Here is a 44934-nt window from a genome sequence, read left to right as displayed (position 1 = left end):
ACAGGTACAGCGCATGCCTTGGGCCTGATGCAATCCTGTGGGAGCTGGCTTGCCGGCGATGAGGCCCTCAACAGTTACTCAAACCGCCAGACCAATCGCCGGCTGCACCTGCGATGCCCGATAAGCCGGGTAAATGGTCGCCAGGAAGCTCATCACCAACCCGGCAGTGCAGATGATCGCCACATCGCCCCACTGCAGCTGCGACGGCAAGCTGCTGACGAAGTAAACATCCGAAGTGAAGATGTGCTGCCCGCTCACCCGCTCCAGCCAACCGACGATCTGGCTGACGTTGAACGCCGCAATTACCCCGAGCACACCACCGATCAGCGTCCCGACAATGCCGATCAGGCTGCCCTGGACCATGAACGTGCCCATGATCTGCGCCGGCGTGGCGCCCAGGGTGCGCAGGATGGCGATGTCCGGCCCCTTGTCGTTCACCACCATCACCAGGGTGGCGATGATGTTGAACGCCGCCACCGCGATGATCATCAGCAGCAGCAGGCCGATCATGGTCTTTTCCATCTTCATGGCGCTGAACAGGCTGCCCTGGGTGTGCGACCAGTCATCGGCCCGGTAGGCATCGCCCAGCCCGGCAGCGATGGCCTTGGACACCTGCGGCGCGGCATACAGGTCGTGCAGCTTCAGGCGCACGCCCTGCACCTGGCCCGGCGCCCAGCGCTGCATGGCGCCAGCATCGGCCACATGAATGTAAGCCTGCGAGCCATCCAGTTCGGCGCCGACCTTGAAGATGCCGACCACGGTCAGGCGCTGCATGCGCGGTGTGATACCGCCCGGCTCCTTGCTGATTTCCGGCACGATCAGCGTCAGCTTGTCGCCAGTGTTCAGGCGGAAGCGCCGCGCAGTCAGCTCACCGATGACCACGCCGAACTCACCCGGCTGCAGGTCCTGCAGGCGGCCCTGGACGATATGCTGGCCGACGATCGAGACCTTGCCCTCTTCGGCCGGGTCGATACCGCCCACCTGGATCGGCTGCATCGCGCCCTTGTACGACAGCATGCCTTCCATTTCGGTAATCGGCGCCGCCGCCATCACCGCCGGGTCGCGCATGGCCGCGTCGGCCACCTTGTGCCAATCGTCCAGCGGTTGCACGCCGAGGATGGCGGCATGCGGTACCAGGCCGAGGATGCGCGAACTCATTTCGCGCTGGAAGCCGTTCATCACCGACAGCACCACGATCATCGCCAGCACACCCAGCGACAGGCCGATCATCGAGGTCATCGAGATGAACGAGATGAAGTGGTTGCGGCGCTTGGCTCGGGTGTAGCGCGCACCGATGAAGATGGGCAAGGGTCTGAACATGTACGAAATCACCCAATGAAAACAGGAAAACGGGGCGGCACCGGCCACCCCTTGCAGTCGATCAGATCGCCACCAGGTGGCCGTCGTCGAGCTTCAATACACGGTCCATCTGGCGCGCCAGGTTGAGATCGTGGGTGACCACCAGGAATGCCGTGCGCGACGCGCTGGACAGTTCCTGCATCAACTCCTGAATGCCCTGGGCGGTGTGGTGGTCGAGGTTGCCGGTCGGCTCGTCGAGCATTACCAGGCCGGGGCGGTTGACCAGTGCCCGGGCAATTGCCACCCGCTGGCGCTCACCACCGGACAGCTCGGCCGGCTTGTGGTTGAAACGGTGGGACAGGCCCACGCGCTTGAGCAGCGCCTCGGCACGCTCACGGGCCTCGGGGATGGGCGTGCGGCCGATCAGCAACGGCATGCACACGTTCTCGATGGCAGTGAATTCCGGCAGCAGGTGGTGAAACTGGTAGACAAAGCCCAGCTCGCGGTTGCGCAACAGGCCACGGGCACGCTCGCCCAGCGCCGACAGCTCCTCCCCGGCCAGCCAGACGCTGCCCTGGGTCGGCCGGTCGAGGCCGCCCAGCAGGTTCAGCAAGGTACTCTTGCCCGAGCCGGAGCTGCCCACGATGGCTACCCGCTCACCGGCGTGCAGCTCGAGGTTGAGCCCGGACAGCACCTGCACCGATTCCGGGCCCTCGTCGTAGGACTTGCCCAGGTTGCGGCAACTCAGAACGGCTTTATCACTCATGCGCGACTCACTCATAACGTAGCGCCTCTGCAGGCTGGGTGCGGGCCGCACGCCAGGCCGGGTACAGGGTGGCGAAGAAACTCAGGACCAGTGCCGCACCACAGACCATGTACACGTCCTGGGCCTGGATCTGCGACGGCAGGTAATCGATGAAATACACATCGGCGTTGAGGAACTTGTGCCCGATCAGTTTCTCGATGCCGGCGATCACCGCGCTCACGTTCAGCGCGGCGACGATCCCGACCACGGCGCCGATCAGGGTACCGATCACCCCGATAACCGTGCCCTGGACCATGAAGATGAGCATGATCTGCCCGGGCGTGGCGCCCAGGGTACGCAGGATGGCGATGTCGCCACGCTTGTCGTTGACCACCATCACAAGGGTGGAAATGATGTTGAACGCCGCCACCGCCACGATCAGCAGCAACAGCAGGCCGATCATGGCCTTTTCCATGCGGATCGCCTGGTACAGGTTGCCGTGGGTACGGGTCCAGTCACGGCTGTAGAATTCTTGCTCACCCAGGCGCTGGGCGATGTCCCAGGCCACCCGTGGCGCCTGGAACAGGTCGTCGAACTTCAGGCGCAGGCCCTGGACCTGGTCGGGCTTCCAACGGTGCAGCCGGGACAGGTCGCTGATGTTGGTCAGGCCCAGGTAGCCGTCGATCTCGCCCGCGCCCACATGGAAGGTACCGACCACGGTGAAGCGTTTCATGCGCGGGAACATGCCGGCCGGAGTCACACTGACCTCGGGGGCGACGAAGGTGAGCTTGTCGCCGATGCCCACGCCCAGCTTGGCCGCGGCCTTGTCGCCGATCATTATGCCCCACTCGCCCGGCGCCAGCTGGTCGAGGCGCCCCTGCAGGACGAACTTGTCGATGATCGACACTTCGCGCTCGCGGGCCGGGTCGATGCCGTTGAGCAGCACCTTCTGCACCTTGCCTTCATGGGTCAGCAGGCCCTGCATCTGGGTGAAGGGCGCGACCGCCACCACCTGCGGATTCTGCTTTACTTGTTGGGCAAGGGCCGGCCAGTCGGCAATAGGCTGGCCGCTCTCCAGCGTGGCATGGGGGATCATGCCCAACACGCGGGTACGCATCTCGTGGTCGAAACCGTTCATCACCGAGAGCACCACGATCATCACCACCACGCCCAGGGCGAGGCCGATCATCGAGGTCAGGGAAATGAACGAGACGAAGTGATTGCGACGTTTGGCACGGGTATAACGCGTGCCGATGAATGCGAAAAGAGGTCTGAACATGTCGGGGCTTGTTCGGATGAAAGGGAACGTCCTTGTGGCGAGGCGCCTACGGCGGCTTTACACTCGGACCACCGCCGCTACCTTGGGTTCGCCATGACGACATTAGACGAAGAAGATCGCCGCGAATACTACCGCATCGAAGATCGGATCGCACTTCAAATCAGCCCCCTCAGCGCGGCCGAAGCCCTTGACCCAGATGTGTTGCAAGATGATTCGCCATTGTTCAACCTGCTCAGCGAACTGCACCTGTCCGACTTCGAGTCGCAGCACCTGCTGCGCCAGCTTAGCGACAAGGACCGCACCCTTGCCGCCTTCCTGCGTGCGCAGAACAAACGCCTCGACCTGCTCAGCGCGGTGGTTGCCCAGACCCTGATCGGCGAAGTTGGCCAGCCCCAGCCGGTGGTCATTTCCGAGGGCGGCATCGAGTTCGCGCAAGCCACAGCGGTGGCCCCCGGCTCCCGAGTGAAGGTGAAGATGGTGCTGATGCCGCGCGCCCATGGCCTGCTGCTGCGCGGCAAGGTTACCCATTGCGACCCGCGCCCGGAGGGCGGCTTCGAGGTCGGCACCGAATTCACCGACATGACCGACGCCCAACGGCAACTGCTGGCCCGCTACATCCTGCAGCGCCAGCAGCAGCAACGGCGCCAGCAGCTGGAACAGAACGACCCCGCCTCCTGAGCCCATTTTTTCCCTGATTTGAAGGAACGAACGTGACCCTGATCTACGGCCACCGCGGCGCCAAGGGCGAAGCGCCCGAGAATACCCTGAAGAGCTTCCAGCAATGCCTCGCCCATGGCGTGACCCGCTGCGAGCTGGACCTGCACCTGTCGGCCGACAACGAGCTGATGGTGATCCATGACCCTACCCTCAAGCGCACCACCGGCAAACGCGGCAAGGTGGTCGAGCACCCGGCCGCAGACCTGGTCAAGATCGATGCCCGCAAGGGCGGCCCGGGCCATGTCCAGCCCTGCCCGATCCCGAGACTGGAGGAACTGTTCCAGAAGTGCCCGTTCGAGCACTGGCAACTGGAGGTGAAAAGCGCCTCGCGCACCCGCGCCGCCACCACCGTGCTGGCGATCCGCGAGCTGGCCCAGCAGTACGGCCTGCTGGACAAGGTGACCATCACCTCCAGCTCACGCGAAGTACTGGGTGCCGCCCTGGAGCTGGTGCCGGACGTCAAGCGCGGGCTGGTCGCCGAATACGCCTGGCTCGACCCGCTGAAGGTGGCGCAGAACTACGGCTGCGATCTGCTGGCATTGAACTGGACACTGTGCACCCCCGAGCGCCTGCTGAAAGCCCAGGGCCAGGGTTTGCACGTGTCGGTGTGGACGGTCAACGAACCGGCACTGATGCGCCGGCTCGCTGATTTTGGCGTGGACAGCCTGATTACAGACTTTCCCGGTTTGGCCAAGACCACCCTCGGGCAGGGTTGAAATCGGTCTCTCCGACCGGCTCAGGCCACCGGTCGGAGCCGCTCAAAAAAGCCGGTTCAGGCCGTCGTAGGCAGCTACCCGATAGGCTTCGGCCATGGTCGGGTAGTTGAACGTGGTGTTGACGAAGTATTTCAGGTTGTTCTGCTCGCCCGGCTGGTTCATCACTGCCTGGCCGATATGGACGATTTCCGAAGCCTGGTAGCCGAAGCAGTGTACCCCCAGCACTTCCAGTGTTTCGCGGTGGAACAGGATCTTCAGCATGCCTTGCGGCTCGCCTGCGATCTGTGCACGGGCCATGCTCTTGAAGAAGGCCTTGCCCACTTCATACGGTACCTTGGCCTGGGTCAGCTCCTGCTCGTTCTTGCCGATCGAGCTGATCTCCGGAATGGTGTAGATGCCGGTCGGCACGTCGTTGACGAAGCGCCAGCTGCCGTTATCGACGATGCTGCCAGCGGCAGAGCGGCCCTGGTCATGGGCGGCACTGGCCAGGCTCGGCCAGCCAATCACGTCGCCGGCACCGTAGATGTTCGGCACGCTGGTGCGGTAGGCCTCGTCGACCTCGATCTGGCCGCGGCTGTTGACCTTGATGCCGATGTTTTCCAGGCCCAGCTTGTCGGTGTTGCCGGTACGGCCGTTGCACCACAGCAAGGCGTCGGCCTTGATCTTCTTGCCCGACTTCAGGTGCAGGATCACCCCGTTGTCCAGGCCTTCGACGCGCTCATACTCTTCGTTGTGGCGTACGGTGATGTTGTTGTTGCTGAAGTGGTAGCTCAGCGCCTGGGAAATTTCCGAGTCGAGGAAGCTCAGCAACTGGCCACGGTTGTCCACCAGCTCTACCAATACACCCAGGCCGCTGAAGATCGAGGCGTATTCGCAACCGATCACGCCGGCACCGTACACGATCAGCTTGCGCGGAGTGTGGCTGAGGCTGAGGATGGTGTCGCTGTCATAGACGCGCGGGTGGTGGAAGTCGATGTCGGCCGGGCGGTACGGGCGCGAGCCAGTGGCGATGATGATGTGCTTGGCGTTGAGCTTTTCCACCACACCGTTCGGGCAGACCACTTCGACGGTCTGCTCGTCGGCGAAGCTGCCGGTGCCGACGAACACGTCCACGCGGTTACGCGCGTAGTAGCCGGTGCGCGACGCTACCTGCTTGGCGATGACCTTCTCGGCGCTTTTCAGCACGTCCGGGAACGAGAACCAGCGCGGCTCGCCGATGGCACGGAACATCGGGTTGGTGTTGAACTGCATGATCTGCCGCACCGAGTGACGCAGTGCCTTGGACGGGATGGTGCCCAGGTGGGTGCAGTTGCCCCCGACCTGGCGACGGCTATCGACCATCGCCACCTTGCGCCCTGCTTTGGCGGCGTTCATTGCCGCACCTTCTCCGGCCGGGCCGGAACCCAGCACCACTACGTCGTAGTTGTAGACAGCCATGCGTACTCCTTCAGAACTGGCCCGCAAGCCACGGTCGCTCGCGGGGCGCGATCATGCCGCCGGGGCGTCATGAGAAAATTCGGGTGCAGTCTAATCAAGCGTGAACGCCGCGCACATTAACCCTTGGTCGCGTCGTAGGCCAATTTTGCCCGCACTACATGTGTGAACCATTCCCTGGCGGCGATCATCCCTGCTTGTGCTTTCACTCGCCTTTCACTGCCCGTTCGAATGCGGGCGTAGCTCGGGAGACGAAGCCACCCTCGGCCCGAGTCACCAATACCGCGGCCAGGTCATGCGCCACGGCAAAATCCCAGCCACGTTCCGGGCCCAGGATCAACAGCAGCGTCGAATAGCCGTCGGCCTGCAGCGCCGAGACATCGAGCACGGTGACCGCGGCCAGGTCGTGCTGCACCGGGCGCCCGAGGCGAGCATCGAAGGTGTGCGAATAGCGCCGGCCATTCTCCTCGAAATAGTGCCGATAGTCACCCGAGGTTGATACTGAAAGGCCATTGACCGCGATGATCTGGCGGGCTATCTGGCGATCTTCGCGGGGCAGCTCCAGGGCGATGCGCCATGGGCTGCCATCGGGCTTGTGGCCGGCGGCCTTGAGCTCGCCGGTGGCTTCGGCGACAAAGCTGGCTACGCCCATGGCCTGCAGGCGCGCGGCGATCAGGTCGACCGCATGGCCGGCGGCGATGCTGTTGAAGTCGAGTTGCACCGGGGCGTCCTTGCACAAGGCCTGGCCGTCGATGTGCAAGTGCCGGTAGCCCACGCGCTGACGCACCTGGGCCAGGGCCAGCGGGTCGGGCACCTGCTCGTGGCGGGCCTGGGGGCCGAACCCCCACAGGTCGAGCAAGGGTTCGACGGTAAGGTCGAAGGCGCCGTCGCTCTGCTCGGCCAGGTGCTGACCAAGGCTGACCAGTTCGAGCATGTCGGGCGGCAGGACCTGGCACTGGTTGGCGGGCAACTGGTTGAAACGGCTGACGGTGGAGTCGCCGCGGTAGGTCGAGTAGTGCTGGTCGATGTCGTGCAGAATGGTTTCGACTGCCGCCCGCACCTGGACCGGCGCCGGGCCGCCGGGTTCGCGCACGTACTGGATGCTGTAGCTGCTGCCCATGGTCGGGCCGCCCAGGCGCTCCAGGGTGGGACCCTGGTCGCAGGCGGTGAGCAGCATGAGGATGAACAGCAAGGCTGTGCGCAAGGTTCGGGCTCTCGGTTGCCTGTACTGGCCTCTTCGCGGGTAGACCCGCTCCCACAGGTATACCACTGCCCTCACGGACGACGCGGCCCTGTGGGAGCGGGTTTACCCGCGAAGAGGCCGGCACAGACAACAAAAAATCTGGATAAAAAAACGGGAACCCGAAGGTTCCCGTTTTTTCATTGCCTTACAAGCGTATCAGTGCGGAAACGCTGGCGGGTTCACACCGGCCATCTCTTCCATCACACGAACCACCTGGCAGCTGTAACCGAATTCGTTGTCGTACCAGACGTACAGAACAACGCGGTTGTCGTTGCAGATGGTCGCTTCGGCGTCAACCACACCAGCGTGGCGCGAACCTACGAAGTCGGTCGAAACCACTTCCTGCGAGCTGACGTAATCGATCTGCTTGTGCAGTTCCGAGTGCATGGCGGTCTGGCGCAGGTACTCGTTGATCTCGTCGCGGCTGGTGGCCTTCTCGAGGTTCAGGTTGAGGATGGCCATCGAAACGTTCGGCGTCGGTACGCGAATGGCGTTGCCGGTCAGCTTGCCTTTCAGAACTGGCAGTGCCTTGGCGGCAGCAGTGGCGGCGCCGGTTTCGGTGATGACCATGTTCAGCGGCGCGGCACGGCCACGGCGGCTGCCCTTGTGGAAGTTGTCGATCAGGTTCTGGTCGTTGGTGAACGAGTGAACGGTTTCGACGTGGCCGTTGACGATGCCGTACTGGTCGTTGATGGCCTTGAGCACCGGCACGATGGCGTTGGTGGTGCAGGAAGCGGCCGAGATGATCTTGTCATCGGCAGCGATGTCACCGTGGTTGATGCCGTGCACGATGTTCTTCAGCGCGCCCTTGCCAGGTGCGGTGAGGATCACGCGGGCAGCGCCCGGGCAGGCCAGGTGCTGGCCCAGGCCGTCGGCATCACGCCATACGCCGGTGTTGTCGACGATCAGCGCGTTTTCGATGCCGTACTGGGTGTAGTCGACTTCGCTCGGGCTCTTGGCGTAGATGACCTGGATCAGGTTGCCGTTGGCAGTGATGGTGTTGTTGGCTTCGTCGATGGTGATGGTGCCATCGAACGGGCCGTGCACCGAGTCGCGGCGCAGCAGGCTGGCACGCTTGACCAGGTCGTTCTCGGCGCCCTTGCGCACGACGATGGCGCGCAGGCGCAGGCCGTCGCCGCCACCGGTCTTCTCGATCAGGATGCGCGCCAGCAGGCGGCCGATGCGGCCGAAGCCGTACAGGACAACGTCAGTGCCCTTGCGCGCCGAAGCGTTCTGCTGGCCAACCACCTCGGCCAGTTCTTCACGGACGAACTGCTCGGCAGTGCGGCCGTTGCCTTGCTGCTTGAACTTGTTGGCCAGCTTGCCCAGGTCGACCGAAGCGGCGCCCAGTTTCAGCTCGCTCATGGCCTTGAGCAGCGGGAATGTCTCGTGGACGGACAGTTCGGTTTCGTCGGTTTGACGATGACGCGCAAAGCGGTGCGCCTTGAGGATCGAGATAACCGAACGGTTGATCAGGCTACGGCCATAAATCGAGCTCACCACGTTGTTGTTGCGGTAGAGCTGACCGATAAGCGGGATCATCGCTTCAGCCAGGGCTTCACGATCGATCCACTCACCAAGACACTGGTCGGGCTTCTGAGTCACGGGAACCTTCCACATGTAGGGACAGAAAAAAGGGGCTACATTATGACGCCCCAACGCGTTACGGGCAATGAGCGCCTGTCGCGGCGACGCAAGCCAGCGTTCACGCCCTTCCGAGCCTGACAGCCGGCACCGTCACCGGTACAATCGACCTCTTTGCCGCAACGCTTGGAGTGCAATCTCCCGTGTCAGTTCTGCGCCTACCGCAAATGTCGGCCACAGCCGGCAAACAAACCTGGGGCAATCTACCCGGTGCCACCCTCAGCCTGGCCATCGCCGAAGCCGCCAGCAGCGCGGGCCGCTTCACTTTGCTGCTGACTGCCGACAGCCAGGCTGCCGATCGTCTGGAACAGGAACTTCGCTTCTTTGCCCCGGACTTGCCGGTGCTGCCGTTCCCCGATTGGGAAACCCTGCCCTACGACCTGTTCTCGCCGCACCAGGACATCATTTCCCAGCGCATCGCCAGCCTCTACCGCCTGCCGGAGCTGAGCCACGGCATCCTCGTGGTGCCGATCACCACCGCCCTGCACCGCCTGGCGCCGACCCGCTTCCTGCTGGGCAGCAGCCTGGTGCTGGACGTGGGCCAGACCATCGACGTGGAGCAGATGCGCCTGCGCCTGGAAGCCAGTGGCTATCGCTGCGTCGACACCGTCTACGAGCATGGCGAATTCGCCGTCCGCGGCGCGTTGATCGACCTGTTCCCGATGGGCAGCAAGCTGCCCTACCGCATCGACCTGTTCGATGACGAGATCGAGACGCTGCGCACCTTCGACCCCGAGACCCAGCGTTCGATCGACAAGGTGGATTCGGTGCGCCTGCTGCCGGCGCGCGAGTTCCCGATGCAGAAAGAGGAAGTGACCCGCTTCAAGGCGCGCTTCCGCGAACGCTTCGATGTCGATTTCCGCCGCAGCGCGATCTTCCAGGACCTGGCCAGCGGCATCATCCCCGCCGGCATCGAGTACTACCTGCCACTGTTCTTCGAAGAAACCTCGACCCTGTTCGACTACCTGCCGGCCGACACCCAGGTGTTCTCGCTGCCCGGCGTGGAACAGGCCGCCGAACACTTCTGGAACGACGTGCGCGGGCGTTATGAAGACCGCCGTGGCGACCTGAGCCGGCCGCTGCTGCCGCCGGCCGAGCTGTTCCTGCCGGTTGAAGACTGCTTTGCCCGGCTCAAGCAATGGCCACGGGTAGTGGTCAGCACCGAAGACCTCGCCCCCGGCGTGGGCCGCGAGCGCTTCCCGGCGCGCCCCCTTCCCAACCTGGCAATCGAGGCCAAGGCCAACCAGCCCTTGGCCGAACTGGCCAATTTCCTCGACCAGTTCCCCGGCCGGGTTTTGTTCACCGCCGAATCGGCAGGCCGCCGCGAAGTGCTGCTGGAGCTGCTCGAACGGCTAAAACTGCGCCCGCACACCGTCGACGGCTGGGCCGACTTCATCACCGGCAGCGAACGGCTGGCAATCACCATCGCCCCGCTGGACGAAGGGCTGCTGCTGGACGACCCAGCCATTGCACTGGTGGCCGAAAGCCCTCTGTTCGGCCAGCGGGTCATGCAGCGCCGGCGCCGCGACAAGCGCGGCGAAACCGCCAACGACGCGGTGATCAAGAACCTGACCGAGCTGCGCGAAGGCGCGCCGGTGGTGCACATCGACCATGGCGTGGGCCGCTACCTGGGCCTGGCCACCCTGGAAATCGACGGCCAGGCCGCCGAATTCCTCACCCTGGAATACGCCGAGGGCGCCAAACTGTACGTGCCGGTGGCCAACCTGCACCTGATCGCCCGCTACACCGGCAGCGACGATGCACTGGCACCGCTGCACCGGCTTGGCTCGGAGGCCTGGCAGAAGGCCAAGCGCAAGGCCGCCGAACAGGTGCGCGACGTGGCCGCCGAACTGCTCGACATCTATGCCCGCCGCGCCGCGCGCAAGGGCTATGCATTTGCCGACCCGTCCGCCGACTACGCCACCTTCAGCGCCGGCTTCCCGTTCGAGGAAACCCCGGACCAGCAGGCTGCCATCGAAGCCGTGCGCGCCGACATGCTGGCGCCCAAGCCGATGGACCGCCTGGTGTGCGGCGATGTCGGCTTCGGCAAGACCGAAGTGGCCATGCGCGCGGCGTTCATCGCCGTGCACAGCGGCCGCCAGGTGGCCGTACTGGTGCCCACAACCCTGCTCGCCCAGCAGCACTACAACAGCTTCCGCGACCGCTTTGCAGACTGGCCGGTGACCGTGGAGGTGATGAGCCGCTTCAAGTCGGCCAAGGAAGTGGCCAACGCCGCCGCCGAGCTGGCCGAAGGCAAGATCGACATCCTCATCGGCACCCACAAGCTGCTGCAGGACGATGTGCGCTTCAAGGACCTGGGCCTGGCCATCATCGACGAAGAACACCGCTTTGGCGTGCGTCAGAAGGAACAGCTCAAGGCCCTGCGCAGCGAGGTGGACATCCTCACCCTCACCGCCACGCCGATCCCGCGTACGCTGAACATGGCGGTGGCGGGCATGCGCGACCTGTCGATCATCGCCACGCCGCCAGCGCGCCGCCTGTCGGTACGCACCTTCGTCATGGAGCAGAACAAGAGCACGGTCAAGGAGGCACTGCTGCGTGAGCTGCTGCGTGGTGGCCAGGTGTACTACCTGCACAACGATGTGAAAACCATCGAAAAATGCGCCGCCGACCTTGCCGAACTGGTGCCCGAGGCGCGCATCGGCATCGGCCACGGGCAGATGCGCGAGCGCGAGCTGGAACAGGTGATGAGCGACTTCTACCACAAGCGCTTCAACGTGCTGGTCGCCTCGACCATCATCGAAACCGGCATCGACGTGCCCAGCGCCAACACCATCGTCATCGAACGCGCCGACAAGTTCGGCCTGGCCCAGCTGCACCAGCTGCGCGGCCGGGTTGGCCGTAGCCACCACCAGGCCTACGCCTACCTGCTGACGCCAACCCGGCAGAAGGTCAGCGCCGACGCCGAAAAACGCCTGGAGGCGATCGCCAACACCCAGGACCTCGGTGCCGGCTTCGTGTTGGCCACCAACGACCTGGAGATTCGTGGCGCCGGCGAGCTGCTGGGCGAAGGCCAGAGCGGGCAGATCCAGGCGGTGGGCTTTACCCTGTACATGGAAATGCTCGAGCGAGCGGTCAAGGCGATTCGCAAGGGCACCCAGCCCAACCTTGAACAGCCGCTGGGCGGCGGCCCGGAAATCAACCTGCGCCTGCCGGCACTGATCCCCGAGGACTACCTGCCCGACGTGCATGCGCGGCTGATCCTGTACAAGCGCATTGCCTCGGCTGCCGACGAAGAAGGCCTCAAGGACCTGCAGGTGGAAATGATCGACCGCTTCGGCCTGTTGCCCGAGCCGACCAAGAACCTGATGCGCCTGACCTCGCTCAAGCTGCACGCGGAAAAGCTCGGCATCAAGAAAGTCGACGCCGGCCCCAACGGTGGCAAGATCGAGTTCGAGGCCGAGACCCCGGTCGACCCGCTGACCCTGATCAAGCTGATCCAGGGCCAGCCCAAACGCTACAAGTTCGAAGGCGCCACCCAGTTCCGCTTCCTGGTACCCATGGAACGCCCCGACGAACGCTTCAATACCCTGGAGGCGCTGTTCGAGCGCCTGACCCCACAGCCTGCCTAAGGAAGATCCATGCGTGCCATCCGTTGCCTGACCCTGCTGCTGGCGCTGTTCGCCCCGGCCGCCTTCGCCGAAGGCCTGTATCAGGTAGAAATGATCCTGGTGCGGCAGAACAGCGTGCCCGCCTTCACCAGCCCGTTCGCCCCCGAAGACTGGAGCGCCGGCGCACCACGCCTGGAGAAGGACGCAGAGCGTCGCCCGGCGCTGGAAGACGAAGCCACCCGCCTGGAAGCCACCGCCGACTACACCGTGCTGCTGCACAAGGCCTGGCAGCAGCAAGTGGGCAGCGAGCCCAGCCGCATCGCCCTGGGCGAAGGCACCGAGCAGTTCGGCCACTTCCCCATCGAAGGCAACCTGAGCATCGCCGAGGGCCGCTTCATCGCGGTGGAGGCCAACTTCTGGGTCAACCAGCTGGACGGCAACGGCAGCGTGCTGCAAAGCGAGCAGTTCAAGCAGAGCAACAGCAACGTCAAGGGCGGCCAGCTGACCTTCCTCGACGGTGGGCACCTGGCGGTGCTGCTGAAGGTGACACCACCGGGTACGCCAAAAATGCCGGTGATGGACCCGGAGATGATGGAGCAGTGATGCAATGAGTCGTGACGCTCTCCAGCTGCTGCGCGAGTACCCGAACTGGACGCAGTCGTTCACCGACCCGGTTCTGCAGCGCGGTGAGCGTTACGCCCGGGAAGACCGGGTAGAGATCGAAAGCTGCACCGGCACGCTCGTCGAAGCCAGCTGTCGTGGCAGTGAGGGCAGCCCTTATCGGCAGAAGATAACCCTCACTGCCCTGGCTGGCCGCTGCCATGTACGCGGCCAGTGCAGTTGCCCCGTGGGGCACAACTGCAAGCATTGCGCCGCCGCGCTGTTCGTCCTGAGCGAACAGCAGGCAACGGCGAAAAGTGACGGTGACGCACTGCCGGCCAACCTGCAGCGCTGGCTGAAAGGTCTCGAACAGCCTGCGCAGGAGCCTGCCGAAACCCAAGACAAACGCGGGCGCATGGTTTGCTACCAACTCGTGCTGACCGACGAGCCCGGCTGCGCGCTGCGGGTACGCAAAGGCACACGCGAAGACCAGGGGCTGCGCTATAGCCGTGTGCAGTCACTCTACGATTTCCTTTACGAACCTCCGCGCTTCGTCAAGGAAGACGATATCCGCATCTTGCGCCTGCTTTCGGCGCTCAATCAGGCCGGCAGCCAGGACCGCGGCTACCAGCTCAAAGGTCGGGAAGGCGGTGAGCTGTTCCAGCGCGCACTGGATACCGGCCGCATGCTCTGTAACGAAAACAAGCCCCTGCTGCGCGAAGGCCCTACGCTGGCGGCCGAGTTCCGCTGGGTGCGGCTGGACAATGGTCACTATAGGGGCATCTGGTACCACGGTGAAACGCCGCTGAACTGCGTGATTGCGCTGCTGCCACTTTACTATTTCGATTTCACCGGCAGCGTGGTGGGCAAGCTCGAGCACAGCCTCGATCCGCATATTGCCCTGCAACTGACCATCGCCCCTGACGTTCCGGAACACCTTGTCGTGCCCCTCAGCCACAAGCTCAACGCCTTGAACCACCAACTCCCTACGCCAACCACGCTGGACGAACAACTCATTGACGACCTGCAGCCCAGGCCGCACCTGACCTTGGGCAGTCTCGAATTCAGCGCCTACATGCCCAAGACCGGCCGCATGCAACGGCAGATGCAACACCGTGCCGCGCTGGCATTCGACTACGACGGCCTGCGCGCCAGCGGCAGCGACGACAAGCCGCTGACCCGCCTGGTCGGCGACACCTGCCAGCGCATCCGCCGCCAGCCCCAGGCCGAACAGGCGCTGCGCAAGGTGCTGCGCGACCTCGGTTTCAAGGCCGCCACCCGGCAGAGCAAGGCCCTGCCTGACAGTGCCGGCGAGATGCTCCAGCTGCCCGATGACGAAGCCTGGCTGCGCTTTGCCCGCGAAGGCCTGCCGCGCCTGCGCGAAGCCGGTTGGAACATCGACATCCACCGCGACTTCGCCTTCAACCTGCAGGAGGTGGACGACTGGTACGCCACCATCGACGAAGCGCCCGGCCATGAATGGTTCGACCTGGAGCTGGGCATCGTGGTCGATGGCCAACGCCACAGCCTGCTGCCGATCGTGCTGCAACTGCTGCGCAACAACCCGGAACTGCTGCGCCCCAGCGAACTGGCCCGGCGCAGTGACGACGAGCACCTGCTGATCGACCTCAACCGTGGCCGTCTCGATGCCCCGGCCCTGCGCGTTGCCTTGCCCTATGGCCGCATCAAGGCAGTGATGGGCACCTTGGGCGAACTGTACCTGCACGAAGACGTCGCAGGCCCGTCCCTGCGCCTGGACCGTGCCGATGCCGCACGCCTGAATGAAATCGACAGCCTTCCTTTGCACTGGGAAGGTGGCGAGCATGTACGCGACCTGGGCCGACGCCTGCGCGATGCCCGTGACTTGAAGGTCGAACCGCCGGCCGGGTTGCAGGCAAGCCTGCGCCCTTACCAGCAACAGGGCCTGAACTGGCTGCAGGCGCTGCGCGAGATGGGCACCGGCGGCATTCTCGGCGACGACATGGGCCTGGGCAAGACCCTGCAGGCCCTGGCACACCTGCTGCTGGAGAAGCAGACCGGGCGCCTGAGCGCGCCGGCCCTGGCGGTGATGCCGACCAGCCTGGTGCCCAACTGGCTGGACGAAGCCCAGCGCTTCGCCCCCGGGCTGCGCGTGCTGGCCCTGCAGGGCCCGGGGCGCAGCAAGCATTTCGCCAAACTGCACGAATACGACCTGGTCCTGACCACCTATGCCCTGGTGCCGCGCGACCTCGAGCACCTGCGCGCCCAGGCCTGGCATGTACTGGTGCTGGACGAGGCACAGAACATCAAGAGCAGCACCAGCAAGGCCGCCCTCGCGGTTTGCGAGCTGCGGGCCAATCAGCGCGTCTGCCTGACCGGCACGCCAATGGAAAACAACCTGGGCGAGCTGTGGTCGATTTTCCACTTCCTCATGCCTGGCTGGCTGGGTGACCTGAAGCGCTTCAACCAGGACTACCGCACACCGATCGAGCGCCACGGCGACAGCGAGCGCATGGCCCACCTGGCCAGCCGCATCCGCCCGTTCCTGCTGCGCCGCACCAAGGAGCAGGTGGCCACCGAGCTGCCGGCCAAGACCGAGATGGTGCACTGGGTCGAGCTTAGCGATGCCCAGCGCGACACCTACGAGGCCGTGCGAGTGGCCATGGACAAGAAAGTCCGCGATGAAATCGCCCGCAATGGCGCCGCGCGCAGCCAGATCGTCATCCTCGACGCCCTGCTCAAGCTGCGCCAGGTGTGCTGCGATCTGCGCCTGGTCAAAGGGGTGGAAAGCAAAGGCAACCAGGCCGACAAGGGCAAACTGGGCGCGTTGCTGGAAATGCTCGAAGAGCTGCTGAGTGAAGGGCGCCGGGTGCTGTTGTTCTCGCAGTTCACCTCGATGCTGGCGTTGATCGAGCAGGAACTGGAGAAGCGCAGGATCCGCTACAGCCTGCTGACTGGCGACACCCGCGACCGGCGCACGCCGGTGCAGCAGTTCCAGCAGGGTGAAAGCGAAGTGTTCCTGATCAGCCTCAAGGCGGGTGGCGTGGGCTTGAACCTGACGGCCGCAGACACGGTGATCCACTTCGACCCCTGGTGGAACCCGGCCAGCGAAAACCAGGCTACCGACCGCGCCTACCGCATTGGCCAGGACAAGCCAGTGTTCGTGTTCAAGCTGATCACTCGGGGGACAGTGGAAGAAAAGATCCAGCAGTTGCAGCAGGAGAAGGCGGCGCTGGCGGCGAGCCTGCTGGATGGTGGGCAGGCCGGGCAATGGCGGCTGGGGGATGAAGAGATCGAAGCGCTGTTCGCGCCGCTGCCCGGGAAGCGCGGGCGGTAGCCCAGTGCCCCCACTGCCTGTACCGGCCTCTTCGCGGGTAAACCCGCTCCCACAGGGATATCAGTGCCCTCAAGGGCGGTGCCGTACCAGTGGGAGCGGGTTCACCCGCGAAGAGGACAGCACAGGTACAACACCAATTTCGAAACCAGCGCCATACCTCTGTGGGAGCGGGTTTACCCGCGAAGAGGCCGGCACAGGTACAACACTAATTTCGAAACCAGCACAGCACCTGTGGGAGCGGGCATGCCCGCGAAGGGGCCGACGCGGTCAATCGACCAGCTGCGCCTCCCGCAACGCCCCCAACGCCTCCAGCCACCGCGGCTGCTGGCGATAATCCGTGCGCGCAAACCCTTGCCCACGCATCCGCGCAATCCGTGGCGAGGGCTTGACCTTCATCCGCTGCGCCGCACTCAACGCCAGCTCCGCCGCCGCCCGGTCATTGCACACCAGGCCCATGTCGCAGCCAGCGCTCAACGCCGCCTCGATCCGACTGGCCGCGTCCCCGACCACATGCGCACCCGCCATCGAAAGGTCATCACTGAAGATCACCCCGTCAAAGCCCAGCTCGCCACGCAGAATGTCCTGCAACCAGCGCCGCGAGAAGCCAGCCGGCTGGTTGTCGACCTGCGGGTAGATGACATGCGCCGGCATCACTGCCGCCAATTGCCGGCTCAGGCGGGTGAACGGCACCAGGTCGGCCTGGCGCAGCTGCTCGAGGCTGCGCTCATCGGTGGGAATGGCCACATGCGAGTCCGCTTCGGCCCAGCCATGCCCCGGGAAGTGCTTGCCACAGGCCGCCATGCCTGCCGCATTCATGCCACGGATGAACGCCCCGGCCAGTTGCGTGGCGCGCAGCGGGTCACCCTCGAAGGCGCGGCTGCCCACCACGGCGCTGCGCTGGTGGTCCAGGTCGAGTACCGGGGCAAAGCTGAGGTCCAGGCCAACCGCCAGCACCTCGGTCGCCATCAACCAACCGCACTGTTCGGCCAGGTACTCGGCGTTGTCATTGTCGGCTATCGCCCGCATGGCCGGCAGGCGTACAAAGCCCTGGCGCAGGCGCTGCACCCTGCCGCCCTCCTGGTCCACCGCCAGGATAAGATCGGGACGGATGGCGCGGATCGACGCGCACAGTTCACGCACCTGGCGCGGGCTGTCGATATTGCGGGCGAAAATGATCAGGCCGGCCACTTCAGGCTGGCGCAGCAAGTGACGGTCCTCGGCGGTCAGCCATTTACCGGCGATATCCACCATCAGGGAGCCTTGCAGGCTTACAGTCATGGGTAATCCTTCATTGAAGACTGAGAGAAGCCCACTGGGGGCAGGCGGCCTGCTCGATGCGCACCGGGCAATGGGCCGGCACCTGCTCGAACAGGCTTAGCAAATCGGTGTTGCGCAGGCGTATGCAACCATGGGACAGCGCTACGCCCAAGGGTTCCGTATCCGGGGTGCCGTGCAAGTAGATATAACGGCGGAAGGTGTCGACCGCACCCAGGCGGTTGACCCCCGGTTCGCAGCCACTGAGCCAGAGAATGCGGCTAAGGATCCAGTCCCGGCCGGGGTATTGCGCATGCAAGGCCGGCGACCACACCTCGCCGGTCCAGCGCCGCCCGACAAATACCGCATTCAGCGGCAAGCCCGCACCGATCTTCGCCCGTACCTGGTGCAGGCCACACGGCGTGCAACCCGAGCCGTTGCGCTCGCCGGCGCCATTGCGCGCCGTGGAAACCGGCACGCGCAGGCGCAGCTGGCCATCGGCAAAGCCATAAAGGCACTGGTCAGCAAGGGAAATGTGCAAGAAGTCGAGCTCGGGCATGGGCGCTAGCTTAGCCGAAGCGCCCTGCCCCGCCCAGCCTTCAGACCTTGGCGGTGGTGGCGCTTGCGCTGGTCTTGGTGCGCGGGCGCAACTGCGCGGTGGCCATGGCGTCGTCGGTAACACCGCTATCGGCACGCATGCCCGCTGCCAGGAACGGCACCATCAGGCGCATTACCTGCTCGATCGAGGTGTTGATGCCAAAATCGGTCTCGGCAATCGCCCGCAGGGCCTTGATGCCGGACATGCTGAAGGCCGCAGCGCCAAGCATGAAGTGCACGCGCCAGAACAGCTCCAGCGGCGGAATGCGCGGTGCGGCCTCGTTGACCAGCAGCATGTAGCGGCGGAACACCTTGCCGTACATGTCTTCCAGATACCGCCGCAGGTGGCCCTGGCTCTGGCTGAACGCCAGGCCCAGCAGGCGCATGAAGATGGACAGATCGTTGTTGCTGCGCGGCTGCACGGCCAAAGCCTGCTCGACCAGCATTTCCAGCAGCTCTTCGAGGCTCGGCTTGTGCTCCGGCTTGGCCTGGCGCCGCTCCAGCTCACGTTCGAGGCTGGCGCAGAACGGCCCGAGGAAACGCGAGAATACTGCCTGGATCAGGGCCTTCTTGGAGCCGAAGTGATAGTTGACCGCCGCCAGGTTGACCCCGGCCTTGCTGGTAATCAGCCGCAACGAGGTTTCTGCGAACCCCCTTTCCGCGAACAGCTGCTCGGCAGCATCGAGAATGCGTTCAACGGTTTCCGATTGGGCCATGACTACTCCGACTACTCCGCCAGACAAACAGGTGTTTGAAACATACGTTTCAGCCCTGCTTCTGTCAAGGCTCGGTGACCGGCCGGTCGCCATTTAAAAGCGCCAGGAGGTCGGCTGCAAGCGCCATTGCTGCTGTTTATTGCAGGTTTTGGCTTGCAGCGCATCCAGTACTGTATATAATCCCAGTCACTGTACAAAAAGACAGAGCGCTCACAATGTTGAAACTGACGCCACGCCAAGCCGAAATTCTCGCGTTCATCAAGCGTTGCCTGGAAGATAACGGCTTCCCGCCGACGCGCGCCGAGATCGCTCAGGAGCTGGGCTTCAAGTCGCCCAACGCCGCCGAGGAGCACCTCAAGGCCCTCGCCCGCAAGGGCGCGATCGAGATGACCCCGGGCGCCTCCCGCGGTATTCGCATCCCCGACCTGGAAGCCAAGGCCGAAGAAAGCGGCCTGCCGATCATCGGCCGGGTTGCTGCCGGTGCGCCGATCCTTGCCGAACAGCACATCGAGCAATCCTGCAACATCAACCCCGACTTCTTCCACCCCCAGGCCGACTATCTGCTGCGCGTACACGGCATGAGCATGAAGGATGTCGGCATCTTCGATGGCGACCTGCTGGCGGTACACACCTGCCGCGAAGCCCGCAACGGCCAGATCGTTGTGGCCCGCATCGGCGACGAAGTCACTGTCAAGCGCTTCAAGCGCGAAGGCAGCAAAGTCTGGCTGCTTGCCGAAAACCCCGAATTCGCCCCCATCGAAGTCGACCTGAAAGAGCAGGAGCTGGTGATCGAGGGCTTGAGCGTCGGCGTCATTCGCCGCTGATCCAGGAGGCGTCATGCAGCAGTTCATTCACGCACCCGAGCAAGCCCAGTTGCCATTGTTCGAAGCATTCCTCGCCCAGCCCGTACTGCCTGGCCTCAAAGCCAGCGAAGTGGCGCGCAAGAGCAGCCAGCCCGAGCTGTTCAGCGAACTGTCGTTGCGCGGAGCCCCCGGGCACTGCCAAAGCCTGCTGGCACCCGTGCTGCGCGAACTGAGCGAAGAGGACGAGACCCGCTGGCTGACCCTGATCGCCCCGCCGTCGAGCCTGACCCAGGCCTGGCTGCGCGATGCCGGGCTCAACCGTGAACGCATCCTGCTGCTGCAACCTCGCGGCAATCAAAGCCCGCTGCAACTGGCCTGCGAAGCCTTGCGCCTGGGCCGCAGCCACACCGTGGTCAGCTGGCTGGGCAACGTCAACGCCACTGCACGCCAGCAATTGCTGCGCGCTGCCAGTGCCGGAAACGCACAAAGCCTGAACATCCGCCTCGGCTGATGTTCAGGCTTTGCCTGTTACTGCATGAAACCTGATGCCCTGCTGCACCTCAGTGCAGCACACGCGGCCCTTCATCACGCTCTAGCTCGCCATCCATGAGGCGGCCGGCCATTTGCACGCCCACGCTGAGCATGGCCTTGGCCACTTCCACATGCTGACCCTGCAGGAACGCCTTGGCGTCTTCCGAGAAATCCAGGGTTACCAGAGAGCCCTCATCCTCGGCGCGACGCAGTTCGATGCGGCCATCAGGCAACTCGACAATTTCCAGAAACGACGTAGACATAAATGGCAGTTCTCCGCGAAAGGCCAGTATTGTACCAGCCGTAGCAGCTATCAGCACTCACTCAACGCGTCACGGAAACGCCTCACCAGGCCCTTGAGGTTGCTGCGCCAGCTTTCCAGCTCAGTGCGCGACAACGCCGAAGGCTCGGGCTCATCGAGATTGACCGCCTGGATCAATGGTTGTGTGACGTCGGTTTTCGGCGCTTTTTTCGCGACCGGTGGTCGGAACAAATCGGCATAAGCACTGAGCATTTGCGCCAGCCAGGTTTCGCGCTGGCGGGCCAGTTCCAGCAATTCGGCCACTTCCGGGATAGCGATGCCGTTCAGGGCGTCGTCAGCCAGCGCTTGCTCGACCGTTGCAACCACAGGCAGGCGGTAGAAGCCACCGATCTCATGGCACAGGCCCAGCAGCGCGCCGTAGAGATGGAACAGCGCCGCCTCACGTTCGGCCTGGACCAGGCCCTGGGCATTCATGGCCTGGCTTTGCTCAGCCTTGGCCATGGACTCGAGGGCAAGGCCGGCGAAGAACAGTTTCTGGTTGGTGCGGGTGTAGAGTTCCTGGGCCATTTTTGTGCCCTCCCTAAGGCTGCAAGGCGGATAACTGAATCATAAATGATTGGGGCCGCTTTGCGGCCCATCGCCGGCAAGCCAGCTCCCACAGTGATTGCATCAGGCCCGAGACCTATGCTGTACCTGTGGAAGCTGGCTGCCGGCAATGGGCTGCAAAGCAGCCCCAATTACAGCACTGAAGAATCAGCGCTTGTCTTCAACCTTCCACGCATTGCCGTCGTAGAACGCCTTCCAGCCGGTCGGCTTGCCATCAACCTCGGACTGCACATACTGCTCCTTGGTCTTGCGGCTGTAGCGGATAACCGCCGGGCGGCCTTCCGGGTCTTTCTGTGGCGCATCGCACAGGAAGTGGTACTTCGGATCGATCTCATGCTTGTGCGGCACGATCTCCAGTACCAGCGGCGCACGGGTTTCGCGGTTCTTGGGGAACTGGCTGGCGGCCAGGAACAGCCCCGAAGCGCCATCACGCAGCACGTAGGTATCGTCGACCTTCTCGCACTTGAGCTCTGGCATGTCCACCTTGTCCATCTTCGGTGGCGCTGCCTCACCGCTCTTGAGCAGCTTGCGGGTGTTCTTGCACGCCGGGTTGGTGCAACCGAAGAATTTGCCGAAGCGGCCCGTCTTCAACTGCATCTCGCTGCCGCACTTGTCGCACTCCAGGCTCGGCCCTTCGTAACCCTTGATGCGGTAGTTGCCTTCCTCGATCTCGTAGCCGGCGCAATCCGGGTTGTTACCACAGATGTGCAGCTTGTGCTTCTCGTCCAGCAGGTAGGCATCCATCGCCGTGGCGCAGATCGGGCAGCGGTGCTTGCCCAACAACACGCGGGACTCCGATTCGCCCTCGTCGTCGGCAGCAATCTCGTCGCCCGGCACCAGGTTGACGGTGGCCTTGCAGCGTTCTTTCGGCGGCAGGCTGTAGCCCGAGCAACCGAGGAACACGCCAGTGGAGGCAGTGCGGATCATCATCGGCCGGCCACATTCCTTGCACGGAATGTTGGTCATGGTCGGCTGGTTGGCACGCATGCCGTCTTCGCTGGACTCGGCGGTCTGCAGCTTTTTGCTGAAGTCGCCGTAGAACTCGTCGAGTACGTTCTTCCAGTCACGCTCGCCCTGGGCGACGTCGTCGAGGTTCTCTTCCATGTCGGCGGTAAAGCCGTAGTCCATCAAGTTGGAGAAGCTCTCGGACAGGCGCTCGGTAACGATGTCGCCCATCTTCTCGGAATAGAAGCGGCGGTTGTGCAAGGTTACATAGCCACGGTCCTGAATGGTCGAAATGATCGCCGCATAGGTCGACGGGCGGCCGATGCCGCGCTTTTCCATTTCCTTGACCAGGCTGGCTTCGGTGAAGCGCGCCGGTGGCTTGGTGAAGTGCTGGCTCGGGTCGATCTGGATCAGCTTCAGCGCTTCGCCCTGGACCATTTCCGGCAACACGTCGTCTTCGCCAGGCTTGCTCTGCTGCGGCAGCACACGCGTGTAACCATCGAACTTGAGGATACGGCCCTTGGCACGCAGCTCGAAGTCGCCTGCGGCCACGGTGACGCTGGTGGACAGGTACTGCGCCGGCGGCATCTGGCAGGCCAGGAACTGGCGCCAGATCAGCTCGTACAGGCGCTCGGCGTCACGCTCCATGCCACTGAGCTTGCTCGGGTGGGTGTTCACGTCGGAAGGACGAATCGCTTCGTGCGCCTCCTGGGCGCCTTCCTTGCTGCCGTACACCAGCGGTGCCTCGGGCAGGTACTGCTTGCCGAACTCACGCTCGATGTAGCTGCGGGCCATGTCCAGGGCATCGGCCGACAAGTTGGTCGAGTCGGTACGCATGTAAGTGATGTAGCCGGCTTCGTACAAGCGCTGGGCCATCATCATGGTTTTCTTCACACCGAAGCCCAGGCGGTTGCTGGCAGCCTGCTGCAAGGTGGACGTAATGAACGGTGCCGACGGCTTGCTGCTGGTCGGGCGGTCTTCACGCTTGACCACGCTGTAGCTGGAAGCCTTGAGCTTTTCCAGCGCGGCCATGGCCTGGGCTTCATTCAGCGGTTTGAAAGCCTCACCCTTCTCGCGGGCCACTTCGAAACGCACCTTGGCGTTCTTGGCGGTGCCGAGGTCGGCGTGAATTTCCCAGTACTCTTCCGGGATGAACGCGCGGATCTCGCGTTCGCGCTCCACCACCAGCTTGACCGCCACCGACTGTACACGACCGGCGGACAGGCCACGGGCGATCTTGGCCCACAGCAGCGGCGAAACCATATAGCCGACCACGCGATCGAGGAAACGCCGCGCCTGCTGCGCGTTGACCCGGTCGATATCCAGCTCGCCAGGCTGCGAGAAGGCTTCCTGAATAGCCTTCTTGGTAATTTCGTTGAACACCACGCGCTTGTAGCGGGTGTCGTCGCCGCCGATGGCCTCGCGCAGGTGCCAGGCAATGGCTTCCCCTTCGCGGTCCAAGTCGGTTGCGAGATAGATAGTGTCGGCGTCCTTCGCCAGGCGGCGCAGCTCTTCGATCACCTTTTCCTTGCCGGGCAGGATCTCGTACTTGGCCTTCCAGCCGTGGTCGGGGTCGACGCCCATGCGCGCCACCAGCTGGCGACGAGCCTTTTCCTTCGGCGACAGGGCCGGAGCCTCACCCGCGGCCTTGCCACGCTTGGCGGCCGGCTCTTTGCTGGCGCTGGCCGAACCGCTGGTGGGGAGGTCTCGGATATGGCCGATACTCGACTTCACCACGTACTGGTTGCCCAGGTACTTGTTGATGGTCTTGGCCTTGGCCGGGGATTCCACAATGACCAGCGATTTGCCCATGGATCGGAGTATTCCTGAATCTGAAGATGAAAAACGCGTCAGGTGCCAGACGCGGCACCGCTATATATAGTGGCAAAAGTGTGAGGTCAAGTTCGGACTATCACTCGTGCGACTTGCCCAGCAACCCGGGCAGCCCCTCTTCGGCCTTGACCAAAGCAAAGCGTGGCACCTGCTCGCCGTCAACCTCGACGGACTCCTGAAACATCGAAAGTGGCCGTACCCAGAAGCTGTAATCACCATACAGGCATTGGTAGAACACCATCCACTCTTCGCTCTCGGAGTGCCGCGCAACACTGAAGACACGGTACTCAGGCCCTTTGTAATGCCGGTATACGCCTGGTTGTATCTGCATGTTGCCCACCCTCTTGAATAAAACCTGTAAAAACAAAACCGGGGCACAAGGCCCCGGTCGCTGTCCCGCTGCGCGATCAGACGCGTTCGAAGACCGTGGTGATACCTTGGCCGAGGCCGACGCACATGGTCGCCACCCCCAGGGTACCGCCATTCTGCTTCATGACATTGAGCAGGGTGCCGGAAATCCGCGCCCCGGAGCAACCGAACGGGTGGCCCAAGGCAATGGCGCCGCCGTGCAGGTTAACCTTCTCATCCATCTTGTCGAGTACTTTCAAGTCTTTCAGCACTGGCAGGGCCTGTGCAGCGAAGGCTTCATTGAGCTCGATGAAGTCGATGTCGGCCATGGTCAGACCAGCACGCTTGAGGGCTTTCTGAGTCGACGGCACCGGGCCGTAGCCCATGATCGCCGGGTCGACACCAGCCACCGCCATGGAACGGATGACCGCCAATGGCTGGATACCCAGGTCCATGGCGCGCTGGCCGGACATGACGATCATGCACGACGCACCGTCGGTGATCTGCGACGAGGTACCGGCAGTGACGGTACCGCCTTTCGGGTTGAACGCCGGCTTCAACGATGCCAGGCCTTCGAGGGTGGTTTCCGGGCGAATGGTTTCGTCGAAATCGAACACCTTCAGGAAGCCGTTCTCGTCATAGCCCTGCATCGGGATGATTTCGTCCTTGAACTTGCCTTCGACCGTGGCCTTGTGGGCCAGCTGGTGCGAACGCAGGCCGAACAGGTCCTGCTGCTCACGGGTAATGCCGTGCATCTTGCCGAGCATTTCCGCGGTCAGGCCCATCATCCCGGAAGCCTTGGCGGCATGCAAGGACAGGTGCGGGTTGGGGTCGACACCATGCATCATGCTGACGTGGCCCATGTGCTCCACGCCACCGACCACGAATACATCACCATTGCCGGTCATGATCGCCTGGGCGGCGGTGTGCAGCGCACTCATCGACGAGCCGCACAGACGGCTGACGGTCTGCGCCGCGGAAGTGTGCGGGATCTGGGTCATCAGCGAAGCCATGCGGGCGATGTTCCAGCCCTGCTCGAGGGTCTGGTTGACGCAGCCCCAGATCACGTCCTCGACTTCTTTCGGGTCGACCTTGTCGTTGCGTTCCAGCAGCTTGCTGATCAAGTGCGCCGACATGTCTTCGGCGCGGGTATTGCGGTGCATGCCACCCTTGGAGCGGCCCATCGGCGTGCGACCGAAGTCGACAATCACCACGTCTCTTGGATTCAGGCTCATATCAAATTTCTCGCTCTAGCTCGTTGACCGCTCAGTTGAAGAAGCGCTGGCCGTTCTTGGCCATTTCACGCAGCTTGGCGGTCGGGTGGTACAGCGGCCCCAGGTCGGCGTATTGATCGGCCAGGGCAACGAATTCGGCCACACCGATCGAGTCGATGTAGCGCAGCGCACCACCGCGGAAGGGAGGGAAGCCAATGCCGTAGACCAGACCCATGTCAGCTTCGGCGGCGGTTTCGACGATGCCGTCTTCCAGGCAGCGCACAGTCTCCAGGCACAGCGGGATCATCATCCAGTTGATGATGTCTTCGTCGGTGACTTCACGCTGCTCGAAGACGATCGGCTTGAGCACGTCGAGCACGGTGGCATCGGCGACCTTCTTCGGCTTGCCGCGCTTGTCGGTTTCGTAGGCGTAGAAGCCCTTGCCGTTCTTCTGGCCCAGGCGGTTGGCCTCGTACAGTGCGTCAACGGCCGAGCGACGCTCGTCCTTCATGCGGTCCGGGAAGCCTTCGGCCATCACGTCACGGCCGTGGTGGCCGGTGTCGATGCCGACCACGTCCATCAGGTACGCCGGGCCCATCGGCCAGCCGAACTTTTCCATGACCTTGTCGATACGCACGAAGTCGACACCGGCGCTTACCAGCTTGGCGAAGCCGCCGAAGTACGGGAACAGCACGCGGTTGACCAGAAAGCCCGGGCAGTCGTTGACCACGATCGGGTTCTTGCCCATCTTCTTGGCGTAGGCCACGGTGGTGGCGACCGCCACTTCACTGGACTTCTCGCCACGGATGACTTCCACCAGCGGCATCATGTGCACCGGGTTGAAGAAGTGCATGCCGACGAAGTTTTCCGGGCGCTTGAGCGCCTTGGCCAGCAGGTTGATGGAAATGGTCGAGGTGTTGGAAGCGAGGATCGCATCTTCCTTCACCTGGGCTTCCACTTCAGCCAGCACGGCCTGCTTGACTTTCGGGTTCTCGACCACGGCCTCGACGACGATGTCGACATTGGCGAAGTCGCCGTAGGACAGGGTCGGGCGAATGGCGTTGAGTGCCTCGGCCATCTTGGCCGGGGTCAGGCGGCCCTTCTCGACACGGTTACCGAGCAGCTTGGAGGCCTCGTTCAGGCCCAGCTGGATGGCTTCCTCGCGGATGTCCTTCATCAGGATCGGGGTGCCCTTGACCGCCGACTGGTAGGCGATGCCGCCCCCCATGATGCCGGCGCCGAGCACGGCGGCCTGCTTCACGTCGCGGGCGATTTCGTCATGCGCCTTGGCCTTGCGCTTGAGTTCCTGGTCGTTGAGGAACAGGCCGATCAGGCTCTCGGCAACCGAGGTCTTGGCCAGCTTCGCGAAGCCTGCGGCTTCGACTTCCAGGGCCTTGTCACGGCCGAAGTTGGCGGCCTTCTGGATGGTCTTGATGGCTTCGACCGGGGCCGGGTAGTTCGGGCCGGCCTGGCCAGCGACGAAGCCCTTGGCAGTCTCGAAGGCCATCATCTGCTCGATGGCGTTGAGCTTGAGCTTTTCCAGTTTTGGCTGACGCTTGGCCTTGTAGTCCAGCTCGCCACTAATGGCGCGCTTGACCAGGTCAAGAGCACCGGCCATCAACAGCTCAGGCGCGACCACGGCGTCGACGGCACCCACTTTCAGGGCGTCTTCGGCACGGTTTTCCTTGCCGGCGGCGATCCATTCGATGGCGTTGTCCGAACCGATCAGGCGCGGCAGGCGCACGGTACCGCCGAAGCCCGGGTAGATACCCAGCTTGACTTCCGGCAGGCCGATCTTGGCGCTGGTGGACATGACCCGGTAGTCGGCGGCCAGGCACATTTCCAGGCCGCCGCCCAGGGCGATGCCGTTGATGGCGGCGACGGTCGGCACTTCGAGGTCTTCGAAGGCGTTGAAGATGCGGTTGGCTTCCAGGTTGCCGGCGACCAGTTCGGCCTCGGGCAGCTTGAAGTTGTCGACGAACTCGGTGATGTCGGCGCCGACGATGAACACGTCCTTGCCACTGCTGACGATCACGCCCTTGACCGAGGCGTCGGCCTGGATGGCATCGACGGCCTGGCGCAGTTCGTTCAGGGTCAGGCGGTTGAACTTGTTGACGGACTCACCCTTGAGGTCGAACTTGAGCTCGACGATGCCACTTTCAAGAGCCTTAACCGTGATGGCTTTACCTTCGTAAATCATCAACTGATCTCCACGATATGGAAGCTGAACAGTACACGCCGATCGCTGCAGCAAAAGCAGGCCTAGCTGCCCTGCCCCAGGCACACCCGTCAGCGCGCTAGTCGGAAGTATGGCTTGGCGTCATGACATACAAACGCTCAATTCATACGCCCGTTTGATTTGGGTGTGCACACATTCTCCGAAAAGATCGGCGTTGTCAAATGCTCGCGAGCATGGTGAAAACCCGACTTTCCGGTCATTTTGTAGCGTCCTGGTACAAAACATGATGACAGTGATTGTTGACCATTCATGTCGGCGATTGACCATGAACCGCAGGCGAATGTTGCAGCTCTGCCTTGCACGGCGACCTCGAACGGCTACACTGGCACTTGCTTGAATGCATACCCGGCCTGCCTGGCCTTTTCTGCGCAGCAGAACGCAAAGCGGCGACTTGGCACCCCACCCCTTCAGGGGATCGGCCAAGCCGCCGCTTTGTCGTTTTGTGCTTGCCTTCGGATGAGAAGACCAATGGTAGGGCTTAGCGGGGCCCTGTGGGAGCGGGTTTACCCGCGAACACCGGCAAAGCCGGTGCCATCCACCGCGTCGCCTTCTTCGCGGGTAAACCCGCTCCCACACAGGCTGCGCAAAGGCAGGTCTCAGGCCAAGGTTTCGAGGACATAGGCAACATCCTGCAACACAGCCGTATCGCCCCGCTCGGTCCAGTACAGCGCAATCATGCGCGCATCGGCCTCTACCTTGTAGACACTCGCCGGCAAGCGCGCCAAGGCCTCCATGAAGCGTGGGTCCTCACAGGGTTCACGCCACTGGTTCCACCACACCCCCGGGGTTATCTGCCAGAAGCTGAAGCTGTCCTCATGCCCGCGGCGACGTGCCCGGTGGTATTGCGGGCACGGGCTCGGCGGCTCCTTTTCCAGCCAGTGCGGCCACTGCTGCGGCGCCAGCTGCATGGCCAAACCCATGCGCCGAGCCTCCAGGCGCAGCTTCATCTGCTCGCTCTGCTTGCGCGAGGTGCGCAGCCACGAAAGCGGGCTGAGAATCAGCGCCAGGATTGACACCACCAGCAATACCGTCATATCTGTAGTTCCCATAAAACGTTGCAAATGAGCTGGTTAGCCATTTTTCACGGAAGACCCGCCCGAAAGCGACCATACTTCTTCTATCGCGATTGTCAGGAGTTCCGCTCATGTCCTACGAACATCTTCTGGTCGCCGTCGACCTGACCGAAGAATGCGACCCGGTGATCAAACGTGCCATGGCGCTGGCCGCACCGTCGAATGCCAAGGTTTCGCTGGTACACATCGTCGAGCCGATGGCCATGGCGTTCGGCGGTGACGTACCGATGGACCTGTCGCAGCTGCAACAGCAGCAGTTCGACCAGGCCAAGGAACGCATGGACCGCCTGTTCAACAAATACCCGGACATCCACCGCGGCGACTCGCACCTGACCTATGGCCAGCCGCGCCAGGAGATCCACCAGCTGGCCAAGGACCAGAAGTGCGACCTGATCGTGGTCGGCAGCCATGGCCGTCACGGCCTGGCATTGCTACTGGGCTCTACGGCCAATGACGTGCTGCATGGCGCGCCGTGCGATGTACTGGCGGTGCGGTTGCAGAAGAAGGAATGATTCAACCTGTGCCGGCCATTTCGCGGGTGAACCCGCTCCCACAGGTACTGTACTGCGTCCAACTGCGGTGCGGTCCTTGTGGGAGCGGGTTCACCCGCGAAGAGGCCGAATCAGGCTGACGCTGGTCAGCCTTCCAGCTCGGCCCAGCGCTCTACCAATACATCCAGCTCACCCTGCAGCCTCTCGATCTTGGCCAGCACCGCCGAGGTTTCCGCAATAGGCCGCTGATAGAAGCCCGCCGCATTCACTTCTTCCTGGGCCTCGGCCATGCGCTGCTCCAGTTCGTCGATCTGCCCCGGCAGCATTTCCAGCTCACGCTGCAGCTTGTAGCTGAGCTTCTTTTTCGAACCATCGGCCACCACTGCAACAGGGGCAGGCGCCGGCTTGGCCTCGACCTTCTCCACCACCGCGCTGTTGAGCTCGGACTTGCCGCCCTTGCTCTCGGTCACGCCCAGCAGCTTCGGCGAGCCACCCTGGCGAATCCAGTCCTCGTAACCACCAACGTATTCACGCACCTTGCCCTCGCCTTCGAACACCAGGGTGCTGGTGACGACGTTGTCGAGGAAGGCCCGGTCGTGGCTGACCATCAGCACGGTGCCCTTGTAGTTGGACAGCACCTCCTCGAGCAGCTCGAGGGTTTCCACGTCCAGGTCGTTGGTCGGTTCGTCAAGCACCAGCAGGTTGGCCGGCTTGCTGAACAGCTTGGCCAGCAACAGCCGTGCACGCTCGCCACCCGACAGCGCCTTGACCGGCGTACGGGCACGCTGAGGGCTGAACAGGAAATCGCCCAGGTAGCTCAGCACATGGCGGTTCTGGCCGTCGATCTCGATGAAGTCGCGGCCTTCGGCCAGGTTGTCGATAACGGTCTTTTCTAGGTCGAGTTGGTGACGCATCTGGTCGAAATAGGCCACTTCCAGCTTGGTGCCGCGCTCGACCTTGCCGGCGGTCGGCTCCAGGTCGCCGAGCATCAGCTTGAGCAGGGTGGTCTTGCCGGTACCGTTGGCGCCCAGCAGGCCGATGCGGTCCTCACGCTGCAGAACCATGGAGAAGTCCTTGACCAGCACAGGCCCGTCGGGGTGATGGAAGCTGACGTTTTCCAGCACCATCACCTGCTTGCCGGACTTTTCCGCCGCCTCGATCTGGATGTTGGCCTTGCCCTGGCGTTCGCGGCGTTCGCTACGCTCCACACGCAGGGCCTTCAGCGCGCGCACTCGGCCTTCGTTGCGGGTACGGCGAGCCTTGATGCCTTGGCGGATCCACACTTCTTCCTGGGCCAGGCGCTTGTCGAACAATGCGTTGGCGGTTTCTTCGGCGGCCAGCGCGGCCTCCTTGTGCACCAGGAAGCTGGCATAGTCGCCGTTCCAGTCAATCAGGCCGCCGCGATCCAGTTCGAGGATGCGGGTGGCCAGGTTCTGCAGGAAGGAACGGTCGTGGGTGATGAACAGCACCGCGCCGTTGAAGCCGCGAAGTGCCTCTTCGAGCCAGGCGATGGCACCGATGTCCAGGTGGTTGGTCGGCTCGTCGAGCAGCAGCAGGTCGGGTTCCGACACCAGCGCCTGGGCCAGCAGCACGCGGCGGCGCCAGCCACCGGACAGTTCGGCCAGGGTCTTGTCGGCCGGCAGTTGCAGGCGGCTCAGGGTGCTTTCCACCACCTGCTGCAAGCGCCAGCCGTCACGGGCTTCCAGCTCGTGCTGGACGTGCATGAGTTTTTCCAGGTCTTCATCGCCCTGGATGTTCAGGCTCAGGTGGTGGAACTGCGCCAGCAGATCGCCAACGCCATCCAGCCCTGCGGCCACCACGTCGAACACCGTGCGTTCGTCGGCCACCGGAAGCTCCTGCGGCAGCTCGCCGATCTTCAGGCCTGGGGCACGCCAGATTTCGCCGTCGTCGCCCTTCTGCTCGCCCTTGACCAGGCGCAGCATGCTCGACTTGCCGGTGCCGTTGCGGCCGATGATGCACACCCGCTCGCCACGAGCGATCTGCCAGGACACTTTGTCCAGCAGCGGCATGGCGCCGAATGCGAGGGACACATCGCTGAATTTGAGCAGGGTCATGTTGGTCTCCATAAATCGGGCGCGCATTCTACCTGACTTGGCCCCCGACGGCATCCGCCTGGCCAACCGGCGAGGGCTTTGCGACATCTGGTCGAACTTAATATCCCGATACAAGCACAGTGCTTTCACCCGCGGCCGGCAAACAGCTAAGCTAAGGCAATAGCTTCCAACAGTGCTGGCTCCGCCGTCACTTCCCCATGGTTCAACTGCCCGGACGTATCATGCGCAGCCGCCTGTTACATATTGCATCCTGCCTGCTGCTCACCGCCGCCACCTGCGCGGCGCAGGCCGCCGACCTTACCCTGCAACGCCAGTACTATGACGAGGCCAAGCGCGCGCTGGCCAAAGGCGACAAAGGCCCGTACCTGCGCTATGCCCAGGCCCTCAGCGACTACCCGCTGACGCCCTACCTGGCCTACGACGAACTCACCGCCCGCCTGAAAACCGCCAGCAATCAGGAAATCGAAGGCTTCCTCGCCAAGCATGGCGACCTGCCCCAGGCCAACTGGATGAAACTGCGCTGGTTGCGCTGGCTGGCCGAACGCGGCGAATGGAACACCTTCGTCAAGTACTACGACCCCAAGCTCAATTTCACCGAACTGGATTGCCTCAACGGCCAGTACCAGCTCAGCCACGGCCTGCGCGCCGAGGGCTTTGCCACGGCCGAAAAACTGTGGAACGTCGGCAAGTCGCAGCCGGCCACCTGCGACACGCTGTTCGGCATGTGGGCGGCCGAGGGCCAGCTGACCGAGGCCAAGCGCTGGCAACGCACCAAGCTGGCGGCCCAGGCGCGCAACTACGGCCTGGCCAACAACCTGGTCAAGACCCTGACCACTCTCGCCCCACAGGGGCGCCTGCTGGTCGATGTGGCGCAAAAACCCGAGCTGCTCAACCAGCCGTCGCGCTTCACCCCGGTCAACGAAGCCATGTCCGACGTGGTCAGCCTCGGCCTGCGCCGCCTGGCCCGACAGGACCCGGAGCGGGCCATGACACTGCTCGACGACTACGCCCAGCGCATGCACTTTTCCCGAGACGAGAAGGTGGCCATCGCCCGCGAAATCGGCCTGACCCTTGCGCGCCGCTACGACCCGCGCGCGCTCGACCTGATGACCCGCTACGACCCCGAACTGCGTGATAACACCGTCAGCGAATGGCGCCTGCGCCTGCTGCTGCGCCTGGGCCGCTGGGAGGACGCCTACGAGCTGACCCGTCGCCTGCCCCAGGACCTGGCCAGCAGCAGCCGCTGGAAGTACTGGCAGGCGCGCAGCCTGGAGCTGGCGCAACCGAACAACCCACAGATCCCGCTGCTGTACAAGACCGTGGCGCGCGAGCGTGACTTCTACGGTTTCCTCGCCGCCGACCGGGCACAGACCCCTTACCAGCTGAACAACAAGCCGCTGGTGCTCAGCCCACAGTTGGTCAACAAGGTACGCAATACCCCGGGCATCCGCCGTGCCCTGGAGTTCCACGCTCGCGGCCAGATCGTCGAAGGCCGCCGCGAGTGGTACCACGTCAGCCGCCACTTCAGCCGCGACGAAATGGTCGCCCAGGCACGCCTGGGGTACGACCTGCGCTGGTACTTCCCGGCCATTCGCACCATCAGCCAGGCACAGTACTGGGACGACCTGGACATCCGCTTCCCGATGGCCCACCGCGACACACTGGTGCGCGAGGCCAAGGTCCGCGGCCTGCATTCGAGCTGGGTATTCGCCATTACCCGCCAGGAAAGCGCGTTCATGGAGGATGCACGCTCCCCGGTGGGTGCCAGCGGCCTGATGCAGTTGATGCCGGCCACGGCCAAGGAAACCGCGCGAAAGTTCAGCATCCCGCTGGCATCACCGGCGCAGGTGTTCAACCCGGACAAGAACATCCAGCTGGGTGCGGCCTACCTGAGCCAGGTACACAGTCAGTTCAACGGCAACCGGGTGCTCGCTTCGGCAGCCTACAACGCCGGCCCCGGGCGTGTGCGGCAGTGGCTCAAAGGCGCCAAGCACCTGAGCTTCGATGTGTGGGTGGAATCGATCCCGTTCGACGAAACGCGCCAGTATGTGCAGAACGTGCTGTCGTATTCGGTGATCTACGGGCAGAAGCTGAACTCGCCGCAGCCGCTGGTGGATTGGCATGAGCGGTATTTCGATGACATGTGATCGCTGGTGAGCCTGTTCCGACCCCTTCGCGGGTAAACCCGCTCTCACAGGTACTGCACCGCATTCAAACCCGGTGCAATACCCGCGAAGAGGCCGGCACAGGCAACACAGCTACTCCAGGATTTCGACCTGCATCCCTACCTCCAGCCACCCGCTGCCATCCACCGCCAGGTTTTGCCCGAACAGCACATCCCCTTCTTTCTCGCGGAAGGTCCTGAGCGTGGCCATCGGCTCGCGGTCCTCGCTGCGCTCGCCGGTTGCCGGGTCGATGGTGGTAAAGATGCAGCGCACACTGGGCTTGAGCACGCGAAACTCCAGGCTGCCGATACGAATCCGCTTCCAGCCATCTTCGGCAAACGGCTCAGCCCCCTGCACCACCAGGTTGGGCCGAAAGCGCAGCATCTCCATGGGCCGGCCGATACGCCGGTCGAGTTCGTCCAGCGAACCCTGGCCGATCAGCAACAACGGGAAACCGTCCGGGAACGCCGCCCGGTCACTGTTGAAGCCGTAGCCATTGGGCAGGTAACGCGCGCGCTGCTCCGGGCAATGCACCAGGCGCACGGCCTTGCCCAGCAACTGGCTCAGCCAGGCCGCCGCCGCATCGCCCGCATCCGGCACACGCAGGGTATCGCGCCAGATGGTCACGCCGCGCAGGGCATCATCGGCAGGTGGCACAGGCACCCACAACGGTGCCTGGCCAGGTGCTTCCAGCAGCAACTGGCCACTGTCATCATCGCTTGCCTTGATCCGGCCAAGCTGAGGCCAGGCGCGCTGGGTAAGGAAGCGTCCGTTTTCTTCCTCCACCACCATCCAGCGCCGGTCGCCGTGCACCCCCAGCAACCCCACCGGCGAAGCCTGCAAGCGTTGGGCCTGCCCCGACTTCACCGGGTACCGATACAGCTCACTGAGAAACATCCCTGCCGCCTCGCGTCATGCCAAAACGCCAAGCTTATACCCGGCAGGGGCTGGAATCACGCGGTAGCGGCGTCCAGCAACAGACGTTGCTTGACCACGTCGACAAGGCGATCGGGCTGGAACTTGGACAGGAAGTTGTCGCAGCCCACCTTCTTCACCATGGACTCGTTGAAACTACCCGACAGCGAGGTGTGCAACACCACGTACAGCTGGCGCAAACGGGCATCGCCACGGATCTCGGTGGTCAAACGGTAGCCGTCCATTTCCGGCATCTCGGCGTCGGTGAACACCATCAGCAACTTCTCGCACACGTTCTCTCCTGCGTCAGCCCAGCCCTTGAGCATGCGCAGCGCCTTCAGGCCATCACTGGCCACGTGCAACTTCACGCCCAACTGGGACAGGGTGTCGCGCAATTGCGCCAGGGCCACGCTGGAGTCGTCCACCAGCAGCACTTCGCGGCCGCGAGCCCGGGCCAGCACCGGGTCGGCGAGCTTGTCGCCGGAAACCCGGGCGTTGTACGGCACAATCTCGGCCAGCACCTTCTCCACGTCGATCACTTCCACCAGCTTGTCATCGACCTTGGTGATGGCGGTCAGATAATGCTGGCGTCCGGCGCTGGATGGCGGCGGCATGATCGCTTCCCAGTTCATGTTGACGATGCGGTCGACACCGCCCACCAGGAAGGCCTGCACCGAGCGGTTGTATTCGGTGACGATGATGGTGCTGTCCGGCCCCGGCTGCAGCGGGCGCATGCCGATCGCCTGGGACAGGTCGATCACCGGCAGGGTCTGGCCGCGCAGGTTGACCACACCGCAGACGAAAGCATGGCGCTGGGGCATCAGGGTCAGCTTGGGCAGTTGCAGCACTTCCTGCACCTTGAACACGTTGATTGCGAACAGCTGGCGGCCGGCCAGGCGAAACATCAGGATTTCCAGGCGGTTCTCACCCACCAGTTGCGTGCGTTGGTCTACCGTGTCGAGAATGCCAGCCATTGGAAAGCCCCCAGGCTTGAGTCGGAAAAAGTGAAATCATCCACCCTGTATCGGCGGCTTCACGCACACCTTGACCCTTGCGGGAAAATGCCGTGAAGGCAATTGATATCACATTACCATCATGCTTTACTGCGGGAAGCGCGAATGATTCAGCGGGACGGCAAAAGTTCCCCACCTGAGGCCCTTATCAGGGAAACCCTTAGCCACAATCGGGCGCAACCTGATGTTCGCGATATCCTTTAGCCATTAATGTGACGCCATTCTCATTGCATGAATGGAGTCAGGCTTTTGCTAGCTATCGTATTGGCGTGCCCGTCCCTTGCGCCTACCCCACGCGCGGGGGCTTCATGATGGACAGCGCCTTGCCGTTCGATAACGCCCTGCAGGGGTTCCTGCTGGATGCCCAGGTACTGCTGACCCAGGCCCAGGAATGCCTGCAGCATCTGGAATTGATCGACAATGACCCGGATGCCTGCCGCTGCCTGGACAACGCCCTCGACAACCTCGCTCGACAGGCCGCACACCTTGGCCTGCGCGAAGTCGCCCATTACACCACCGCTCTGCAGCAGTTGCTGGCCCCGGCCTGCCAGGGCGGTTGCCTGCAGCGCGAAGCTTTGCCCGCAGTAGGGGCCTGCCTGACCCTGCTGGCCTGGCAGCTGGAACTGGTCGACCCTTGCACCGGGCGGCTCAACCTGGACATCGGTGAACAGCTGGTGCTGCTGGGTGAACTGGCCAAGGCCGTGCAGCAACCGTTTGCACTACCCTGCACGCCTTGTAACGAGCAAGGCAGCGTGTGCATCCACCCGCATAGCGAGACGGCAGGCAGCACGCACTCCGGCCGCTCATCTGCCACCTATTGAACTGGTTTGAAATGCAGCTGGGCACGTTTATTCAGGCCCACCCAGGTCGAACTTGGAAAGTTCTCGAAAGTTTCCAGGTTGCCGGTGGCCAAGTTGAATCAACAGCGCGCAAGTTCCATGGCAAGTGCCTGGTGCACAATAAAGCCAAGTGGCACTTTGCTACTCTCCCGCGCCCGCCCCGCCGGCGTTTCATACCTTTACCCGACCGCGACCAATGCACTGCGAAGTGGTAACATGCGCCCCCACAAACGTTTGCAACCTGCAGCAAGGTCGCAGGATCACGTGTTCGAAAGAAAATAGAAAGTACTGCTCCAAAGCCTCTGACATGGATTGTGCAAGGCCTCCATCAGCAATACTTCAGTGGCTTCCCTACCTATGTCCCCACGCTTGAAGACTTCTTTGCAGTGCTGCTCCCGCACAACCCTGCTGCGCTGGACGACGGTCGGGCTGTGCATGGCCTCGCTGGTCGCCAACCTGTCGCTGTACCTGGCCGACCAGGCGATCCCGACCAGCCTGCTGCTGCTGCAGTTGGCCGCCACGCTGGGCGCTGTGGTGCACCTGGCCATGGGCGCCAGGTCGATCAACCTGCGCCCGGCGGAGTTGGCCGAGCGCATGCTCAAGGTCCAGGAAGACGAGCGCCAGCATCTGAGCCGGGAATTGCACGATGACATCGGCCAGTTGCTCACCGCCGCCAAATTGCAGTTGCAGTGGCTGCAAAAGCGCATGCCCGATGACCTGCAAGGCCACTGCGACGCCCTGCGCAGCACGCTGGACGACACCCTGGGCAACGTGCGCGATGTCTCCGCCCTGCTCAACCCTCGGCAGTTGGCCAGCCTGGGCCTGGAAGCCAGCCTGCGCGCACACCTGGTGCGTACCCTGGGCAACAGCGGCGTGCACTGGAGCCTGGCGTGCAACCAGCGCCTGGGCGGCATCGACGAGGCTGTGGCCATGGCGGTTTTCCGCATCACCCAGGAAGCCGTGACCAACATGCTGCGCCACGCCCAGGCTCGCAACCTTGTCGTCCGCCTGCAGCGCACGCCTGAGGGGTTGGCGTTGTCGATCCACGACGATGGACGCGGTTTCGTGCCAGCCAGGCAACCGGCCGAAGCAGGCCAGCGGGGCTTGGCCGGCATGCAGGAGCGGGTAACCGCGCTGCAGGGCAGCCTGGACATCACCAGCCAGCTTGGCCTGGGCACGCACATCGAGGCGATGTTCCCATGGCCACCGCGCACCCAGGAACGCGCCAGGAGTACTGCAACCCATGACCTGTAGGCTGCTGCTGGTAGACGACCACTCGCTGATCCGCGCCGGGGTGCGCGCACTGGTCTGCGACATCCCTGGCTATGATGTGATCGGTGAAGCCGACGATGGCAGCCAGTTGCTCGAACAGGTGCGTACGCTGGCCCCGGACATTGTCCTGCTGGACATCTCCATGCGCTCCACCAGCGGGCTGGACGCCCTCACCCAACTGCGCGCCAGCGGCAGCACCTGCAAGGTGCTGATCCTGTCGATGCACACCGACCCGGACCTGATCATGCGGGCCCTGGAAAGCGGCGCACACGGCTACCTGCTCAAGGACACCAGCGCCACCGAACTGGAACAGGCCCTTACCGCGGTGCGCAATGGCGAGCGCTACCTCAGCCCGGCCATCGCCCATACGGTCATCAACCAGGCGCTTCTGCACACCAGGCAGGGCAAGCAACCCGCAGGCGAGCGGCATAACCTCACGGCGCGACAGCTGGAGATCCTGCGCCTGATCGTGCGTGGCAAGTCCACGCGAGAAATCGCAACCGGGCTGGGCCTGTCGATCAAGACCGTGGAAACCCACCGCTCGCAAATCATGAAACGCCTGCAGATCCATGATGTGGCCGGCCTGGTGCTGTTCGCAGTGCGCGAGAAAATCATCAGCCTGGACGACTGAGCAACGGCGACCCCTCTGGCAAGTGCAGGCGCAGCGCAGCGGGCCTGGCCTTGAAGCGCAACTTGTCGGCCTGTACCGGCTCGCCATCCAGGTTGATGTCCAACCCTTGCGAGCACTTGATCTCGACCCAGGGCAACCTGGCCCTGACCAACAACCCGTTGCCAGCCAACAGTTCACGCAGCGCCCCGACCATCTCCTGAGGTGCCGGCAGGATGGCGATATCGAGCAAGCCATCATCCACCAGGGCCTCGGGGCACAGCACTTGCCCACCCCCGGCCTGGCGACCGTTGCCGATCCCCAGCGCCAGCAGGTCACCCTGCCAGTCGAAACCCGGCCCTCGCAGCTCTACCGAGGCTGCCTGCAGTTCGCTGAAACGCGACAAGCCAGTGAACAGATAGGCGGCAGCGCCCAGCACTTTCTTCAGGTCTTCGGAGGTATTGGCCGTGACCTGGCTGCCAAAACCGCCCGTGGCCATGTTGAGGAACAACTGGTCACCGGCCTGGCCCAGGTCTATTGGCCGCGCGGGTATGTTCAGCAAGGCCAGTGCAGTGGCAGGCTCCAGGGGTATGCCGGCGGCCTTGGCAAAATCGTTGGCCGTACCCAGCGGCAACAACGCCAGGCTGGCCTGAGTACCTGCAAGCCCCATGGCCTCGGCGACATCACGCAACGTGCCATCCCCACCTCCGGCGACGATATGGCCGTAGCCGACAGCCAGCGCCTCGGTGACCAGGCGCTGGGCGTCACCGGCCTCCCAGGTGACCCGCACATCCAGTACCCAGCCACTATCGCGCAAGCCATGCACGGCGCTGCGCACGTCTTCGTTCATGGCCTGCTTGCCATGCAGGATCAGCATTGCCTTGCGCCCTTGCATGTGTGCGCCTCCGTGAAGTGATCAACCCAGATCTCGACCCTTCGCAACCGCGGATCGTTGCATGCATCCCAAAAAATAGCAGGCCAACGCGGTCGATTTTGTGGGAGCGGCCAGTCTTTTCCCCACGCCTGGCAATGCCCGGCTATGCTCAGCAGATACACTTTATTGCCACGGACGCGCCCCCGGCAGTGGTTCTACCACTGCTGCCCAAGGGCGCGTCTTGCTATCCGCAGCCTTTAGCGAGGATTTCGGGTCATGCGCATTCTCTGGACACTGCCGTACCTACCCTGGCCGACCACCAGCGGCAGCAAGACACGGCAATACCACCTGATACGCGCCCTGGCACAGCGGGGTCACCGGATTACCCTGCTGGTGCAATCGAAGATCCCGCTGGGCGATGCCGCCCGCGAGGCCCTGGAACCGCTGCTCGAGCGCCTGATCGTGCTGCCCCGTCGCCCCCTGCACAGCCCGCTCAACCTGCTGGCCTCGCCAATCATCGCCTACCCCATGCGGGCAATCATCAATGGCCTGGCTCCTTGCCTGCGGCACCGCTTCGAGCAATTGCTTGACGAACCCTGGGATGTGATCCAGATCGAGCACAGCTACAGTTTTCAACCCTTCGAAAAGGCCTTGCAGGCACGCGGACTGCCGTACATGCTCAGCGAACACACCCTGGAATCGGTTATGGGTGGCGCCAGCCACGATCGCCTGCCGCTATGGCTGCGCCCGCTCAACGCCTTCGACCGCTGGCGCTATCGACGCTGGGAACAGCGGGTATTGCGCCAACCAACCGAACTGGTGGTGGTCAGCACCCACGATGCCGAGCTGATCGCGCAGATCAGTGGACGCCCGGTGAACGTGGTGGTCAATGGCGTGGATTGTGATTTCTACCAGCACGTGCAACCTGCGCTGCACAGCCAGCGCTTGCTGTTCGTTGGCAACTTCGAGTATGGCGCGAACCTGGAGGCCATCGAATGGGCGCTGGAAGACATCATGCCGCAGGTCTGGATGAGCAACCCGGCGGTGCGCCTGGCGATTGCCGGGCATGCCATGCCCGCCAGCTGGAAACTGCACTGGAACGACCCGCGCATCGAATGGTTCGGCTACCGCCCCGACTTGCGTGAGCTGCAGCGGCGTTCGGCGCTGTTCTTCGCACCGCTGCGCTATGCCGGTGGCTCCAAGGTGAAGATCCTCGAAGCGATGGCCGCGGGCTTACCGGTGATCACCACCGGCAAAGGCGTTTCAGGCCTGACCGCGAACAACGGTGAGCACTACCTGGGCAGTGAGGATGGCGACCAGCTTGCCCTGCTGATCACCCAGTTGCTCAACCAGCCTTGGCGCATGAGCCAGTTGAGCGCTGCCGGGCGCCAGTTCGCCCGCCAGCGACATGACTGGAGCGTGGCCGCCCAGCAACTGGAGAACGTGCACATGCGCCTGGCCCAGGCGGCACCGGTCGAGGCGGCGGCACTGGGCAGTGCCTTGCTGGGCCGCTCAGCCAAGTAGTTCGCTGAAGGGAATGAACGGCACGCTGTCCCCCCGCGTCGGCGTACTGCCTTCGCGCACCTCCACCAACCCCTCGGCCCAGGCCGCACTGCGCAGCACGCCAGAGCTCTGGTTCTTGTAGATGCGCACCTGGCCCTGTTCGATACGGGCGCGCAGGTATTCGCGGCGCGTGCCGGCCTTGGGCCAGTCAAAGCCGGCCGGCATGTCGAAGCGCAGCGGCGTGACATCGGTCACACCCTGACGCCGCAACAGGTAGGGCCGGGTCAGCAGGCCGAAGGTGACCAGGGTCGAGGCCGGGTTACCCGGCAGCCCGATTACCGGCACACCCTGGAAGTGGCCGAAGGTCAGCGGCTTGCCCGGCTTGATCGCCAGCTTCCACAAGGCCAGCTCGCCGGCTTCGCGCAGGGCGGCGCCGAGGTAGTCGGCCTCCCCCACCGAGACACCGCCGGTGGACAGGATCAGGTCGACATCGCCCAGCTCGGCCAGGCAGCTGCGGGTGCGTGCCAGGTCATCCGGCAGGATGCCCGCATCGACCACGTCGCAGCCCAGCCGCTGCAACCAGCTGACCAGCAGCCGGCGATTACTGTTGTAGATCTGCCCCGGCCCCAGCGGCAGGCCGGGTTCGACCAGTTCGTCACCGGTGGACAGCACCGCCACCCGCACCTTGCGCACCACGTCCAGCCGGCCGTGGCCCAGGGTCGCGGCCAGGCCCAGCTCGATCGGCCCAAGCCGGGTGCCGGCGCTCATCACCTGTTCGCCCTTGCGGGTTTCCTGGCCCTGGGGACGAATGTTCTGCCCGATCTTCAGCGCTTCAAGAAAGCGTACCCGGCCATCCTCCGCCACTTGGGTGTTTTCCTGCATCTCGACGCAGTCGGCGCCTTCGGGCAGCGGCGCCCCGGTGAAGATACGCGCACAGGTGCCCGGTTGCAGCGGCTGCGGCGCATGGCCGGCGAAAATCCGCTGGCTGACCGGCAGGGGTTTGCCCTGCCAGTCGGCCAGACGCAAGGCGTAACCGTCCATGGCGCTGTTCGGCCACGGTGGCAGGTCGAGCGAGGCCACCAGGTCGCTGGCCAGCACACGGCCCTCGGCTTCGGCCAGCGGCAGGTTCTCGGTGTCGCGGATAGGTGCCGCTTCGGCCAATGCCAGTAGCTGCTCCAGGGCCTGTTCCACCGGCATCAGCGGCCGGGCCTGGGGCACCTCAACCACGGCTGTCGCAGGCCGCTGCCTGCTTCAGGTGCGGCACGAAGTTGCACGGGCGATGGCGGGCATCCAGCTGCTCGGCGAGGATGCCGTCCCAACCGGTGCGCACCGCGTTGGTCGAACCCGGCAGGCAGCACACCAGGGTACCGTTGGCCAGCCCGGCCAGGGCCCGCGACTGCACCGTGGAGGTGCCGATGTCGGCCACGGAAATCTGCCGGAACAGCTCACCAAAGCCTTCTACCTGCTTGTCCAGCAGGCAGGCCACGGCCTCGGGGGTGCTGTCGCGGCCGGTAAAGCCGGTGCCACCGGTGATCAGCACCACCTGCACGCTGTCATCGGCGATCCAGGTGGCGACCTGGGCGCGAATCTTGTACAAGTCGTCTTTCAGCAGCACGCGCTCGGCCAGGCGATGACCGGCCGCGCTCAGCCGGTCGACGAACAGCTGGCCGGAAGTATCGGTGTCGAAGGTGCGGGTGTCGCTGACCGTGAGCACGGCGATGTTCAGCGGCACGAATGGGGTATCTGCCTTGGCTTTCATGGGGGTCCGTCACAAGAACATGGGATGGCCGCAGTTATAACACAGCACGCGCCCATCACAGCGTGACGCCCGTGGCCCTTGCTCTCGATCAATGCCACAAGTTTGCCGCTATGCTGCACTGTAGACGGAACTTGCGTGGACGCCCTGCGTCTTAATGTCATCTAGCACCATCGCACTGGAGAAACACGATGATTCAACGGACCCTACCCGCCTTTCTGCTCGCCTTGGGCCTGGGCGCCCTCGCTGGCTGCGCATCGCCAACCGTCATTACCCTGAACGACGGTCGCGAAATCCAGGCCACCGACACACCGAAGTTCGATGAAGACTCCGGTTTCTACGAATTCGAGCAGCTGGACGGCAAGCGCACGCGCCTGAACAAGGACCAGATCCGCACCGTCAAAGAGCTCTGATCGCAGCCTGTTTTTTGCAAAGGCCCTTTTAACAACAAGGGCTTGCGTGCAAAAAAAGTATGCAGTAGGATTTCCTTCATCGGAGTGTAGCGCAGCCAGGTAGCGCGTCTCGTTCGGGACGAGAAGGCCGCAGGTTCGAATCCTGTCTCTCCGACCAAATCCTCGTCAAAAAGCCCGCCTCGTGCGGGCTTTTTGTTGTGCATCGAAAAGTCCCTGTAGGAGCGGCGTTGTGTCGCGATGGGCCGCAAAGCGGCCCCAGATCCCGGCATCGCTGCACATATCGCCGGGGCTGCTTCGCAGCCCTCTCGCGACACAAGGCCGCTCCTACAAAGGGCTGCATCAAGCGGTCATAACGCTTGCTCGGCCTCCACCGGCACATACAGCAACTGCAGGCGCTCGCTGCTCCATGCCCGGGTCTGGTTGGTCAGCGCCAGGTTGTTGTTCAGCTTCTGGCCATAGCTCGGCACGATTTCCTTGAGCCTGGCCTGCCAGGCTGGCGACTGGATACGGTCCTTGAAGGTCTTTTCCAGCACGGTCAGCATGATCGGCGCCGCGGTCGAGGCGCCCGGCGATGCCCCCAGCAACGCAGCGATGCTGCCGTCCTGGGCCGCCACCACTTCTGTACCGAATTGCAGCACACCGCCCAGTACCGGGTCCTTCTTGATCACCTGAACCCGCTGGCCGGCCTGCAGCAGCTTCCAGTCTTCGTTCTTGGCGTTGGGGAAGTACTCGCGCAGCGCGTTCATGCGGTCATCGAAACTGAGCATCAACTGCCCCATCAGATAAGTGCTGAGATCGATGTTGTCGATACCGGCATTGACCATCGGCAGTACGTTGTGGCTGTTCAGCGAGGCGAACATGTCCAGCAGCGATCCGTGCTTGAGGTACTTGGTGGAGAAAGTGGCGAACGGACCGAACAGCAGCACCTGCTTGCCATCGATCATCCGCGTGTCCAGGTGCGGTACCGACATCGGCGGCGCGCCGACCGAGGCCTTGCCGTACAGCTTGGCCTGGTGGCGGGCGACCAGGTCTGGGTTGTCGGTCATCAGGAACTGGCCGCCGACCGGGAAGCCGGCATAGCCTTCGGCTTCGGGGATGCCCGACTTCTGCAGCAGCTTCAGCGCGCCACCACCAGCACCAATGAACACGAAACGGGCGTTGACGGCCTTTTCCTCGCCGCCGTTGGCCAGGTCGGCCACCCGCACATGCCAGGTACCATCGTCGTTGCGCACGATGTCGCGCACTTCATGGCGCAGGTTCAGCGACACATTGGGGTTGCGGGTCATCGCGGCGAACAGCTGGCGGGTGATTTCGCCAAAGTTCACGTCGGTGCCAATGGCCATGCGCGTGGCGGCGACCTTCTGCCCCGGGTCACGGCCTTCCATCACCAGCGGTGCCCACTTGCGGATCTGCTCGTGGTCTTCGGAGATTTCCATGCCGCGGAACAGCGAGCTGTGCTGCAGGGCGTCGACGCGCTTGTGCAGGAAGGCAACGTTGTCGTCGCCCCAGACAAAGCTCATGTGTGGCACGTTGTTGATGAACGACTTCGGGTTGCTCAGCACACCCTGCTCGACCTGGTAGGCCCAGAATTGCTTGGACACCTCGAACTGCTCGTTGACCCCGACAGCCTTGCTGATGTCGATGCTGCCGTCTTTGCCGACGCTGGTGTAGTTCAGCTCGCAGAACGCGGAGTGACCGGTACCGGCGTTGTTCCAGGCGTTGGAGCTTTCTTCGGCCACCTGGTCCAGGCGCTCGTAGATGTCGACCTTCCAGGAAGGCTCCAGCTCGGTGAGGTAGGTGCCCAGGCTGGCACTCATGATGCCACCGCCGATCAGCAGCACGTCGACGGTCTTTTCCGGTTCCGCGGGTTTGGAGCAGCCGATGACGCCCAGGCAGAGGAACGTCAGCAGGAATTTCTTCATTGATGTTATCCAGTTGTTGTGTACACGCGCGCCGCCTTGAGCAGGGAACGTGCCAACTGAGTCTGGAGCAGTGAATACAGGGGGTGGGCGACGGGTCGCATGG

37 protein-coding genes and 1 tRNA gene are annotated in these 44934 nt (G+C 63.5%); 15 read left to right on the top strand and 23 right to left on the bottom strand.

Features of this window, described 5'->3' with window-relative positions; genetic code table 11:
* Nucleotides 1–78 precede the first annotated feature (78 nt).
* From ACK1U9_RS15210 to ACK1U9_RS15200, 3 genes are all read right to left on the bottom strand, one after another.
* Nucleotides 79–1320 carry a lipoprotein-releasing ABC transporter permease subunit gene (locus ACK1U9_RS15210; protein WP_108480069.1) on the bottom strand — a complete coding sequence of 414 codons (1242 nt, stop codon included), beginning with the start codon at nucleotides 1318–1320 and terminating at the stop codon, nucleotides 79–81.
* 61 nt (nucleotides 1321–1381) lie between these two features.
* Nucleotides 1382–2065: a lipoprotein-releasing ABC transporter ATP-binding protein LolD gene (lolD, locus tag ACK1U9_RS15205; RefSeq protein ID WP_178081810.1), complete on the bottom strand. Its 684-nt coding sequence runs from the start codon at nucleotides 2063–2065 to the stop codon at nucleotides 1382–1384.
* A gap of 7 nt (nucleotides 2066–2072) precedes the next feature.
* Nucleotides 2073–3323 (bottom strand): lipoprotein-releasing ABC transporter permease subunit, encoded by a 1251-nt coding sequence (locus ACK1U9_RS15200; RefSeq protein ID WP_046615859.1) that lies wholly within the window; start codon nucleotides 3321–3323, stop codon nucleotides 2073–2075.
* Between the two features lie 93 nt (nucleotides 3324–3416).
* On the opposite strand from ACK1U9_RS15200, the gene ACK1U9_RS15195 reads away from it, so the two are divergent.
* Nucleotides 3417–4001 carry a PilZ domain-containing protein gene (locus ACK1U9_RS15195; protein ID WP_085601679.1) on the top strand — a complete coding sequence of 195 codons (585 nt, stop codon included), beginning with the start codon at nucleotides 3417–3419 and terminating at the stop codon, nucleotides 3999–4001.
* A gap of 32 nt (nucleotides 4002–4033) precedes the next feature.
* Complete coding sequence (locus ACK1U9_RS15190) at nucleotides 4034–4756, top strand: glycerophosphodiester phosphodiesterase (protein ID WP_046615857.1); 723 nt, start codon at nucleotides 4034–4036, stop codon at nucleotides 4754–4756.
* Nucleotides 4757–4798: 42 nt separating this feature from the next.
* On the opposite strand, the gene sthA is transcribed toward ACK1U9_RS15190, so the two are convergent.
* The 3 genes from sthA to ACK1U9_RS15175 form a co-directional block, all read right to left on the bottom strand.
* Nucleotides 4799–6193 (bottom strand): Si-specific NAD(P)(+) transhydrogenase, encoded by a 1395-nt coding sequence (sthA, locus tag ACK1U9_RS15185; RefSeq protein WP_046615856.1) that lies wholly within the window; start codon nucleotides 6191–6193, stop codon nucleotides 4799–4801.
* A gap of 202 nt (nucleotides 6194–6395) precedes the next feature.
* Nucleotides 6396–7394, bottom strand: coding sequence for an FAD:protein FMN transferase (locus tag ACK1U9_RS15180; RefSeq protein WP_435781159.1), 999 nt, complete (start codon nucleotides 7392–7394; stop codon nucleotides 6396–6398).
* A gap of 195 nt (nucleotides 7395–7589) precedes the next feature.
* Nucleotides 7590–9053: a glyceraldehyde-3-phosphate dehydrogenase gene (locus ACK1U9_RS15175; RefSeq protein ID WP_196174267.1), complete on the bottom strand. Its 1464-nt coding sequence runs from the start codon at nucleotides 9051–9053 to the stop codon at nucleotides 7590–7592.
* 167 nt (nucleotides 9054–9220) lie between these two features.
* Here ACK1U9_RS15175 and mfd point away from each other — a divergent pair, with 167 nt between their 5' ends.
* The 3 genes from mfd to ACK1U9_RS15160 are packed head-to-tail and all read left to right on the top strand — an operon-like array spanning nucleotide 9221 to nucleotide 16565.
* The gene (gene mfd, locus ACK1U9_RS15170) at nucleotides 9221–12670 is read left to right on the top strand and encodes a transcription-repair coupling factor (protein WP_046615853.1); all 3450 of its coding nucleotides are present in this window, start codon (nucleotides 9221–9223) and stop codon (nucleotides 12668–12670) included.
* A 9-nt stretch (nucleotides 12671–12679) separates the two neighbouring features.
* A complete protein-coding gene (locus ACK1U9_RS15165; protein ID WP_135003107.1) occupies nucleotides 12680–13252 on the top strand; it encodes a CsiV family protein in 573 nt (190 codons plus the stop codon).
* A gap of 4 nt (nucleotides 13253–13256) precedes the next feature.
* Nucleotides 13257–16565 carry a DEAD/DEAH box helicase gene (locus ACK1U9_RS15160; protein ID WP_449109986.1) on the top strand — a complete coding sequence of 1103 codons (3309 nt, stop codon included), beginning with the start codon at nucleotides 13257–13259 and terminating at the stop codon, nucleotides 16563–16565.
* Nucleotides 16566–16832: 267 nt separating this feature from the next.
* Here ACK1U9_RS15160 and nagZ read toward each other — a convergent pair whose 3' ends face one another.
* From nagZ to ACK1U9_RS15145, 3 genes are read right to left on the bottom strand one after another with little or no spacing between them, the layout of a single operon-like run.
* A complete protein-coding gene (gene nagZ / locus ACK1U9_RS15155; RefSeq protein WP_196188685.1) occupies nucleotides 16833–17831 on the bottom strand; it encodes a beta-N-acetylhexosaminidase in 999 nt (332 codons plus the stop codon).
* Between the two features lie 22 nt (nucleotides 17832–17853).
* A complete protein-coding gene (locus ACK1U9_RS15150) occupies nucleotides 17854–18378 on the bottom strand; it encodes a L,D-transpeptidase (RefSeq protein WP_135002809.1) in 525 nt (174 codons plus the stop codon).
* A 40-nt stretch (nucleotides 18379–18418) separates the two neighbouring features.
* Nucleotides 18419–19132 (bottom strand): TetR/AcrR family transcriptional regulator, encoded by a 714-nt coding sequence (locus tag ACK1U9_RS15145; protein ID WP_046615849.1) that lies wholly within the window; start codon nucleotides 19130–19132, stop codon nucleotides 18419–18421.
* A 215-nt stretch (nucleotides 19133–19347) separates the two neighbouring features.
* Between ACK1U9_RS15145 and lexA the strand changes: the two genes are divergently transcribed.
* Together lexA and sulA are read left to right on the top strand one after the other, a co-directional pair.
* Complete coding sequence (lexA, locus tag ACK1U9_RS15140; RefSeq protein WP_449109985.1) at nucleotides 19348–19956, top strand: transcriptional repressor LexA; 609 nt, start codon at nucleotides 19348–19350, stop codon at nucleotides 19954–19956.
* A gap of 13 nt (nucleotides 19957–19969) precedes the next feature.
* Complete coding sequence (sulA, locus tag ACK1U9_RS15135; protein WP_046615848.1) at nucleotides 19970–20446, top strand: SOS-induced cell division inhibitor SulA; 477 nt, start codon at nucleotides 19970–19972, stop codon at nucleotides 20444–20446.
* A 49-nt stretch (nucleotides 20447–20495) separates the two neighbouring features.
* Here sulA and ACK1U9_RS15130 read toward each other — a convergent pair whose 3' ends face one another.
* The 7 genes from ACK1U9_RS15130 to ACK1U9_RS15100 form a co-directional block, all read right to left on the bottom strand.
* Nucleotides 20496–20729 carry a hypothetical protein gene (locus ACK1U9_RS15130; RefSeq protein WP_004376430.1) on the bottom strand — a complete coding sequence of 78 codons (234 nt, stop codon included), beginning with the start codon at nucleotides 20727–20729 and terminating at the stop codon, nucleotides 20496–20498.
* 50 nt (nucleotides 20730–20779) lie between these two features.
* Nucleotides 20780–21295 (bottom strand): DUF6586 family protein, encoded by a 516-nt coding sequence (locus tag ACK1U9_RS15125; RefSeq protein ID WP_046615847.1) that lies wholly within the window; start codon nucleotides 21293–21295, stop codon nucleotides 20780–20782.
* 186 nt (nucleotides 21296–21481) lie between these two features.
* Nucleotides 21482–24091 carry a type I DNA topoisomerase gene (gene topA / locus ACK1U9_RS15120; protein WP_015269531.1) on the bottom strand — a complete coding sequence of 870 codons (2610 nt, stop codon included), beginning with the start codon at nucleotides 24089–24091 and terminating at the stop codon, nucleotides 21482–21484.
* A gap of 100 nt (nucleotides 24092–24191) precedes the next feature.
* Entirely contained in the window at nucleotides 24192–24443 is a 252-nt protein-coding gene (locus tag ACK1U9_RS15115; protein WP_023661154.1) for a DUF1653 domain-containing protein, read from the bottom strand.
* A 76-nt stretch (nucleotides 24444–24519) separates the two neighbouring features.
* A complete protein-coding gene (gene fadA, locus ACK1U9_RS15110; protein WP_013971712.1) occupies nucleotides 24520–25695 on the bottom strand; it encodes an acetyl-CoA C-acyltransferase FadA in 1176 nt (391 codons plus the stop codon).
* Nucleotides 25696–25726: 31 nt separating this feature from the next.
* Nucleotides 25727–27874: a fatty acid oxidation complex subunit alpha FadB gene (gene fadB, locus ACK1U9_RS15105; protein WP_046615844.1), complete on the bottom strand. Its 2148-nt coding sequence runs from the start codon at nucleotides 27872–27874 to the stop codon at nucleotides 25727–25729.
* 635 nt (nucleotides 27875–28509) lie between these two features.
* The gene (locus tag ACK1U9_RS15100; RefSeq protein ID WP_046615843.1) at nucleotides 28510–28947 is read right to left on the bottom strand and encodes a hypothetical protein; all 438 of its coding nucleotides are present in this window, start codon (nucleotides 28945–28947) and stop codon (nucleotides 28510–28512) included.
* A 110-nt stretch (nucleotides 28948–29057) separates the two neighbouring features.
* On the opposite strand from ACK1U9_RS15100, the gene ACK1U9_RS15095 reads away from it, so the two are divergent.
* A complete protein-coding gene (locus ACK1U9_RS15095) occupies nucleotides 29058–29498 on the top strand; it encodes a universal stress protein (protein ID WP_013971709.1) in 441 nt (146 codons plus the stop codon).
* Between the two features lie 125 nt (nucleotides 29499–29623).
* On the opposite strand, the gene ACK1U9_RS15090 is transcribed toward ACK1U9_RS15095, so the two are convergent.
* A complete protein-coding gene (locus ACK1U9_RS15090) occupies nucleotides 29624–31552 on the bottom strand; it encodes an ATP-binding cassette domain-containing protein (protein WP_108481384.1) in 1929 nt (642 codons plus the stop codon).
* 221 nt (nucleotides 31553–31773) lie between these two features.
* On the opposite strand from ACK1U9_RS15090, the gene ACK1U9_RS15085 reads away from it, so the two are divergent.
* Nucleotides 31774–33699 (top strand): transglycosylase SLT domain-containing protein, encoded by a 1926-nt coding sequence (locus ACK1U9_RS15085; protein WP_108481385.1) that lies wholly within the window; start codon nucleotides 31774–31776, stop codon nucleotides 33697–33699.
* Between the two features lie 111 nt (nucleotides 33700–33810).
* Here the strand turns inward: ACK1U9_RS15085 and ACK1U9_RS15080 are convergent, their stop codons facing one another.
* Together ACK1U9_RS15080 and ACK1U9_RS15075 are read right to left on the bottom strand one after the other, a co-directional pair.
* Nucleotides 33811–34614 (bottom strand): MOSC domain-containing protein, encoded by an 804-nt coding sequence (locus ACK1U9_RS15080; protein ID WP_046615840.1) that lies wholly within the window; start codon nucleotides 34612–34614, stop codon nucleotides 33811–33813.
* Nucleotides 34615–34670: 56 nt separating this feature from the next.
* Entirely contained in the window at nucleotides 34671–35606 is a 936-nt protein-coding gene (locus ACK1U9_RS15075; RefSeq protein ID WP_046615839.1) for a chemotaxis protein CheV, read from the bottom strand.
* A 350-nt stretch (nucleotides 35607–35956) separates the two neighbouring features.
* Between ACK1U9_RS15075 and ACK1U9_RS15070 the strand changes: the two genes are divergently transcribed.
* From ACK1U9_RS15070 to ACK1U9_RS15060, 3 genes are all read left to right on the top strand, one after another.
* Nucleotides 35957–36466, top strand: coding sequence for a histidine kinase (locus tag ACK1U9_RS15070; protein ID WP_085601692.1), 510 nt, complete (start codon nucleotides 35957–35959; stop codon nucleotides 36464–36466).
* Nucleotides 36467–36841: 375 nt separating this feature from the next.
* A complete protein-coding gene (locus tag ACK1U9_RS15065) occupies nucleotides 36842–37738 on the top strand; it encodes a sensor histidine kinase (protein ID WP_108481386.1) in 897 nt (298 codons plus the stop codon).
* Complete coding sequence (locus ACK1U9_RS15060) at nucleotides 37728–38387, top strand: response regulator (protein ID WP_046615837.1); 660 nt, start codon at nucleotides 37728–37730, stop codon at nucleotides 38385–38387. Before ACK1U9_RS15065 ends, ACK1U9_RS15060 begins: the two co-directional genes overlap by 11 nt.
* Here ACK1U9_RS15060 and yegS read toward each other — a convergent pair.
* Nucleotides 38371–39258: a lipid kinase YegS gene (gene yegS / locus ACK1U9_RS15055; protein WP_108481387.1), complete on the bottom strand. Its 888-nt coding sequence runs from the start codon at nucleotides 39256–39258 to the stop codon at nucleotides 38371–38373. The genes ACK1U9_RS15060 and yegS overlap by 17 nt on opposite strands.
* Before the next feature lie 255 nt (nucleotides 39259–39513).
* Here yegS and ACK1U9_RS15050 point away from each other — a divergent pair, with 255 nt between their 5' ends.
* Complete coding sequence (locus tag ACK1U9_RS15050; protein WP_108481388.1) at nucleotides 39514–40761, top strand: glycosyltransferase family 4 protein; 1248 nt, start codon at nucleotides 39514–39516, stop codon at nucleotides 40759–40761.
* Here ACK1U9_RS15050 and ACK1U9_RS15045 read toward each other — a convergent pair.
* On the bottom strand, nucleotides 40750–41937 hold the full coding sequence (locus tag ACK1U9_RS15045; RefSeq protein ID WP_108481391.1) for a molybdopterin molybdotransferase MoeA: 1188 nt from the start codon (nucleotides 41935–41937) through the stop codon (nucleotides 40750–40752). The two genes, ACK1U9_RS15050 and ACK1U9_RS15045, sit on opposite strands and share 12 nt — an antisense overlap.
* A 22-nt stretch (nucleotides 41938–41959) precedes the next feature.
* On the bottom strand, nucleotides 41960–42499 hold the full coding sequence (moaB, locus tag ACK1U9_RS15040) for a molybdenum cofactor biosynthesis protein B (RefSeq protein WP_025338313.1): 540 nt from the start codon (nucleotides 42497–42499) through the stop codon (nucleotides 41960–41962).
* Between the two features lie 188 nt (nucleotides 42500–42687).
* Between moaB and ACK1U9_RS15035 the strand changes: the two genes are divergently transcribed.
* The gene (locus ACK1U9_RS15035; RefSeq protein WP_025338312.1) at nucleotides 42688–42909 is read left to right on the top strand and encodes a YgdI/YgdR family lipoprotein; all 222 of its coding nucleotides are present in this window, start codon (nucleotides 42688–42690) and stop codon (nucleotides 42907–42909) included.
* An 80-nt stretch (nucleotides 42910–42989) separates the two neighbouring features.
* Nucleotides 42990–43066, top strand: a tRNA-Pro gene (locus ACK1U9_RS15030).
* Nucleotides 43067–43256: 190 nt separating this feature from the next.
* Here the strand turns inward: ACK1U9_RS15030 and mqo are convergent.
* A complete protein-coding gene (gene mqo / locus ACK1U9_RS15025; RefSeq protein ID WP_108481389.1) occupies nucleotides 43257–44831 on the bottom strand; it encodes a malate dehydrogenase (quinone) in 1575 nt (524 codons plus the stop codon).
* Between the last annotated feature and the right edge of the window lie 103 nt (nucleotides 44832–44934).

Source organism: Pseudomonas sp. XP1 (genome assembly GCF_053557675.1).
The sequence above is the reverse complement of the archived record's forward strand: the minus strand, read 5'-3'. Positions and strand labels throughout refer to the sequence as shown.

Bases quoted from the DNA above. Each gene is read 5' to 3' on its own strand.
- ACK1U9_RS15210 (WP_108480069.1), bottom strand. From the start codon at position 1,320: ATGTTCAGACCCTTGCCCATCTTCATCGGTGCGCGCTACACCCGAGCC.
- lolD (WP_178081810.1), bottom strand. From the start codon at position 2,065: ATGAGTGATAAAGCCGTTCTGAGTTGCCGCAACCTGGGCAAGTCCTAC.
- ACK1U9_RS15200 (WP_046615859.1), bottom strand. From the start codon at position 3,323: ATGTTCAGACCTCTTTTCGCATTCATCGGCACGCGTTATACCCGTGCC.
- ACK1U9_RS15195 (WP_085601679.1), top strand. From the start codon at position 3,417: ATGACGACATTAGACGAAGAAGATCGCCGCGAATACTACCGCATCGAA.
- sthA (WP_046615856.1), bottom strand. From the start codon at position 6,193: ATGGCTGTCTACAACTACGACGTAGTGGTGCTGGGTTCCGGCCCGGCC.
- ACK1U9_RS15175 (WP_196174267.1), bottom strand. From the start codon at position 9,053: ATGTGGAAGGTTCCCGTGACTCAGAAGCCCGACCAGTGTCTTGGTGAG.
- ACK1U9_RS15165 (WP_135003107.1), top strand. From the start codon at position 12,680: ATGCGTGCCATCCGTTGCCTGACCCTGCTGCTGGCGCTGTTCGCCCCG.
- ACK1U9_RS15160 (WP_449109986.1), top strand. From the start codon at position 13,257: ATGAGTCGTGACGCTCTCCAGCTGCTGCGCGAGTACCCGAACTGGACG.
- ACK1U9_RS15150 (WP_135002809.1), bottom strand. From the start codon at position 18,378: ATGCCCGAGCTCGACTTCTTGCACATTTCCCTTGCTGACCAGTGCCTT.
- ACK1U9_RS15145 (WP_046615849.1), bottom strand. From the start codon at position 19,132: ATGGCCCAATCGGAAACCGTTGAACGCATTCTCGATGCTGCCGAGCAG.
- lexA (WP_449109985.1), top strand. From the start codon at position 19,348: ATGTTGAAACTGACGCCACGCCAAGCCGAAATTCTCGCGTTCATCAAG.
- sulA (WP_046615848.1), top strand. From the start codon at position 19,970: ATGCAGCAGTTCATTCACGCACCCGAGCAAGCCCAGTTGCCATTGTTC.
- ACK1U9_RS15130 (WP_004376430.1), bottom strand. From the start codon at position 20,729: ATGTCTACGTCGTTTCTGGAAATTGTCGAGTTGCCTGATGGCCGCATC.
- ACK1U9_RS15125 (WP_046615847.1), bottom strand. From the start codon at position 21,295: ATGGCCCAGGAACTCTACACCCGCACCAACCAGAAACTGTTCTTCGCC.
- topA (WP_015269531.1), bottom strand. From the start codon at position 24,091: ATGGGCAAATCGCTGGTCATTGTGGAATCCCCGGCCAAGGCCAAGACC.
- ACK1U9_RS15115 (WP_023661154.1), bottom strand. From the start codon at position 24,443: ATGCAGATACAACCAGGCGTATACCGGCATTACAAAGGGCCTGAGTAC.
- fadA (WP_013971712.1), bottom strand. From the start codon at position 25,695: ATGAGCCTGAATCCAAGAGACGTGGTGATTGTCGACTTCGGTCGCACG.
- fadB (WP_046615844.1), bottom strand. From the start codon at position 27,874: ATGATTTACGAAGGTAAAGCCATCACGGTTAAGGCTCTTGAAAGTGGC.
- ACK1U9_RS15100 (WP_046615843.1), bottom strand. From the start codon at position 28,947: ATGACGGTATTGCTGGTGGTGTCAATCCTGGCGCTGATTCTCAGCCCG.
- ACK1U9_RS15095 (WP_013971709.1), top strand. From the start codon at position 29,058: ATGTCCTACGAACATCTTCTGGTCGCCGTCGACCTGACCGAAGAATGC.
- ACK1U9_RS15090 (WP_108481384.1), bottom strand. From the start codon at position 31,552: ATGACCCTGCTCAAATTCAGCGATGTGTCCCTCGCATTCGGCGCCATG.
- ACK1U9_RS15085 (WP_108481385.1), top strand. From the start codon at position 31,774: ATGCGCAGCCGCCTGTTACATATTGCATCCTGCCTGCTGCTCACCGCC.
- ACK1U9_RS15080 (WP_046615840.1), bottom strand. From the start codon at position 34,614: ATGTTTCTCAGTGAGCTGTATCGGTACCCGGTGAAGTCGGGGCAGGCC.
- ACK1U9_RS15075 (WP_046615839.1), bottom strand. From the start codon at position 35,606: ATGGCTGGCATTCTCGACACGGTAGACCAACGCACGCAACTGGTGGGT.
- ACK1U9_RS15070 (WP_085601692.1), top strand. From the start codon at position 35,957: ATGGACAGCGCCTTGCCGTTCGATAACGCCCTGCAGGGGTTCCTGCTG.
- ACK1U9_RS15065 (WP_108481386.1), top strand. From the start codon at position 36,842: ATGTCCCCACGCTTGAAGACTTCTTTGCAGTGCTGCTCCCGCACAACC.
- ACK1U9_RS15060 (WP_046615837.1), top strand. From the start codon at position 37,728: ATGACCTGTAGGCTGCTGCTGGTAGACGACCACTCGCTGATCCGCGCC.
- yegS (WP_108481387.1), bottom strand. From the start codon at position 39,258: ATGCAAGGGCGCAAGGCAATGCTGATCCTGCATGGCAAGCAGGCCATG.
- ACK1U9_RS15050 (WP_108481388.1), top strand. From the start codon at position 39,514: ATGCGCATTCTCTGGACACTGCCGTACCTACCCTGGCCGACCACCAGC.
- ACK1U9_RS15045 (WP_108481391.1), bottom strand. From the start codon at position 41,937: ATGCCGGTGGAACAGGCCCTGGAGCAGCTACTGGCATTGGCCGAAGCG.
- moaB (WP_025338313.1), bottom strand. From the start codon at position 42,499: ATGAAAGCCAAGGCAGATACCCCATTCGTGCCGCTGAACATCGCCGTG.
- ACK1U9_RS15035 (WP_025338312.1), top strand. From the start codon at position 42,688: ATGATTCAACGGACCCTACCCGCCTTTCTGCTCGCCTTGGGCCTGGGC.
- mqo (WP_108481389.1), bottom strand. From the start codon at position 44,831: ATGAAGAAATTCCTGCTGACGTTCCTCTGCCTGGGCGTCATCGGCTGC.